At 73.8% G+C, this 45793-nt stretch carries 48 protein-coding genes, 2 tRNA genes and 1 other RNA gene; 15 read left to right on the top strand and 36 right to left on the bottom strand.

Going from position 1 to position 45793, the window contains the following annotated elements:
* On the bottom strand, positions 1 to 205 hold a 205-nt coding region (locus NH602_RS03635), incomplete at its 3' end, for a GntR family transcriptional regulator (protein WP_253067023.1).
* Positions 206 to 305: 100 nt separating this feature from the next.
* Here NH602_RS03635 and NH602_RS03640 point away from each other — a divergent pair.
* Positions 306 to 938, top strand: coding sequence for a YitT family protein (locus NH602_RS03640; RefSeq protein WP_073578397.1), 633 nt, complete (start codon positions 306 to 308; stop codon positions 936 to 938).
* On the opposite strand, the gene NH602_RS03645 is transcribed toward NH602_RS03640, so the two are convergent.
* The 3 genes from NH602_RS03645 to NH602_RS03655 are packed head-to-tail and all read right to left on the bottom strand — an operon-like array spanning position 889 to position 3663.
* Complete coding sequence (locus tag NH602_RS03645; RefSeq protein WP_161151918.1) at positions 889 to 1626, bottom strand: thioredoxin domain-containing protein; 738 nt, start codon at positions 1624 to 1626, stop codon at positions 889 to 891. The two genes, NH602_RS03640 and NH602_RS03645, sit on opposite strands and share 50 nt — an antisense overlap.
* The gene (locus NH602_RS03650) at positions 1626 to 2144 is read right to left on the bottom strand and encodes a MauE/DoxX family redox-associated membrane protein (RefSeq protein ID WP_179760945.1); all 519 of its coding nucleotides are present in this window, start codon (positions 2142 to 2144) and stop codon (positions 1626 to 1628) included. Before NH602_RS03650 ends, NH602_RS03645 begins: the two co-directional genes overlap by 1 nt.
* A 28-nt stretch (positions 2145 to 2172) precedes the next feature.
* Positions 2173 to 3663 (bottom strand): cryptochrome/photolyase family protein, encoded by a 1491-nt coding sequence (locus NH602_RS03655; protein ID WP_179760946.1) that lies wholly within the window; start codon positions 3661 to 3663, stop codon positions 2173 to 2175.
* 65 nt (positions 3664 to 3728) lie between these two features.
* Between NH602_RS03655 and NH602_RS03660 the strand changes: the two genes are divergently transcribed.
* Entirely contained in the window at positions 3729 to 4457 is a 729-nt protein-coding gene (locus NH602_RS03660) for a VIT1/CCC1 transporter family protein (RefSeq protein WP_073578369.1), read from the top strand.
* 3 nt (positions 4458 to 4460) lie between these two features.
* On the opposite strand, the gene NH602_RS03665 is transcribed toward NH602_RS03660, so the two are convergent.
* The 9 genes from NH602_RS03665 to NH602_RS03705 all read right to left on the bottom strand — a co-directional run bounded on the left by NH602_RS03665 (position 4461) and on the right by NH602_RS03705 (position 11512).
* Positions 4461 to 4652, bottom strand: coding sequence for a ferredoxin (locus NH602_RS03665; protein WP_073578396.1), 192 nt, complete (start codon positions 4650 to 4652; stop codon positions 4461 to 4463).
* A 5-nt stretch (positions 4653 to 4657) separates the two neighbouring features.
* Complete coding sequence (locus NH602_RS03670) at positions 4658 to 5881, bottom strand: cytochrome P450 (RefSeq protein WP_253067024.1); 1224 nt, start codon at positions 5879 to 5881, stop codon at positions 4658 to 4660.
* Between the two features lie 113 nt (positions 5882 to 5994).
* Positions 5995 to 6376, bottom strand: a transfer-messenger RNA (tmRNA) gene (gene ssrA, locus NH602_RS03675).
* A gap of 113 nt (positions 6377 to 6489) precedes the next feature.
* Entirely contained in the window at positions 6490 to 7740 is a 1251-nt protein-coding gene (locus NH602_RS03680; RefSeq protein WP_253067025.1) for a trans-acting enoyl reductase family protein, read from the bottom strand.
* Positions 7741 to 7742: 2 nt separating this feature from the next.
* The gene (locus NH602_RS03685) at positions 7743 to 8702 is read right to left on the bottom strand and encodes an amidohydrolase family protein (RefSeq protein WP_253067026.1); all 960 of its coding nucleotides are present in this window, start codon (positions 8700 to 8702) and stop codon (positions 7743 to 7745) included.
* A 25-nt stretch (positions 8703 to 8727) separates the two neighbouring features.
* Entirely contained in the window at positions 8728 to 9216 is a 489-nt protein-coding gene (smpB, locus tag NH602_RS03690) for an SsrA-binding protein SmpB (protein ID WP_073578366.1), read from the bottom strand.
* 171 nt (positions 9217 to 9387) lie between these two features.
* On the bottom strand, positions 9388 to 10290 hold the full coding sequence (gene ftsX, locus NH602_RS03695) for a permease-like cell division protein FtsX (RefSeq protein ID WP_073578365.1): 903 nt from the start codon (positions 10288 to 10290) through the stop codon (positions 9388 to 9390).
* A complete protein-coding gene (ftsE, locus tag NH602_RS03700) occupies positions 10291 to 10980 on the bottom strand; it encodes a cell division ATP-binding protein FtsE (protein ID WP_073578394.1) in 690 nt (229 codons plus the stop codon). It abuts the gene before it with no gap.
* A gap of 52 nt (positions 10981 to 11032) precedes the next feature.
* A complete protein-coding gene (locus NH602_RS03705; RefSeq protein ID WP_157818479.1) occupies positions 11033 to 11512 on the bottom strand; it encodes a MarR family winged helix-turn-helix transcriptional regulator in 480 nt (159 codons plus the stop codon).
* A gap of 68 nt (positions 11513 to 11580) precedes the next feature.
* On the opposite strand from NH602_RS03705, the gene NH602_RS03710 reads away from it, so the two are divergent.
* Entirely contained in the window at positions 11581 to 12801 is a 1221-nt protein-coding gene (locus NH602_RS03710) for a multidrug effflux MFS transporter (protein ID WP_073578364.1), read from the top strand.
* Between the two features lie 197 nt (positions 12802 to 12998).
* Here the strand turns inward: NH602_RS03710 and NH602_RS03715 are convergent, their stop codons facing one another.
* From NH602_RS03715 to NH602_RS03735, 5 genes are all read right to left on the bottom strand, one after another.
* On the bottom strand, positions 12999 to 13757 hold the full coding sequence (locus NH602_RS03715; RefSeq protein ID WP_253067027.1) for a hypothetical protein: 759 nt from the start codon (positions 13755 to 13757) through the stop codon (positions 12999 to 13001).
* Complete coding sequence (gene prfB / locus NH602_RS03720; protein ID WP_073578362.1) at positions 13754 to 14860, bottom strand: peptide chain release factor 2; 1107 nt, start codon at positions 14858 to 14860, stop codon at positions 13754 to 13756. Before prfB ends, NH602_RS03715 begins: the two co-directional genes overlap by 4 nt.
* 33 nt (positions 14861 to 14893) lie before the next feature.
* Positions 14894 to 15403, bottom strand: a complete 510-nt coding sequence (locus NH602_RS03725; protein ID WP_020621783.1) for a helix-turn-helix transcriptional regulator — start codon at positions 15401 to 15403, stop codon at positions 14894 to 14896.
* Between the two features lie 101 nt (positions 15404 to 15504).
* Positions 15505 to 16533, bottom strand: a complete 1029-nt coding sequence (locus tag NH602_RS03730) for an acyl-CoA dehydrogenase family protein (protein WP_253067028.1) — start codon at positions 16531 to 16533, stop codon at positions 15505 to 15507.
* Between the two features lie 13 nt (positions 16534 to 16546).
* Positions 16547 to 17719: an acyl-CoA dehydrogenase family protein gene (locus tag NH602_RS03735; RefSeq protein ID WP_179760954.1), complete on the bottom strand. Its 1173-nt coding sequence runs from the start codon at positions 17717 to 17719 to the stop codon at positions 16547 to 16549.
* 126 nt (positions 17720 to 17845) lie between these two features.
* Between NH602_RS03735 and NH602_RS03740 the strand changes: the two genes are divergently transcribed.
* Positions 17846 to 18088, top strand: a complete 243-nt coding sequence (locus tag NH602_RS03740; protein ID WP_062400609.1) for a hypothetical protein — start codon at positions 17846 to 17848, stop codon at positions 18086 to 18088.
* A 7-nt stretch (positions 18089 to 18095) separates the two neighbouring features.
* On the top strand, positions 18096 to 18488 hold the full coding sequence (locus tag NH602_RS03745; RefSeq protein WP_073578360.1) for a hypothetical protein: 393 nt from the start codon (positions 18096 to 18098) through the stop codon (positions 18486 to 18488).
* A 6-nt stretch (positions 18489 to 18494) separates the two neighbouring features.
* On the opposite strand, the gene NH602_RS03750 is transcribed toward NH602_RS03745, so the two are convergent.
* Complete coding sequence (locus NH602_RS03750) at positions 18495 to 19253, bottom strand: tyrosine-protein phosphatase (RefSeq protein WP_253067029.1); 759 nt, start codon at positions 19251 to 19253, stop codon at positions 18495 to 18497.
* Between the two features lie 52 nt (positions 19254 to 19305).
* The gene (gene soxR / locus NH602_RS03755; protein WP_073578358.1) at positions 19306 to 19776 is read right to left on the bottom strand and encodes a redox-sensitive transcriptional activator SoxR; all 471 of its coding nucleotides are present in this window, start codon (positions 19774 to 19776) and stop codon (positions 19306 to 19308) included.
* Positions 19777 to 20215: 439 nt separating this feature from the next.
* Between soxR and NH602_RS31780 the strand changes: the two genes are divergently transcribed.
* Both NH602_RS31780 and NH602_RS03765 read left to right on the top strand, forming a co-directional pair.
* Positions 20216 to 21052, top strand: coding sequence for a transglycosylase SLT domain-containing protein (locus NH602_RS31780; RefSeq protein WP_100879758.1), 837 nt, complete (start codon positions 20216 to 20218; stop codon positions 21050 to 21052).
* A gap of 123 nt (positions 21053 to 21175) precedes the next feature.
* The gene (locus NH602_RS03765) at positions 21176 to 23230 is read left to right on the top strand and encodes an acyltransferase family protein (protein ID WP_253067030.1); all 2055 of its coding nucleotides are present in this window, start codon (positions 21176 to 21178) and stop codon (positions 23228 to 23230) included.
* Between the two features lie 3 nt (positions 23231 to 23233).
* Here NH602_RS03765 and NH602_RS03770 read toward each other — a convergent pair whose 3' ends face one another.
* On the bottom strand, positions 23234 to 23458 hold the full coding sequence (locus NH602_RS03770) for an RNA-binding S4 domain-containing protein (RefSeq protein ID WP_100879756.1): 225 nt from the start codon (positions 23456 to 23458) through the stop codon (positions 23234 to 23236).
* Between the two features lie 33 nt (positions 23459 to 23491).
* Between NH602_RS03770 and NH602_RS03775 the strand changes: the two genes are divergently transcribed.
* Entirely contained in the window at positions 23492 to 24094 is a 603-nt protein-coding gene (locus NH602_RS03775) for a class I SAM-dependent methyltransferase (protein ID WP_073578356.1), read from the top strand.
* Here the strand turns inward: NH602_RS03775 and NH602_RS03780 are convergent.
* On the bottom strand, positions 24061 to 24663 hold the full coding sequence (locus tag NH602_RS03780) for a TetR/AcrR family transcriptional regulator (RefSeq protein ID WP_179760957.1): 603 nt from the start codon (positions 24661 to 24663) through the stop codon (positions 24061 to 24063). The two genes, NH602_RS03775 and NH602_RS03780, sit on opposite strands and share 34 nt — an antisense overlap.
* Before the next feature lie 87 nt (positions 24664 to 24750).
* Between NH602_RS03780 and NH602_RS03785 the strand changes: the two genes are divergently transcribed.
* Entirely contained in the window at positions 24751 to 25329 is a 579-nt protein-coding gene (locus tag NH602_RS03785) for a dihydrofolate reductase family protein (RefSeq protein WP_253067031.1), read from the top strand.
* Positions 25330 to 25372: 43 nt separating this feature from the next.
* Here NH602_RS03785 and NH602_RS03790 read toward each other — a convergent pair.
* From NH602_RS03790 to NH602_RS03800, 3 genes are all read right to left on the bottom strand, one after another.
* Positions 25373 to 25449, bottom strand: a tRNA-Met gene (locus NH602_RS03790).
* A 149-nt stretch (positions 25450 to 25598) separates the two neighbouring features.
* A tRNA-Met gene (locus NH602_RS03795) sits at positions 25599 to 25675 on the bottom strand.
* Between the two features lie 93 nt (positions 25676 to 25768).
* Positions 25769 to 28690, bottom strand: a complete 2922-nt coding sequence (locus tag NH602_RS03800) for a UPF0182 family protein (protein WP_179760959.1) — start codon at positions 28688 to 28690, stop codon at positions 25769 to 25771.
* Between the two features lie 267 nt (positions 28691 to 28957).
* Between NH602_RS03800 and NH602_RS03805 the strand changes: the two genes are divergently transcribed.
* Entirely contained in the window at positions 28958 to 29962 is a 1005-nt protein-coding gene (locus NH602_RS03805; protein ID WP_253067032.1) for a PDZ domain-containing protein, read from the top strand.
* Positions 29963 to 30059: 97 nt separating this feature from the next.
* Complete coding sequence (locus tag NH602_RS03810) at positions 30060 to 31649, top strand: zinc-dependent metalloprotease (protein ID WP_100880857.1); 1590 nt, start codon at positions 30060 to 30062, stop codon at positions 31647 to 31649.
* Positions 31650 to 31656: 7 nt separating this feature from the next.
* On the opposite strand, the gene NH602_RS03815 is transcribed toward NH602_RS03810, so the two are convergent.
* On the bottom strand, positions 31657 to 32298 hold the full coding sequence (locus NH602_RS03815; RefSeq protein WP_083659144.1) for a M48 family metallopeptidase: 642 nt from the start codon (positions 32296 to 32298) through the stop codon (positions 31657 to 31659).
* Positions 32299 to 32389: 91 nt separating this feature from the next.
* Between NH602_RS03815 and NH602_RS03820 the strand changes: the two genes are divergently transcribed.
* Both NH602_RS03820 and NH602_RS03825 read left to right on the top strand, forming a co-directional pair.
* Positions 32390 to 33340 (top strand): hypothetical protein, encoded by a 951-nt coding sequence (locus NH602_RS03820; protein ID WP_253067033.1) that lies wholly within the window; start codon positions 32390 to 32392, stop codon positions 33338 to 33340.
* Positions 33337 to 34668 (top strand): AarF/ABC1/UbiB kinase family protein, encoded by a 1332-nt coding sequence (locus NH602_RS03825; protein ID WP_073578350.1) that lies wholly within the window; start codon positions 33337 to 33339, stop codon positions 34666 to 34668. The genes NH602_RS03820 and NH602_RS03825 overlap by 4 nt, the downstream gene beginning before the upstream one ends.
* Positions 34669 to 34876: 208 nt before the next feature.
* On the opposite strand, the gene NH602_RS32135 is transcribed toward NH602_RS03825, so the two are convergent.
* A complete protein-coding gene (locus tag NH602_RS32135; protein WP_374210124.1) occupies positions 34877 to 35467 on the bottom strand; it encodes a helix-turn-helix domain-containing protein in 591 nt (196 codons plus the stop codon).
* Between the two features lie 117 nt (positions 35468 to 35584).
* On the opposite strand from NH602_RS32135, the gene NH602_RS03830 reads away from it, so the two are divergent.
* Positions 35585 to 36001: a VOC family protein gene (locus NH602_RS03830; protein ID WP_100879749.1), complete on the top strand. Its 417-nt coding sequence runs from the start codon at positions 35585 to 35587 to the stop codon at positions 35999 to 36001.
* Between the two features lie 145 nt (positions 36002 to 36146).
* Here the strand turns inward: NH602_RS03830 and NH602_RS03835 are convergent, their stop codons facing one another.
* The 4 genes from NH602_RS03835 to NH602_RS03850 all read right to left on the bottom strand — a co-directional run bounded on the left by NH602_RS03835 (position 36147) and on the right by NH602_RS03850 (position 39534).
* Positions 36147 to 36395 carry a hypothetical protein gene (locus tag NH602_RS03835; protein WP_073578347.1) on the bottom strand — a complete coding sequence of 83 codons (249 nt, stop codon included), beginning with the start codon at positions 36393 to 36395 and terminating at the stop codon, positions 36147 to 36149.
* A gap of 67 nt (positions 36396 to 36462) precedes the next feature.
* Positions 36463 to 36801 (bottom strand): WhiB family transcriptional regulator, encoded by a 339-nt coding sequence (locus NH602_RS03840; protein ID WP_083474559.1) that lies wholly within the window; start codon positions 36799 to 36801, stop codon positions 36463 to 36465.
* Between the two features lie 190 nt (positions 36802 to 36991).
* Positions 36992 to 37285 (bottom strand): hypothetical protein, encoded by a 294-nt coding sequence (locus NH602_RS03845; RefSeq protein WP_100879747.1) that lies wholly within the window; start codon positions 37283 to 37285, stop codon positions 36992 to 36994.
* A 152-nt stretch (positions 37286 to 37437) separates the two neighbouring features.
* Complete coding sequence (locus NH602_RS03850; protein WP_308292804.1) at positions 37438 to 39534, bottom strand: ATP-dependent DNA helicase UvrD2; 2097 nt, start codon at positions 39532 to 39534, stop codon at positions 37438 to 37440.
* A gap of 177 nt (positions 39535 to 39711) precedes the next feature.
* Between NH602_RS03850 and NH602_RS03855 the strand changes: the two genes are divergently transcribed.
* Positions 39712 to 39936 carry a glutaredoxin domain-containing protein gene (locus NH602_RS03855; protein WP_280118320.1) on the top strand — a complete coding sequence of 75 codons (225 nt, stop codon included), beginning with the start codon at positions 39712 to 39714 and terminating at the stop codon, positions 39934 to 39936.
* 85 nt (positions 39937 to 40021) lie between these two features.
* Here the strand turns inward: NH602_RS03855 and nudC are convergent, their stop codons facing one another.
* The 5 genes from nudC to NH602_RS03880 all read right to left on the bottom strand — a co-directional run.
* On the bottom strand, positions 40022 to 41047 hold the full coding sequence (gene nudC, locus NH602_RS03860; RefSeq protein WP_179760964.1) for an NAD(+) diphosphatase: 1026 nt from the start codon (positions 41045 to 41047) through the stop codon (positions 40022 to 40024).
* On the bottom strand, positions 41044 to 42438 hold the full coding sequence (locus NH602_RS03865; protein WP_179760965.1) for a pitrilysin family protein: 1395 nt from the start codon (positions 42436 to 42438) through the stop codon (positions 41044 to 41046). Before NH602_RS03865 ends, nudC begins: the two co-directional genes overlap by 4 nt.
* A 49-nt stretch (positions 42439 to 42487) precedes the next feature.
* Positions 42488 to 43828 carry a pitrilysin family protein gene (locus NH602_RS03870; protein WP_179760966.1) on the bottom strand — a complete coding sequence of 447 codons (1341 nt, stop codon included), beginning with the start codon at positions 43826 to 43828 and terminating at the stop codon, positions 42488 to 42490.
* Positions 43829 to 43867: 39 nt separating this feature from the next.
* Complete coding sequence (locus NH602_RS03875) at positions 43868 to 45145, bottom strand: aldehyde dehydrogenase family protein (protein WP_253067034.1); 1278 nt, start codon at positions 45143 to 45145, stop codon at positions 43868 to 43870.
* Positions 45146 to 45203: 58 nt separating this feature from the next.
* Positions 45204 to 45793 (bottom strand): class F sortase (locus tag NH602_RS03880; RefSeq protein ID WP_253067035.1); only part of this gene is annotated, 590 nt, incomplete at its 5' end.

Here is a 45793-nt window from a genome sequence, read left to right on the forward strand (position 1 = left end):
GGTAGGCGCGGGCGACGGTGACCCGGCTGACCCCCAGCGCCTCGGCCAGCGCCCGCTCCGCCGGCAGCCGGGTGCCCGACGGCAGCCTGCCGTCGCCGGTCAGCACCCGCACCGCGTCGGCCAGCACCCGGTACGCCGGGCCGCGCCCGCCGTGGACGTCACCGCACAGCGCGGCGAGGCGCTCCGCCCCGGCCCCCTGCGTCATTCCCGATCCACTTTCGCTCGAGTGGCACGGTGACGACAGGCCACCGATCGAGGCAGCATGCCATCTCGTGACGATCGACAGCTCCCGCTGGTCGCTGCGGATGCCGCGGCGCACCCGGCGGCTCACCCAGCTCGTGGCCGGCCTGGTCGCCTACGCGGTCTCGATGGCGCTGATGATGCGCGCGGCCCTCGGCTCGATGCCGTGGGACGTGTTCCACCAGGGCGTCGCCGGTCGTACGGCCCTGTCGGTGGGCGCGGTGACCGTGGTCGTCGCGGTCGGGGTGCTGCTGCTGTGGATCCCGCTGCGGGAACGACCGGGGCTGGGGACGGTGGCGAACGTCGTCGTCATCGGGGCCACGGTGGACACCGCGCTCGCGGTGCTGCCCGCCCCGGAGGCGCTGTGGCTGCGGATGGCGTACGCCGTCGCCGGGATCGTGCTGAACGCGGCGGCGACGGCGGCCTACATCGGGGTCGGGCTGGGGCCGGGCCCGCGGGACGGGCTGATGACCGGGCTCGCGGCCCGCACCGGCCTGTCGGTGCGGCTGGTGCGGACCGCGATCGAGGTGACGGTCGTGCTCGTCGGGTGGGCGCTCGGCGGTGTCTTCGGCCCGGTGACGGTGGTCTACGCACTCGCCGTCGGGCCGCTGGTGCAGTGGTTCCTGCCGCGCTTCACCGTGGGTGCGGTCAGCCCGTCACCCTCGACAGCCAGTCCCCGTTGCTCAGATCCATCTTGACCCCGTTCACCATCACCGTCGGGGTCCCGAAGCGGCCGCCGGGCGCCACCGCCGGGTCGGCGACGGCCGCCTCGGTCGCGTCGGCGATCGCCTGGGTGTTCGCCTGGCGGGTGACGCAGCCCGCGAAGTCCCCCGTGGCCCCCAGCTCGGTGCCGAGCGCGGTCAGCTCCTGCACCGTCTTGCCGGCACTGCCCTCGGCGGGCTGGTCGGCGTACAGGCGGGAGTGGTAGGCGGGGAAGATCCCGGCGTCGGCGGCGCACAGCGCGGCGTTGCCGGCGCGGGTCGAGTAACCGGGCGGGGTCGAGCGCTCGTCGAGGATCACGATGTGGTGGTAGTTGATCTTCGCCTTGCCCTCGTTCACCGCGGTGGTGAGCTGGTTCCCGACACCGCTCTCCAGCTGTCTGCAGGCGGGGCAGAGGTAGTCCTCGTAGAGGTCGACGGTCACCGGGGCCGCCTGGTTCCCGGCCTTCACGACGACGCCGTCGCGGGTCACCGGGTAGGTCGCGACGGTCGCCTTCTGGTAGTTCTGGTACAGCACGTAGACGCCCGTGGCCAGGGCGATGACCAGCACGAGCGCGCCGATCCCGAGGTTGCGACCGAGCCCGCTCGAGGTGCGTGCGGTGCTGATCCCCGCCGCCTGCAGCCGGGCCTGCGCGGCCTGCCGGCGCTCGCGCTCGCTCTGTCCCATCAGTGCTCCTCCGTCGCGTCCGCCGGCGCCCGCCGGTCGTGGTCGTGTGCCGCGGCCCGGTCCCCGCGCCCGTCGAGGGAGAACAGCGTCCGCGGGCGCACCACCAGGTACACCGCGGCCGTGAGGAAGGCGAGGTCGCGCAGCAGGGCCAGGCCGTAGCCGGTGTCGTCGGGGTCGACCGGCCCGCCACCGCCGAAGCAGCCGCAGTCGATCGCCAGCCCGCGCGCCCACGCCTGCACCAGCCCCGCGACGAACGCGAGCAGCAGCACGGTGCCCACCACCGCGGCGAGCCGGGTGGCGAGGCCCGCGAGCAGCAGCAGGCCGAGTGCGATCTCCAGCGGCGGCAGCAGGGTCGCGACCGGCACGACGAGCGCGTCCGGCAGCACCCGGTAGGCGGCGACGGCGACGGCCGTGGTGAACGGCTCGGACAGCTTCACCGCCCCCGACACCAGCCAGACCGCGGCCAGCCCCAGCCGCAGCACGGTGCCCAGCACGTCGAGCGGGCGGCCTGCGGTCACGACCGGGGAGCCTAGCGAGCCCGCCGGTTCAGAACTCCTCGCGGGCGGACTCCTGCTCCAGCAGCGCGTCGAGATCGGTCAGCCGCTTCATCGTGGCGACGGCGCGGGCGGTGCGGTTGTTGCCCGCCAGCATCTCCTCGTGGCGGTGCACGAACTGCCAGTAGCCCGCGGTGAAGGGGCAGGCCTTCTCCCCCACCCGCACCTTCGGGTCGAACGCGCAGCCCGAGCACAGGTCGGTCATCCGGTCGATGTAGGCGCCGCCGGAGGCGTAGGGCTTGGTGGCCATCCGGCCGCCGTCGGCGTGCTGGCTCATCCCGATCACGTTGGCGGGCATCACCCAGGCGAACCCGTCGACGAACGCCGTCGCGAACCAGTCGTTGAGCTCCGCCGGCCGGTAGCCACGCTGCATGGCGTGGTTGCCGAGGATCATCAGGCGCGGGATGTGGTGGGTCCAGCCGCGGTCGCGGACCCCGCCCAGGGCGTGCGACAGGCAGTTCGCGGTGACGGCGTCGGCGTCCAGGTCGGTCCACCAGTCCGGCAGCGGGGTGCGGGCCCGGAGGTGGTTGCGACGCGTGTAGCCACGCCCGAAGCGCCAGTACAGCTGCCAGACGTACTCCCGCCAGCCGAGGATCTGCCGGACGAACCCCTCGACGCTGGACAGCCGGGCGTCCCCGTCGTGGTAGGCCTGCTCGGCGGCGTGCACCGCCTCCAGCGGGTGCAGCGCGCCCAGGTTCATCGGCACCGACAGCAGCGAGTGCGCCATGGCCCAGTCCTGCTCCAGCACCGCGTCCTCGTACGGGCCGAAGGTGTCGAGGCGGTGCCGGACGAAGTGCCGCAGCGCCCGGGTGGCCTCCTCGTGGGTGACGGCGAAGCGGCGCGGCCCGTCGTTACCGACCGTGGGGTACCCGGCCGCGTCGAGGTCGGCGCGGACCTGCTCGTCGATCCCGTCCTCGCGGGGTTTCCAGGGCGCCTTCACCTCCAGGCGCTCGGCACCCTTCGGCGGGGACTCGCGGTTGTCGTGGTCGTAGTTCCACTTCCCGCCGACGGGCTTCTCGCCGTCCATGAGCACGGAGAACCGCTCGCGCTGGGCGCGGTAGAACTCCTCCATCCGGAAGGTCTCGCGGTCACCGGCCCAGTAGTCGAACTCGTCCTTGCCCAGCGCGAAGGTCGGGGTGGGCCGGACCTCGGTGACCAGACCCTCCTTCACGAAACGGCGCACCATGTCCGAGGCCGGGAACGACGTCGGCTGGTGCACCACCACCGGGCGGCCGACCTGCTCCAGCGCCTCGCGGTAGGTGTCGGTGCGCAGGTAGGTGGCCCGGTCGCCGAGCTGCTCCGCGAGGTGACGCATCCCGGACAGCACCAGGTGCAGCTTCTGACGGTGGTGGCGCCGCCGGCCCAGCGCCCGGGTGGACTCGACGATCACGATCTCGCGGCCGGCGAACTCCTCGGTGTCCCACACGTGAGGGCCGAGCTGGTCGGCGAACAGCCAGAGCGGAGCCGTGTCATCGGACGACATCGACCCAGTGTCGGGGTGGTCGCACAGCGCCGCGCGGCGAGCGCGGTCGTCCTATCGTTGCAGACGTGAACGATCCGGAGCTGGAGGCGGAGCTCGCCGACCACAGCCACGACCACTCCCACCGTGACGTCTCCGGCGGCTGGCTGCGCGCGGCCACCTTCGGTGCGATGGACGGCCTGGTCACCACGATCGCACTGATCGCGGGCGTCGGGGGCGGCGGGGCGGGCCGTGACGTCATCGTGCTCAGCGGGCTCGCGGGTGTCGTCGCGGGGGCGTTCTCGATGGCGCTCGGCGAGTTCGCCTCGGTCGGCACCCAGAACGACGCGCTCGACGCCGAGGCGGCCGTCGAGCGCCGTGAGCTGGCCCAGCACCCCCGCGCCGAGCAGCACGAGCTGGCCGCCCGGTTCCGGGAGATGGGCCTGTCCGAGCAGACCGCCGACGCCGTGTCCCGGGAGGTGCACCGCGACCCCGAGCTGGCGCTGCGGATGCACATCAGCCAGGAGCTGGGGGTCAGCCTGGACGACAAGCCGTCGCCGTGGGTGGCGGCGGTGTCGTCGTTCGCCGCGTTCGCGGTCGGCGGGCTGATCCCGCTGATCACGTTCCTGCTCGGCTACGGCTCGCTCGCGCTCGGCCTCGCCGTCGGCGGCGTCGGCCTGCTCGCCGCGGGGGCGCTGACCTCGCGGTTCACCTCCCGGTCGTGGTGGTCGGCGGCGCTGCGCCAGCTGGCGTTCGGCGCCATCGCCGCCGGCGCCACGTACCTGGTCGGCATGCTGATCGGCGTCAGCGCCGCCTGAGGGTCAGTCCTCCACACTGATCACCCGGGCCGGGCACACGTGCTCGGCCTCCTTCACCGCGTCCCGGTCGCCCTCGGCGGGCGAGTCGGTCAGCAGCTCGACGATCCCGTCGTCGTCCTGGTCGAAGACGTCGGGCGCGGTCACGACACACTGGCCGGCCCCGATGCACAGTTCCTTGTCCACGATCACGCGCATGGCCATCAGAATGCCACCGGCAGCGCGTGCACGCCGTAGACGGCCATGTCGTCGCGGAACGGGATCTCCGAGTCCGGCACGGTGACCCGCAGTCCCGGGAAGCGCCGCAGCAGCGCCGGGTAGGCGATCTGCAGCTCGAGGCGGGCCAGTGGCTGCCCCAGGCACTGGTGCACCCCGAACCCGAATGCGACGTGCCGGTTCGTCCCGCGGGTCACGTCGACCTCGTCGGGGTGCGGCCACTGGCGGGGGTCGCGGTTGGCGGCCTCGGCGGCGAGCACGACGCCCTCCCCCGCGCGGATCGTGACCTCGCCGATCTCCAAATCCTCGGTCGCGACCCGGCGGCGGCCGACGTGGGTCACGGTCAGGACCCGCAGCAGCTCCTCGACCGCGGCGCGGACCTGCGCGGCGTCGCCGTCGCGGACGACGGCGAGCTGGTCGGGGTGGTGCAGCAGGGTCAGCGTGCCGAGCGCGATCATGTTCGCCGTCGTCTCGTGCCCGGCGACGAGCAGCAGCAGCGCCGAGGCACTCGCCTCGTCGACGGTGAGGTCCCCGGCCGCGACCCGGGCGGCCATCCCGCCGAGCACGTCGTCGCGCGGCTCGTCCAGCCGCTCCCGGACGAGGCCGGCGAGGTAGTCCTGCAGCGCGTCCGACGCCGCGGCCGACGCCTCCGCGCCCGAGGTCAGGTCGACCATGATCCGGCTCTGCGCCTCGAAGAACGCGTGGTCGGCGTAGGGGACCCCGAGCAGGTGGCAGATCACCAGCGACGGCAGCGGCAGCGCGAACGCCTGCACCAGGTCGGTCGGGTTCTCCCCCGCTTCCATGGCGTCCAGCAGCGCGGTGACGGTCTGCTCGACCAGCGGCCGGAGGCGCTCGATACGGCGCACGGTGAACTCACCGATGAGCATCCGCCGGTGCCGGGCGTGCTCGGGGCCGTCCATCATGATGAAGCTGCGCCGGCGCCCCCGGGAGCGCACGCGGCGCGACCGCGACGCGGCCGGGTAGCCGTCGCGGTCGGCATCGGCGGACAGCCGCTCGTCGGCGAGCGCGGCGCGGACGTCGTCGTAGCGGGTGACGAGCCACGGCGTACTGCCGTCCCAGATCCTGACCCGGGCGACCCCCGGCTCGGCGGGGCACTCGTCGTCCCGGATGCGGGCGAGCTCGGCGGGCGGATCGAAGGGGCACCCGCGCGTCATCGGGTAGGTGGGCACGGGGTCGGTCACGGCGGTCATCGGCATCACTCCCGGCGAGGATGTTAGCAATGCTCAGTTTCATTGCGCAACGATCTGCGCAGAGAGCAGAGACAGGAACGGCCCCGTCCCGGGATCGGGACGGGGCCGCTGGGCGGTGGAGGTGCCGGGAATCGAACCCGGGTCCTCCGTCGGTTCACGAGGGCTTCTCCGTGCGCAGTCCGCTCTGTCTCTACTCGGATCCACCGGTCACGCGAACAAGCCGGTGTGACGATCCCAGCCGCTGTTGGATGTCCCCTGCGGTTCCGCGGCCGGACCGCAGGGTGAGTCCCCTGAATGATGTCGGGAACCGGAGCGGGGACGCCTCCGGCCCGACAGCCCCTACCTGAAAATCAGGCAGCGAGCGCGTAAGCGCTCTGGGCAGTGCGACTGTTGTCGGCACTTATTTTTTTGCGACGCATGGTTAACGAGATCATCGTCGCCTTCCTCGGCACGCTTCACCTCGATCAACGATCGGAGTCGAAACCGTTCACCCCCTGGTCGGGTCCCGGAGGACCCGCAGTCCACCTGCACTCCGCACGGACGTACCCGGGCGGACGCACAGCATAACGCCCCACGCCCGCCCGATCATCCCGGTTCCCGGTGGCGTGTCATCCCGCCGCGACGTCGTAGGTGTGCCCCGCGGCCCGCAGCCGGTCGACCAGCACGTCACCCAGCGCGGTGGCCGGGGTGAGGCAGCCCGCACGGTCGGGCAGCGCGGACCCGCCCAGGGCCAGTGCGAGGCCCGCCTCGCCGAACATGACCGCGGTGGCCCCGTAGCCGGGGTCGCCGGGGCCGGAGACCCGCACCCGGTAGCGACGTCCGGACTCGGTCTCGGCACGCACGTCCATCCGGAACCAGCCGCGCTCGCGGGTCCGCTCCGACGGCCCGGTCCCGGGCGCGGGCAGCACCCGGTCGAGCAGCGGGCGGATCGGCGGCACCATGAACGCACCGACCAGCGCGCCGAGCCCGCCGGTGACCACACCCGCGGTGACCGCCCCGGACACCCCGCGACCACAGCCCTGGAGCTCGCCGTAGCGCAGTCCGCGGCCGTAGGCGTGGTCGAGCAGCGCGTTGGAACGGCGCACGATCCGGGTGTTGTAGGACGCCATCACGAACGGCGCGGTCCAGGTGCCGTCCGGGAGCCGGGCGGGCGGTCCCGCGTCACCCGGCTGCGACGGCGTCGGCTCGGCCGACGGGTTGGGGCTCAGCGAGTGCGGGCGGGCGGCCAGGCGCCGGGCGTCGCGGTCGGTGCGGACGGTGTCGAGCTGCCCGCGCAACGAGTCCACCGTGCCGCCGGAGACCCCGCCGCGCATCGTCGCGACCGTGCGGACCTCGGTGAGCCCACCCGCGCCGTCGGCCTGTGCGGCCCGGTGCGCGAGGAACACCCCCAGGTCGGAGGGGACGGAGTCGTAGCCGCAGGAGTGCACGATCCGCGCGCCGCTCGCGCGCGCGGTGTCGTGGAAGCGGTCGATCGCCTCGCGGACGAACAGCACCTCGCCGGTGAGGTCGGCGTAGTGGGTGCCGGCCCTCGCGCACGACCCGACCAGCCCCAGGCCGTACTTCGCGTACGGGCCGACCGTGCTCAGCACGACGCGTGCGCCCGCGGCGAGCCGGTCGGTCGCGGCCGGGTCGGCGGCGTCGGCGACGATCAGCGGCCAGTCACGCGCCGACGTGGGCAGCGCCGCCCGGGTCGCGGCGAGCTTCGCCTCGGAGCGACCGGCCAGCGCGATGCGCACCCCGGGCGGGGCGTGCTCGGCGAGGTGACGGGCGATGAGGCCGCCGACGAAGCCGGTCGCGCCGTAGAGGGCGATGTCGACCGGGGCGGACGCGCCGTTCCCGTCGTTCTGCGGGCTGACCATGTCTAAGAGCTCCTCGGGGTCTCGGCCGCGGGGCCGGGGGCGGCGTGTCGGACGGGGTCGACGCCCAGCAGCGCGGCCGGGGCGTCGTACAGGACCGAGCGCAGGAACGCCGCGCCGAGGCGGGGCTCGGCGGCGGCCCAGCCGGCGATCGCGGCGAGCTGCTCGGCGTAGGCGTAGGGGATGTTGGGGAAGTCGGTGCCGAGCACGATCCGCCCCGGGTGCTCGGCCAGGCGTGCCGGCCAGTCCGGCGGCAGCGGCGCGATCCGCTGGGAGAACGCGGTGCCGACCATCGTCGTGTCGAGCACCAGGTTCGGGAACCGGTCCAGCAGCTCCAGCGCGCCCCGGAAGTCCGGCATGCCCGCGTGCGCCAGCACGATCCGCAGATCGGGGTGCGCCGCCAGCACCTCGGCGAAGATCCCGAGCCCCGTGTGCTCGCCGGGGATCGGGCCGTCGCCGCAGTGGACGACGGCGGGCACGCCCGCGTCGGCCAGCAGGCCCCAGGCGTCGCGCAGCAGGGGGTCGCGCGGGTCGAACCCGCCGACCTGGACATGCACCTTGACCATCCGCGCCCCGTCGGCGACGGCACGGCCGAGGTAGTCGACCACGGACGGTTCCGGGTAGAGCGTCGCGGTGCGCACCGCGCGCGGGTGGACGTCGGCGAACCCGCCGGCCCAGCCGGTGAGCCACTCCCCCATGCCCGGCTTGTGCGGGTAGGTCAAGGGCGCGAACGCGAGCACTCCGAGGCGTTCGAGGATCGCGTAGCGCTCCTCCTCGGGTAGCCGGTACTGCACCGGCCACGGGGTGCCGTAGTGGGTCTCGGCGTCGTCGAAGTAGGCCCAGACCTTGTCGAGCATCCGCTGGGGCAGGAAGTGCACGTGCACGTCGACCAGGCCGGGCAGGTCCAGCTCGGCGGTCCAGCGGGGCACGTCGGCGTCGTCGACCGGTGGCAGGGGGAGATCCACGGCCCCACCCTAGGCGGGCCGTGGCTCAGCCGCGCAGGTCCCGGGCCCGCCCCTTGGCCGCACGGCCGACGGCGCGCGCGATCTCCTTCTGCGCGTCCTTCTTGGCCAGGTCGCGGCGCTTGTCGTAGTCCTTCTTGCCCTTGGCGAGCGCGAGCTCGCACTTGACCTTGCCGTCGTTGAAGTACAGCGACAGCGGCACCAGGGTGAGCCCGCCCTCGCGGGTCTTGCCCATCAGTCGGTCGATCTCCCCGCGGTGCAGCAGCAGCTTGCGGGTGCGGCGCGGCTCGTGGTTGGTCCAGCTGCCGCGCACGTACTCCGGGATGTGCAGGTTGCGCAGGAAGATCTCGCCGTCGTCGATGGTGGCGAAGGCGTCGACCAGCGACGCCCGCCCCAGACGCAGGCTCTTCACCTCGGTCCCCTTGAGCGCGACCCCGGCCTCGAACTCCTCCAGGATCGCGTAGTCGTGCCGGGCCCGACGGTTCTGCGCGATCACCTTCCGGCCCTGTTCCTTCACACGACCAGCCTACCCGCGTACCGCCACCGGTATCCGACCGCGGCGGCCCCGGAGCAGTGCCCGTGCACGTCGGCGCCACCTCGTGCAGATTCAGCGCGAGAGCAATGATCGCGTATCAGACCGATGATCACAGAAGCGGACGTGACGACGACGGCGGCGCGGGGTGAGCGCTCAGACCTTCACGTAGGCGCGCAGGGTCACGTAGCCGGTGATCCCGGCGACGAGGGCCCCGGTGGGCACGAGCAGCGCCGAGACCACCAGCACGTCGGTGATCCGGACCGGCGGGATCACGCCGGCCTGACCCATCGCGGCGAACAGGTCGTCGACGACGGCGTACTTGGCCGCGACCAGGCCGATCCCGGCGAGCGCCCCGCCGACGGCCCCGGCGATGGCGGCCTCGACCAGGAACGGCAGCTGGGTGGTCCAGCGCGTCGCCCCGACCAGGCGCATCACGCCGACCTCGGTGCGCCGCATGAACGCCGAGACCTGCACCGTGTTGGAGATCAGCAGGACCGCCGCGAGCGCCTGCACGACGGCGAGCGCGAACGCCACGTTGCGCACGCCGTTGAGGAAGTCGAACAGCGTCCCGACGACGTCGCGCTGGTCGATCACCCCGCGCACCCCCGGCCGGCCCTCGACGGCGGCCCGGGCGGCCGCGGCACCCGCCTGCTGGTCGGTCAGGGTGACCCGCAGCGTGGCGGGCAGCGACTGCGGCCGGGCGACGTCGGCGACCGACTGCCCGGCGAACAGCTCGCGGAAGCGGGTCCAGGCCTGTTGCTGGGACTCGAACGAGACCGAGCCGACGCCCGGGGCGGCCTCCAGCGCGCTCCGCACCGCCGCGCACGTCGGCCCGCTGCAGTCCGGGTCGGTCTCCGAGACGTCCGGAGTGAGCGCCACCTGGATCTCGAGCCGGTTCGTGTAGAGCGCGGAGATGTCGTCGATGGTGCGCAGCACGAGCAGGCCCGCACCGACCGACATGAGGGTGACCGCGGTGGTCAGCACCATCGCGACGGTCATCGTGACGTTGCGGCGCAGGCCGGAGGAGACCTCGCGGGTGAGCAGGGCGGGACGCATCTACCGGCCCGCCCCGTACACCGCGCGGGCCTCGTCGCGCAGCACGCCACCGTCGGCCAGCTCGATCACCCGGCGGCGCATCGCATCCACGATGGACGAGTCGTGGGTGGCCATCAGCACCGTGGTGCCCGCGCGGTTGATGCGCTCCAGGACCTGCATGATCTCCCGTCCGGTCTCGGGGTCGAGGTTGCCGGTCGGCTCGTCGGCCAGCAGCAGCGGTGGGCGGTTCACCGACGCCCTGGCGATCGCGACGCGCTGCTGCTCGCCGCCGGACAGCTCGTGCGGCAGCCGCTCCGCCTTGCCCTGCAGCCCCACCATCTCCAGCAGCTCGGGCACCGCGATCCGGATCTCCGAGGGCGTGCGGCCCAGGACCTCCAGCGCGAACGCGACGTTGCCGGCGACGGTGCGCTTGGGCAGCAGCCGGAAGTCCTGGAAGACGCAGCCGATCCGCTGGCGCAGCTTCGGCACCTTCCGCCGGGGCAGCCCGGCGACGTCGAGGCCGTCGATGAGGATGGATCCCGAGGTGGGGACGTCCTCGCGCAGCAGCAGCCGCAGCAGCGTCGACTTGCCCGACCCGGACGGCCCGATCAGGAACACGAACTCGCCCGCACCGACCGTCGCGGAGACCCGGTCCAGCGCCGGGCGCCCGGACGCCGGGTAGCGCTTGGAGACGTCCCGCAGCTCGATCACGGAGCGGGACGGTACCGCCGCCCGGAGTACACGGGCCGTGACGACACGCCCGTCAGGCCGGTCCGGCGGCGACCGGGTCCCGCGACGGGTCGAGCGCACCGGCGAGCCGGTCCAGGACGGGGACCGCCGCACGCAGCGCGACCGCGTCGGCACCGTCCAGGTCGCCGAGCGCGCGCCGGATCTGCCGCGTCCAGGCGGCGTCGAGGAGCTCGCGGTGCCGGACCGCCCGGGCCGTGGGGTACAGCAGCGCACGACGGCCGTCGGCCGGGTCGGCACGGCGCTCGACGAGGTCGCGCTCGACCAGCGACCGGACGGTGGCGCTGACGTTGCTGGGCTGCAGCCCGAGACCGCGGGCCACCGCCGACACCGGATGCCCGGGCCGCGCCGAGACCCACCGGAGCACCTCGTGCTCGGATCCGGTGATCGCGTCCAGGCCGACCGCGCGTTCGCCCGACGCCCGCAGCACCCGCGACAGGTCGTGGACGGCGGCCACCAGCGCCGCCCAGTCCTCGCGCTCCTTGATCTCCGTCACAGACGCGATACTACTCGACCATTCATATATATTTTCATAACTGATCGCCCGTGGGAGAGAGGACCGCCATGACCGTGGGTACCGAGCAGGCCGCACCGAGGACCGCGCGCGGCCGCACCGTGCCGGACGGCGTGTGGATCGGCGTTCTCGCGCTGCTGACGGCGGTGGCGCCGCTGGCCACCGACATGTACCTGCCCGTGCTGCCGACCGTGGCGACCGAACTGGGGGCGTCGGCGTCGGCGGCGCAGCTGACCCTGACCGCGTTCCTGGTGGGGCTGGCGGTCGGGCAGCTGGTGATCGGCCCGCTCTCGGACAGCTGGGGGCGGCGACGCCTGGTCCTCGCGGGCACGGTCCTGCTGTTCGTCGCCTGCCTGGCGAGCGCGGTCGCGCCGTCGGTCGCGGTGCTCGTCGTCGCCCGGTTCCTACAGGGCTTCGGCGGGGCGGCCGGCCTGGTACTGAGCCGCGCGATGATCTCCGACCGCACCGCCGGCGCGCGGACCGCGCAGCTGTTCTCGCTGATGATGGCGATCAACGGGATCGCGCCGGTGATCGCGCCGGTGATCGGCAGCTCGCTCGGCGGGGTCGTCGGCTGGCGGGGCATCTTCGTCGTGCTCGCCGGGCTGGCGCTGCTCATGCTGGTGTCGTCGCTGCTCGCGGTGCACGAGACGCTCCCGGCCCCGGCCCGTACCTCCGGCGGTGTGCGCCGGACCTTCGCCGACGTCGGCGCGCTTCTGCGCCGCCGTCGTTACGTCGGCTACGTGCTCGCGTTCGCCACGTCGTTCTCGATGATGTTCGCCTACATCTCCGGATCGCCGTTCGTGCTGCAGCAGACACTCGGCCTCTCCACGACGCAGTACGCCCTGGCCTTCGGGACGAACGCGGCCGGGCTGGTGCTGGGCAACATCGTCAGCAGCCGGCTCGCCGCGCGGGTCGCCCCGCGCCGCCAGCTCGTCGTCGCCGTCGGGGGGCTGGTCGTGCTGTGCGCGGCTCTGCTCGTCGTGGTGCTGCTCGGCGCCGCCCGCTGGCCCGTCCTCGTGCTGCTGTTCGCGACCCTGGCCACGCTCGGGTTCGTGATGGGCAACAGCGCGGCGCTGGCGACCGGCGAGGTCCGCGACCGCGCCGGGACGGGCTCGGCCCTGCTGGGGGCCACCCAGTTCGGCCTCGGCGCCCTGGTCTCGCCGCTGGTCGGGTCGAGCGCGACGGCGATGGCCGTGACCATGCTGACCGCGGCCACGCTCTCCGCCGTGTCGCTCACCGCCCTGACCCGCGGCGCGACCGCGCCGCGCTGAGCCGGCACCGCCGTCCCGCCCGCCCTGCTCGCGACGCCGAGATGCACCTCAGCGGGAGTTGTCGATCTCCGCGGCCCGCTGAGCTGCATCTCGACGCACCGCGGCCGGGTCGGTGCGAGGCGTGACCCGCGAGGCACGACCCGCGCCCTGAGAGCCGCGAGCCGCGAGGCGCGAGCGCGGAAATGCGGGGGCCGTCGTCAGGGGGCGGTGATCTCCACCGGTAGCCCGGGGTCGCTGAAGGAGACGGTCACCGCACCCGGGACCGCGGCGCCGGCGTTCTGCGTCCCGGCGGCCGGGGCCTGCGGCTCCAGGCGCAGCCGGAGCAGCCGTCCGCGGTCGGCGGGGGCGGCGTCGGGAGCACCGAGCCAGGCGGTGAACCGCGGGGTCGGCGAGACCAGCCCGGCGAGCTCGTCGAGCCGGGCCCCGACCGCGGGGTCCGGGGCGCCGGCCCGTGCGGCGGCGAGATCCACCGACCCGGTGTAGGTCGTCGCGGCGACGCCGTCGACGTCGGCTGCCCCCGGCGCGGCGACGACGTCGCGCAGCCCGGGCGCGGCGTGCAGCATCCCGCCGACGGCACCGACCGGGAGGAGCCCCGTGGACAGCGGCTGCCAGCGGTCGCTGCCGCCGAACCGGGCCCAGGCACGGTCGTCGAGCACCCTGACCTGGGCACCACGGGTGCCGAGGGCGACGGTGAGGTCCGCGGCGAACGGGGTGAAGCGGGCGGGGCCGGAGGCGCGAACCGGGCCGGTGACCGAGTCCAGCTCGACGTCGACCCGCGCCGACCCGGCGCCGGCGAGCGCGGTGCCCGCGGCGGCCACGGTGTCCTGCGCCGACGGCGCGGTGGACGCGGCCGGAGCCCCGTCGGCGGCCGGCTCCGGGGACCCCGTCGTGCATCCGGCCAGGGCGAGGACGAGGAGGGCGCCGCAGACGGCGGACGCCCGGCGACCCCGGCTCACGAGGCCGATTCGGTCTGCTTGCGCCAGCGGATGCCGGCCTCGATGAACTCGTCGATCTGGCCGTCGAGCACCTGCGAGGGGTTGCCCTCCTCGTGCTCGGTGCGCAGGTCCTTCACCAGCTGGTACGGGTGCAGCACGTAGTTGCGCATCTGGTTGCCCCAGGAGGACCCGGCCTCCTTGAACGAGTCGCGCAGCTCGCGCTCCTCCTGCCGGCGCCGCTCCAGCAGCTTCGCCTGCAGCACGGCCATCGCCGACGCCTTGTTCTGCAGCTGGGAGCGCTCGTTCTGGCAGGCGACGACGATCCCGGACGGGATGTGGGTCAGCCGGACCGCCGAGTCGGTCGTGTTGACGCCCTGGCCGCCGGGCCCGGACGCGCGGAACACGTCGACCCGCAGGTCCTTCTCGTCGATCTCGATGTGGTCGGAGGTCTCGACGACCGGGGCCACCTCGACACCGGCGAACGACGTCTGGCGCCGCCCCTGGTTGTCGAACGGCGAGATCCGCACCAGGCGGTGGGTGCCGGCCTCGACCGACAGCGTCCCGAACGCGTACGGCGCGTGGACGGCGAAGGTGGCCGATTTGATGCCGGCCTCCTCGGCGTAGGACGTCTCGTAGACGTCGGTGCCGTAGCCGTGGCGCTCGGCCCAGCGCAGGTACATGCGCAGCAGCATCTCGGCGAAGTCGGCGGCGTCGATGCCCCCGGCCTCGGACCGGATGGTCACCAGGGCCTCGCGCTCGTCGTACTCGCCCGAGAGCAGGGTGCGGACCTCCAGCGAGGAGATCTCGCTGCGGAGCTTCGCGCGCTCGGCGTCGGCGTCCGCGACGGCGGACTCGTCACCCTCGTCCTCGGCGAGCTCGTAGAGCACCGGCACGTCGTCGAGGCGGCGGCGCAGGTCGTCGAGGCGGCGCAGGTCGCCCTGGGCGTAGGCCAGCCGGCTGGTGATCTGCTGGGCGGCGTCGACGTCGTCCCAGAGGTCCGGCCGGCCCGCCTGCTCGGACAGTTCCTCGATCTCCTGGCGCAGCCGGGGCACGTCGGCGACGGCCTCGATGCTGGACAGCGTGGTGTCGAGGTCCTTCAGGTCGGCCTGGACGTCGGAGTTCACAACGGTCGAGGGTACGCGGGGGTGGGACCCGGTTCAGTCCTGGGGGATCGCGTCGATCAGCTTGATCATCGCCCGGGTGTGGGCGACGGCGAAGTCCGCGACCGGACGGCCGTAGGGGTCGTCGGTCGCACGGGCGGCGGCGCGGGCCACCGCGAGCCGCTCGGCGTAGGCCTCGCGGGCGGCCGCGACGAGCTCGGTGCGCTGCTTGACCGTCAGCGTCCCCGCGTGCAGCAGCCGCAGCACCAGCGGGCTGCGGACGGCGTCGGCGTCGCCACCGGTGGCGAGCCAGTGCTTGAACGACCGCTTGCCGGCGGCGGTGATCACGTACTGCTGGCTGGCCCGCGGGCCCTGCTTGCCCAGGCGCAGCAACGCCTCCTCGGTCAGCGCGGGCAGCTCGCGGTAGACCTGGCTGCGGGTGACCGAGAAGAACAGCCCGAACCGCTCACCGGCCGCCGCCACCAGCTGCCCACCGGTCATCGGCCCGCCGTGGAGCAGACCGAGGAGGGCGGCGGCGGTGGCGTTGACCGGTGTGACGGGTGCCATCGTCCGACGGTCCCACGTCCGCGCCGGGCGCGCGAGTCCACAGCGCACATCCGCCCTGAGCAGACGGGGTGCACTGTGGCCTCACGCGGCCCACGGAGGGGTCAGGCCCCGATGGTCAGGGAGGCGATCCGCTCGCGGGAGACGGCGACGTCGCCGTACTGGCCGGCGAGCCGCTTGGCGCGCTTGTAGAAGAAGTGCGCCTCGTGCTCCCAGGTGTAACCGATGCCGCCGTGGAACTGGATCATCGCCGCGGTCGCCTGGAGCGCCACGTCGCTGCTCTTGGCCTTGGCGACGGCGACGGCGAGCTCGGCACCGTCGAGCCCGGCGTCCACCGCGTGCGCGGCGTAGAGCGCCGCGTGCTCGGCCATCGTGACCCCGACGTGCAGGTCGGCCAGCGCGTGCTTGAGCGCCTGGAACGACCCGACGGGCACACCGAACTGGGTGCGCTCGCGGTCGTAGGCGACGGTGCGGGTCAACGCCTCGCGGGCGATGCCGACCAGGTCCGCGGCGACCAGCACGGTCGCCCGGTCGGTCAGCTGCTTCTGCAGCTCGACGGTGGTGCCGGGCAGCGCCTCGGCGGTCCCGCCGTCCAGCGACGCGAGCCGGGTGGTGCCGTCGTAGCTGCCGACCGGCGACGCCGTGGCGCCGGTGATCAGCGCCAGCCCGGGCAGGCCGTCCTCGGCCGGGGCGACGACGACGTCGGCGAGCGCGCCGTACTCCACCACCGGCAGACCGGTCGCGGCGCTGCCCCGGGTGGTGAACGCACCGACCGCCTCGCCCGCGGCGAGCTTCGGCAGCCAGGCCGCCTTCTGCTCGTCGGAGCCGGCGAGCCGGATCGCGTCGGCGGCCAGCACGGTGCCGCGCCACGGGCCGGGGGCGACACCCGCCCCGAGCGCCCGGGCGATCACCTGGGCCTCGACCAGGCCGAGACCGAGGCCGTCGTGCTCCTCGTCGACGGTGACCGCGGTCCACCCCTGCTCGCCCGCGGCGCGCCACAACGACGCCGGGTTGCCGTCGTCGGACGGGTTCTCGACGACCGTCCGCACGGCGGCGAGGTCGAAGCGCTCGGCCAGGTAGTCGCGCACCGCGGCGCCGAACTCCTGCTGGTCGGAGGTGAGTGCGAAGAACATGTGTCCGCTCCCCTTACCGCGGCAGGCCGAGCACGCGCTCGGCGGTGACGTTGCGCTGCACCTGCGACGAGCCGCCCCAGATGGTGACCGAGCGCGACCACATGGCCTGGGCGTGCAGCGGGCGCAGGTCGGTGCCGTCGGGCAGCGCGTCGAGCGTGGCGTCCTCGCCGAGGATCCGGTCGTAGACCTCCCAGAGGTCCTGGAACGCCTCGGACCACTGGAGCTTGGTCATCGACGCCTCGAAGCCGAGATCGCGGCCCTGCTCGACCTGGGTGAGCACGTGCATCGAGTGCAGCTTCAGGCACTCCAGCTCGATCAGCACGCGGGCCAGGTCGTCGCGGATCACCGGGTCGGTGTCGCGGCCGAGCCGCCGGGCGACAGCGGCGATCTCGTCGTACTGACGACGGAACTCGGTGTACTGGGAGATGCCGGACGCGCCGCGCTCGAACGAGAGCAGCAGCATCGCGGTGCGCCAGCCGTCGCCGATCTCGCCGAGGCAGTCGGCGGCCGGGACGCGGGCGTCGTCGAAGAAGACCTCGCCGAACTCGCTCGCCCCGCTCATCTGGCGCAACGGGCGCGCGGTGACGCCGGGCTGGTCCATGTCGATGAGCAGCATCGAGATGCCACGGTGCTTCTCCGACCCGGCCTCGGTGCGGACCAGGGTGAAGATCTTGTCGCCGTGCACGGCGTTGGTGGTCCAGACCTTCTGGCCGTTGACGACGAAGTCGTCACCGTCGCGAACGCCCTTGGTGGACAGCGCCGCGAGGTCGGAGCCGGCGCCGGGCTCGGAGAAGCCCTGGCACCACACGACCTCGTTGCGCAGCAGCGGGCCGATGATCTCCTTCTTCTGCGCGTCGGTGCCGATCGCCATGACCGTCGGCGCGAGGAAGGTCAGCCCGAGCGGGTTGACCGTACGGGGCGCCTGGGCGCGGACGGTCTCCTCGTCGTAGATGGCCTTCATGCCGGGTGTGCCGCCGCGGCCGCCGTACTCGACGGGCCACTGGATGCCGGCGAACCCGGCGTCGGCCTTGTCCCGCTCCCAGTCGCGCCGCAGCCGGAAGCTCTCGGAGTCCTCGAGGGACTCCCAGAACCCGGGGCGGGTCCACTCCTGCGGGATGTGGGCGCCGAGCCAGGAGCGCAGTTCCGCGCGGAACTCCTCCTCGGCCGGAGTGAAGGTGAGGTCCATGGATGAGCACCCGTTCTTCGTGTGAGGTCGGCACTGTCCCGCCCCGGAGCCTTCCATACCCGCCGGTAACCTGCTTCCCGCGGCGTGTCCGTGGCCCGGGCGGTATGCAGGGAGTAGCCTTTCGGTATGCGCAGCGAGCGGGTGACGGTCACGCTGCCGGCGGAGCTGGTGGCCGAGGCGAGGGACGCGGTGTCCCGCGGATCGGCGTCGAGCCTGTCCGCCTACGTGGCGGAGGCCGTGCAGGCACGACAGGACCGGGACCGTTCCCTGGCCACCCTGGCCGACCTCTACGGCGGCCCCCCGCCGGCCGACGAGCTGGATGCCGCGCGCCGTTCGCTGCGCCCGGTCCCGCCCGTGGCCGTCGGCTGAGCCCGCGATGATCGGCGGACGCGTACTCGACTCCTCGGCTCTGGCGGCCTTCGCGACCGGTCGCCCCGTCTACATGCGTGCCCTGGTCTGGGCCGCGGTGGAGGAGAACATCGTGCTCGCGGTGCCCAGCGCCGCCCTCGGTCGCGCCTGGTCGATGGTCGACGCCGAGCACCACGCCGCACTGCAGGTTCTGCTGGGTCTGCCGAACACCGTGATCCACGAGCTGTCCCCGGAGAGCGCCCAGGAGGCCGGACTGCTGCTGGCCTCCCAGGGGCTCGACGACATCGTGACCGGCCAGGTCGTCACCGCCGCCCGGCGGCGGGGCTGGCCCGCGGTCACCGGGGACCCGGGGGCGCTGCGCAAGCTCGACCCGATGGTGCCGATCGAGGAGCTGCCCTGAGCGTGCTCAGGCGCTCCCGTCGCGCAGCCGGGTCCGGAGACGCGCCAGCTCGTCGTCGGTGAGGCCGTTCTCGCGCAGCCAGCCGACCGGACCGCCGTGGCGCTCGTCGAGCAGCCGCAGGAACTCGGCCATGACCTCGGCCCGCGGGCGGTGCCGGTCCAGCTCGTCGACACCGGGCATCGGCTCGCCCGAGGCGGTCGTCCACTTCCGGAACAGGGCGTCGATCCGGGTCGCGGACAGCGCGTAGTCGGCGGTGATCTCCTCCCGCGGTACCCCGACCGCGGCGCACACCAGCGCGACGAGCACCCCGGTCCGGTCCTTGCCCGCGGCGCAGTGCACGACGGTCGTCCCGGAGTCCAGGGTCGCGATCCGGCGGACCCCGTCGACGACGCACTCGCCGCGTCCCTCCAGGTAGGCGAGGTAGTGGCCGAGCATCGGATGGGAGTCGCCGAGGTCGACCTCGGGCAGCGCGATCCCGGTCTCGGGGATGAAGCTGAGCCGGTGCACCGGCACCCCGGCTGCGGCGAGCGCACCGAGGCCGTAGGTCGTGCGTTCGTGGTCAGTGCGCAGGTCCAGCACCTGCGCGACACCCAGCTCGTCGGTGAGGTACGCGACGGCGGCCGGCCCCAGCCCCTCCAGGGACTCGGTGCGCAGCAGGACGCCGGTGCGGACGCGGCCCCCGCCGTCGAGCGGGAGGCCGCCGACGTCACGGGCGTTGGCGAGGCCGTCGACGGTCAACCAGCGGTCCGGTACGAGATCGGTCACGACCCCAGGTTAGGCAGCCCGGGGCGCCACGGCAGCGGTCGCAGGGCAGGGTTCACCGGCCGTGCACCGGCGGGCGGCGCAGCGCGGCGGGCAGCACCCGGGCACCGTCGCCGTACGCGGCGGCGGCGTCGTCGGGGTTGACCAGCCGGCAGGTCGTCATCGACAGGCAGCCGCAGCCGATGCAGCCGTCGAGTCCGTCGCGGAGGGCGGTCAGCGCGTCGATCTGCTCGTCGAGCCTGCCGCGCCAGGACCGCGACAGCCGGGCCCAGTCCGACCGGGTCGGCGTCCGGTCCGCGGGCAGCGCGTCGAGGGCGGAGCGGACCTCCTCCAGCCCGACCCCGATGGACCGGGCCGCCCGGACGAAGGCGAGCCGGCGCAGCACGCTGCGCCGGTAGCGGCGCTGGTTGCCCGAGGTCCGGGTCGCGGAGATCAGCCCCTCGCGCTCGTAGTAGCGCAACGCCGAGTGCGGGAACCCGCTGCGCTCGACGATCTCCCCGATGGTCAGCAGGTCGCCCGCGTCCATGCCCGTCCCCGTCCTGTCACCCCGCCGCGGCCGCCCCCACACGCCGGTCCGCGCATCGGGACGGCCCGTGCAAACCTCGAGCCGACTCCAGTATTGCGCCGTTCGTCGCGAGCCCGCCACCTGCGGGGACCGCCGTCCGTCGGCCGAGGCGCACCGTCCACCGGGTTGCGCCCCGCACGCCATCAAGATCACGGAACCGGTGAACGGTGTCTGTCGCGCGGCGACCGACGACCCCGGGGCTGGACCCCCGCGGCGGGGCCCTCTACGGTCATCCCCAGTCATCACGGCCCGATCACGAGCGGGCTGGAGCCGGACTCCCCGACCGGCTCACCCGGGACCCCCGACCCGGCCGTTCGTGCGCGGCGCCGTCCGTGATCTGAAAGGCGTTTCCTTGCCCGGACACCGCTCCCCCGGTGGCCACCACGGGTTCCCCCGACCCGTGGCGACCACACCTGCAGCGACGGCCGCTGCACCGTCCCTCCGTTCCTCGCGGCACGGCGGCCCCGCGCACGCCGCGCGTCGTGCGGGCACCCGCACGGCCGCCACCGGCGCCGCGTTCGGCGTGCTCGCCTCCGGTGCGTTCGCCGCGATCGTCCCGACCACTCTGGACGGGACCTCGACGCAGGCCGACGCCGAGGAGGGCGGCACCACCGCCGCCACGACGCTGGCCGCGTACTCCGCGAACATCCCCTCGGCCACGAAGGCCACGGACGGATCGACCTCCGGCTTCTTCAGCCCGGTCTCCTTCGCCCAGCCGTCCGCCGCGTCGGGCGCGCTGCAGGCCGCCGCCCCCGCCCAGGACGCCGACCTCGCGTCCATGGGCAAGGCGCACGAGATCGCGACGAAGATCGCCGCCGAGCACGCCAAGGCCGCCGCTGCCGAGAAGGCACGCCAGGCCGAGAAGGCACGGATCGACGCGATCGTCGCCCAGGGCGGGCTGGACGGCTGGATCGCCGAGGCCCTGGACCACATGGGACTGTCCCAGGCCTACGCGAGCGGGCTCAAGCGGATCATCCTCAAGGAGTCCAACGGGAACCCGCACGCCATCAACAACTGGGACTCCAACGCCGCGGCCGGCAACCCGTCCGAGGGCCTCATGCAGGTCATCCCCTCGACGTTCGCGGCCTACGTGCACCCGGACTTCGCGGACCGGTCGATCACCGACCCGATCGCGAACATCACCGCGGGCGTCCGCTACATGATCGACCGCTACGGCATCGACACCCTCGACGCGGGCGGCCGGGTCGGCAGCCACGGCGGATACATCGGATACTGAGCGAGACCCTGACCCCACGAGCGGCGGTCACCGGGGGAACCCGGTGACCGCCGTCGTCGTTGTAGGGGTCGAATCGTAAACTTTCCTTTACCCGATCGTGCCCGCAACGAGGAGCTGCCACTCGTGTCGTCCCCCGGTGGAGCCCCCGCCAGCCGCACCACGACGACGGCCGGGGGCGTCGCGCGCTCCCGGTTCCGTCCGGAGCTGCAGGGTCTGCGCGCCCTGGCGGTGGTGCTGGTGGTCGTCTACCACGTCTGGGTCGGCCGGGTCTCCGGCGGCGTCGACGTGTTCTTCCTGATCACCGGCTTCCTCATCACAGGTGGTCTCCACCGGGCGGCGGCGCGGGGCGGGGTCGACGTACTCGCCACGTGGCGCCGCCAGTTCTCCCGGCTGCTACCGGCGGTCACGGTCGTCCTCGTCGCGGGCGTGGTGGCCGGGTTCTGGCTGCTGCCGGAGAACCGCTGGATGCCGACCGTCCGGGAGACGGTCGCGTCGCTGCTGTTCCTGCAGAACTGGGAACTGGCACACAACTCGGTCGACTACGCGGCCCGCGACAACGCGGCCAGCATCGTCCAGCACTTCTGGTCGCTGTCCATCCAGGGTCAGTTCTACCTGCTCGCGCCGCTGGTCGTGGCCGGTGTCGCGATCGCGACCCGGCGCGACGGGGCCGACCTGCACCGGCGGCTCACCGGCACGCTGCTCGCCGTCGGCGCGGCCTCGTTCGCGTACTCGGTGTACCTGACGCTGGTGAACCAGCCGCTCGCCTACTTCCACTCCGCGACGCGGATCTGGGAGTTCGCGCTCGGCGGGCTGCTCGCGCTGTGGATCTCCCGGATCGAGGACCGGCCGGAGCTGACCCCCGGCACCCGCGCGGTGCTCGGCTGGGGCGGCGTGGCCGCGCTGGTCTCCTGCGGGATCCTGCTCCAGGTCGACCGCGCGTTCCCCGGCTGGGCGGCGCTCTGGCCGACGCTGGCCGCGGCGATGGTGCTGGTCGCCGGGCGGTCCGGGCACCGGTTCGGCGTCGACCGCCTGCTGTCGGGACGGGTGCTGCGCACGATCGGCGACATCTCGTTCCCGCTGTATCTGTGGCACTGGCCGATCCTGACGCTCACGCTGGTGCGCACCGGGCAGGACCGGCTGGACCTCGAGCAGGGCGCCGCCGTGATCGCGGTGTCGTTCGTGCTGGCCTGGCTGACCCACCGGTTCGTCGAGCAGCGGATCGCCGAGCTTGACGTGCGCCACGCGCTGCGGACCGGCGGGGTGCTCGCGCTGACCGTGCTCGTCGCGGCGGGCTCCTGGTACGGGCTGGCCGCCGCGCGGGCGTCGACGCCGGTACTGGCGGGCTCGCCGTCGCACCCGGGCGCGGTGGCGCTGTCCCCGCAGTTCGACCTCGCCTCGCTCGACCCGGCCGACGCCGAGCTGACCCCGTCGCTGGTGCAGGCGCCCGACGACTGGAGCTACCGCGGCACCCACTGGGACTGCGGGCCCTCCGAGCACGGCGCGGAGCTCGAGGTCTGCACCGTGCCCGCGCCGGACCCGGAGACCTCGGAGCGGACGGTCGCCGTGGTCGGCGACTCGCACGCCCAGCAGTACGCCGCCTCGCTCGCGGTGATCGCCGAGCAGCGCAACTGGTCGATGGTGGGCATGTTCCGCGGGGCCTGCCCGATGTCGGTGCGCTCGGAGACCGTCGCCGACGACCAGGGCTGCACCGACTGGAACGCCGCGGTGCACGACCAGCTGGTCGCGATGCACCCCGACGCGGTCCTGACACTGGCCAGCCGCGACGTGCGGCCCGGGCTGCACGAGCAGACCCCCGAGGGGTTCGTCCAGGCCTGGCAGCGGCTCGACGCGGCCGGGATCCCGGTCGTCGCCGTCCGCGACAACCCGCGCTTCGACTTCAACGTGGTCGACTGCGTCGCCACGCAGGGCCGGGGCGCACCGGCCTGCGAGATCGACCGGCACACGCTGTACCAGCCGTACCCGCCGTGGTCGGCGGTCCCGGGCGTCCCGCCGAACGTGGTGTTCGCCGACGTGGCCGACGGCATCTGCGACCCGGCGGTCTGCCGCAGCGAGGTGGGCAACGTGCTCGTCTACATGGACGACAACCACCTGACCGCGACCTACGCCGAGACCCTCGCCCCGACGCTCGCGACGGCGTTCGACCACCTCGGCTGGTGAGCCTCAGACCGGGCGGACGCTCCGCCCGGCCACCGAGACGACGTCGCCGCGACGGAGCTGGGCGCCCCGGCGGTGCTCCGGTGCCCCGTTGACCGTGACCTCGCCCGCCTCGAGGATCTCGCGGGCGTGCACGCCGTCCTCGGCGAGCCCGGCGAGCTTCAGGAACTGACCGATCCGGATCGGCTCCTCGCGGATGGGCACGTCCTGCGGGGGCTGTGGCGTCCTCATGTCCCCAGTGTCCCCGCCGTAGCATCACCCGGCGTGGGTGACCACTACTTCAGCGCCACGCCGTCCGTCGCGAGCCACCGCGGGTCGGTCCGCCTGCACACGTCCGACGTGGACCTGTCGCTGGTGACCGACACCGGGGTCTTCTCGCACAGCCGCCTCGACCGCGGGACGAGGGTGCTGCTCGACACCGCACCCATGCCGCCGGTCCGCGGCCCGCTGCTCGACGTCGGCTGCGGCTACGGCCCGATCGCGCTCACCCTGGCCAGCCGGCGCCGCCGGCTTCCGGTGTGGGCGGTGGACCTCAACGAGCGCGCGCTGGGCCTCACCCGGGAGAACGCCGACGCGGCCGGGCTGGGCAACGTGACCGCCTGCCGGCCCGAGGAAGTCCCCGACGACGTCACCTTCGCCGGGATCTACTCCAACCCGCCGATCCGCTCCGGCAAGACCGCGCTGCACGAGCTGCTGCTGCGCTGGCTCCCGCGGCTCCTCCCGGACGGGCGGGCATACCTGGTGGTGGCCAAGAATCTGGGTTCGGACTCGCTGCAACGGTGGCTGAGCGACGAGCAGGGCTTCCCGACGACCCGCCTGGCCTCCGAGCGCGGCTACCGGGTGCTGGAGGTCGCACCGGCGCCCTGAGCGGGCGGGAGCAGCCCGTCGACGAGTGCGTCGACGACGGTGTCGGTCGGGGTGTCCGGGTCGATGGACAGGGTCAGCCGGTCCAGGAGCAGGCCGTCGACCGCGTAGTGGAACAGCGCGATCTCCGCGGGCCCGCCGGGCAGTCCCGCGGCCCGGTTGTAGGCGACGTCGGCGGCGAACCCGGTGCGCAGCCACTCCCCCATGACCTCGGCGACCTCCGGGCGCCGGACGGCCTCCAGGCGGAGCTCGAACAGCGCCAGCGTCACCTCCCGCTCCGCACCGAGCCGGCGCACGATGTCGCGGACGTGGTCGGCGAACATCGCGGGCCCCGCCTCCCCCGAACGCAGCCCGGCGACGGTGTCCGGGTCCGGCGCCAGCCGCTGCCCGATCCGGTCGGCCAGCGCATGGACGAGCTCGGCACGGGTCCGGAAGTAGTTCGACGCCGTGCCGGTCGGGACGCCGGCCTCCCGGTCCAGCGCGCGGTGGGTCAGCCCCCGGGCGCCCTCGCGGGCCAGGACGGCCAGCCCCGCGTCGGCCAGCCGCTGCCTGCGGTCGTCGTTGCGTGCCATGCGGGCACCCTAGACGAACCACGACGCCTGTTGTACTTTCGACGACCACGACACCCGTCGTGGTTGTCTCGACCCGGAGGTCTGCGCATGCGCGAGCTCGTCTACTACGTCGCGGTCTCGCTCGACGGCCGCATCGCGGCCCCCGACGACGCCTTCGATGCCTTCCCGCAGAGCGGCGACCACATCGACATGATCCTGCGGGAGTGGACCGACACGGTCCCGGCCGTCGGGCTGGAGGTGCTCGGGCTGACCGCGGACAACAGCCGGTTCGACACCGTGCTGATGGGCTGGAACACCTACGCCGCGGGCCTGGCGGTCACCGCCGACCCGTACCCGCACCTGGAGCAGTACGTCCTGTCGCGCAGCCGGCCCGCCGACGCGGTGCCCGCCGGGATCACCGTGACCGGGCGCGACCCGGTGGAGCTCGTCCGGGAGCTGAAGCAACGCACCGGCGCCGGCATCTGGCTCTGCGGGGGCGGGCGGCTCGCGGCCGCGCTGACGGGCGAGATCGACCGGCTGGTGCTCAAGGTGAACCCGGTCGTGCTCGGGGCGGGCAAGCCCCTGTTCGACGACGGCGGTGGGTACCGGCCGCAGTCGTGGGACTTGGTGCGGTCGACGCCGTACCGCTCCGGAGTGATCGTCGCCGAGTACGCGCGGGTCCCCTGACAGGACGAAGGCCCCCGGGGTGCTCCCCGGGGGCCTTCGTGGGTGGTAGCGGGGGCAGGATTCGAACCTGCGACCTCTGGGTTATGAGCCCAGCGAGCTACCGAGCTGCTCCACCCCGCGCCGTCCGGGACCGCGTGCGATCCCGTCTGTGTTGTGTCACCACCGTACACCGGCCGTTCACCGGACCTCCGAGGGGGGTCGCTCCCGGCGACGGGGCCGGACCCCACGAAGAACGAAGGCCCCCAGGAGATCCTGGGGGCCTTCGTGGGTGGTAGCGGGGGCAGGATTCGAACCTGCGACCTCTGGGTTATGAGCCCAGCGAGCTACCGAGCTGCTCCACCCCGCGCCGAACGGAACCACGTGCATTCCGTCTGTGTTGTAAGGGCAACCCTACACGCCGGGCCGGACCCACCCGCAGGGGGGTCCGGCCCGACGATGATCAGCCGCCGGCGCCCTGGAACGCCGCGACCGCACGGTCCAGTGCGGCCAGCGCCTCGCCCTGCCTGGCGAAGTCACCGGACTGCTGGGCCGCCTTGAGCTCGTTCAGCGCCGCGCGGATCTGCTGCGCCGCGGTCGCCTGCGCCGCGTTGGGCGCCGCCGGGGTCTGGGCGCCCTGTCCGTTCGGCGTGGCCGGCGTCGTGGGCGTCGTCGGCTGGGCGGGCTGCCCGGTCGTCGGAGCGGCACCGCCCGCGGCGGCACCGGCTCCGGCGCCGAACACCTCGTCGAGGGCCCGGGACAGGCTCGCGTCGTAGCCGAGCCGGTCGCCGTAGAACACCAGGACGCGGGCCAGCTGCGGATAGGTCGAGTTGTCCTGACCGCCCGCCCGCTCGATGTACACCGGCTCGACGTAGAGCAGACCACCGGCCACCGGCAGCGTCAGCAGGTTGCCGTAGTCGATCGTGGTCTGGTTCTGCCGCAGCAGGTTCAGCTCGGAGGAGACCTCGGGCGAGCCGAGGAACCGGGCCTGGACCTGCTGCGGGCCGAGCGTCTGGGTCTCGTTCGGCAGCTGCAGCACGGTCAGCTTCCCGTAGGTGTCCGGGTCCGAGCTGGCCGAGACGTACGAGGCGAGGAACTGCCGCCGCAGGCTCACCAGCGCGCTGGTGAGCTGGAACGACGCGCCCTCCTGCCCCGGAAGACCCGCGTAGATGTAGTACGGCGGCTGCGCGTCCTGGCTGCCGCCGTTGCCGCCCTGCACGGTCGGGTCGGACGGGACGTCCCAGAACGACACGGTGGAGAAGAACTCGTTCGGGTCGTCGACGTGGTAGCGGGTCAGCAGCTCACGCTGGACCTTGAACTGGTCCTCCGGGTAGCGCAGGTGGGCCTGCAGGTCCGGGGTGATCGCCGAGCGCGGCTCGACCGTGCCCGGGAACGCCTTCTCCCAGGTCTGCAGCACCGGGTCGGACTCGTCGAAGGCGAAGAGCTTCACGGTGCCGTCGTAGGCGTCGACCGTGGCCTTCACCGAGTTGCGCAGGTAGCTGATCGTGTCGTTCGGCAGCTGCTGGCCATTGGGCCCGAGCCGGGAGTCCGACGTGGCGTCGCCCAGCTGCACGCGCTCGGCGTAGGGGAAGTTCTGCAGCGTGGTGTAGCCGTCGACGATCCACTGCACCCGCCCGTCGACGACGGCCGGGTACGGGTCGTTGTCCAGCGTCAGCCACGGGGCCACCGCCTGCACGCGGTCCCGCGGGTTCCGGACGTACATGATCCTCGAGTCGGCGTTGATGGAGTTGTTGAACAGGATGTTCCGCTCGCCGTAGGCCAGCGCGAACACCGAGCGGTTGAACAGCCCGCCGATCGGGACGCCGCCGGCGCCGGTGTAGGTGTACTGCGCCTCGTCGGAGTCGTACTCCCGCGGCGCGGTACCCGGCTCGGCACCGACGATCGAGTACTGGTTGTCGAGCAGCTCGCCGTAGTAGATGCGGGGCTGCTGGACGGGCACGAAGCCCTGCTGCTGGGTGTCGGAGACCTGGAAGTTCGGCAGGCCGCCGGAGCCGCCCGCATCCTCCAGGGCCTCGTTCACCTGGTTCGCCGGAGCGGCCACGATCCCGTTGCCGTGGGTGTAGACCAGGTGCCGGTTGATCCAGTCCTGCTGGTTGTTCACCAGGCCGTTGGCGTTCATCTCGCGCGCCGCGACGACGTAGTCACGGGTCTCGCCGTCGACGGTGTAGCGGTCGATGTCGAGGTTGGGCGAGAACCCGTAGAAGTTCCGTCGCTGCTGGAGCTGGGTGAACGTGCGATTGAGCTTGCCCGGGTCGAGCAGCCGGATGTTGGGGATGGTGTCGGTGTCGGCCCGGACCTGGGCCGGTGTCGCCTCCGACGTGCCCGCGTAGGGCGCGATGTCGACCTTGTCCGGCCCGATGCCGAAGGCGTCCCGGGTCGCCGCGATGTTGCGTTCGATCGACGGGGCCTCGTTGACGTTCGCGTTGGGCGCGACGACGAACTGCTGCAGCACCAGCGGGAACGCCGTGCCGACCAGGATCGAGGAGACGACCAGCATGACCACGGCGACCGCCGGGATCTGCAGGTTCTGGCGGAACGCGGCGACGAAGAACGCGAGCGCGCAGATCACCGCGATGACCAGCAGGATCAGCTTGGCCGGCAGGACCGCGTTGAGGTCGGTGTAGGTGGCGCCGTAGAACGTCTGCGCATTGCGGTTGGACCACAGCAGGTCGTAGCGGTCGAACCAGTACGCAACGGCCTTGAGCAGCACGAACACCCCGGCGAGCACGGCGAGCTGGGCACGCGCGGCGGTGGAGACGAAGCCGGAGCGGCCGGACAGCCGGATGCCCCCGAAGATGTAGTGGGTCACCAGCGCGAGCACGAAGCAGATCGCGACGGCGACGAACAGCCAGTTCAGGCTCATCCGCAGGAACGGCAGGGTGAAGGCGTAGAACCCGATGTCGTTGCCGAACTCGGGATCGGCGCGGCCGAACGGGGTGCCGTGCAGGAACATCTGCACGGTCTGCCACTGCGTCGGCGCCGCGAGCCCGGCGATCAGACCGATCACGACCGGAACGCCGACGGCGAACAGGCGCAGGCGCTGGATGATCGTGGTCCGGTAGCGCGCGACCGGGTCCTCGGGTCCGGACACCGGCACGAAGACCGGGCGGTAGCGGTAGGCCAGCCACAGCGTCAGCGCGACCAGGCCGCCCACCACCAGGGCCACGACCCCGAAGAGCACGATCTGGGTGAACAGCCGGGTGAGCTGGACGCTCCGGAAACCGACCTCGCCGAACCACAGGTAGTCGACATAGAAGTTCAGCAGCCGCGAGCCACCGAGCAGAAGCACTACGAGGACGCCCGCGGCGACCAGCAGGATCCGGGTTCGGCGGGTCAGCGACGGCGCTCCCACAGGGGGCCGCATGGACGACACGGGCACACTCCACAGTTCGGGTACGACTCGTGGAGAGCGCGGCCGGCTGGGGCGACGGCACGGTTCTCCGAGGGCAACTGTACGGAGGTTCGGTGAAGTCGCGGTCGGGTCCCGGTGTGTCGGGACGAAAACGACACATCGGGCGGCACCCACCGGGCTCTCCGACCGCATCGTCGCAGGACGGGCCGGGGTCGGGCGCGCCGTCGTCGTCGCACGATCGTAGGGTTCCGTCCCGTGGGCGTTCGATCTTCGACGTGGGTGACCGCGGTTCTCGTACTGCTGGCCCTCACGGCGGTCGGGACCGTGGTCCCCGCGCCGGTCGTCGCCCTCGGGCCGGGGCCGACCTTCGACACCCTCGGTGAGGTCGAGGGCACGCCTGTCGTGTCCGCGGAGGGCCTGCCGACCTACCCGACGACCGGGCACCTGAACATGACCACCGTCGGCGTCACCGACGGGATCTCGACGCTGCGGGCGCTGGGCATGTGGGCCTCGGGCACCTACCGGCTCGCGCCGCGCTGGTCGCTGTACCCGCCCGGCGAGTCCACCGAACAGGTCACCCAGGCCAACCAGCAGGAGTTCGACGGCTCGATCGCGAACGCCGAGGCCGCGGCGCTGACCCACCTGCGCCTGCCGACCCGGGTCACGGTCGGCGCGCTGACCGACGGCTCGCCGTCGGCGGGGGTGTTGGAACCCGGCGACGAGATCCGCGCCGTCGGCGCCACCCCGGTGACCTCGGTCCAGGGCCTGCTCGACGCCATGGGGACCGCCCGCCCCGGGCAGCCGGTCACTCTCACCATCCGCCGCGGGGACGCCGCGCCGCGCCAGGTCGCCGTCACCCCGGCCGCCCACCCGGACGACCCGGCGCGGGCCTTCCTGGGCATCACCCCGGCCACCTCCCCCGCCGAGGGACAGAAGCTGACCATCACCCTGGGCGACGTCGGCGGCCCCTCGGCCGGGCTGATGTTCAGCCTGGCGCTGGTCGACAAGCTGACCCCGGGTCCGCTGACCGGCGGCCGGTTCGTCGCCGGCACCGGCACCATCGACGCCGAGGGCCGGGTCGGGCCGATCAGCGGCATCCGGTTCAAGATGCTGAAGGCCCGCGAGGTCGGTGCGCAGACGTTCCTGGTGCCCGCCGCGAACTGCACCGAGGCCGCCGAGGACGCGCCCGACGGGCTCCGGCTCGTGCGGGTCGGGACCCTCGACGAGGCGGTCGGCGCGCTGACCACCCTCGACACCGGCGGTACGCCCGCCGGCTGCTCGTAGTTCCCCGGTCCGCTCCCGGCGAACACCGCCCCACCAGGCCCGATCCACCGGCCGTCGGGGCGGCGACCACCCCCCGGGCCCGCGTACGGTGGACGCCATGAGCGACGTCCCCTTCGGCTTCGGCCCCGCCGACCGTGACCGCGACCGCGAGCCCGGCGACCAGCCCGACTCGGGTTCCGGCGACGCCTCCGGCAAGGACGGGGGCACGTCGGGCAAGGACGGGAAGGGCGAGCCCGAGGGCCCGAAGGACCCGTTCGGCTTCGGGTCGCACCCCCAGTCCGACGACCCGTCGGGCGCCTCCGGCGGCGCGGGCCAGAACCCGTTCGCGGCGTTCGGCATGGGCGGGATCCCCGGCATGCCGGGTATGCCCGGCGGGGGCCAGTTCGACATGAGCCAGCTCGGGCAGATGCTGTCCCAGCTCGGCCAGATGCTCTCCAGCAGCGGCTCCTCCGACGACGGCCCCGTCGACTACGACCTCGCCGCCCGGATCGCCACCCAGCAGCTCGCGCAGTCGACGTCGTCGCTCACCGACGCCCAGCGCACCGGGGTCGCCGAGGCCGTGAAGCTCGCGGAGCTGTGGCTCGACCCGGCGACGTCGTTCCCCTCCTCCGGCGGCGAGGTGAAGGCCTGGACGCCGTCGGACTGGGTGCGGGCCGGCATGCCGACCTGGAAGCGGCTCTGCGACCCGGTCGCGACGCGGCTGTCGTCGGCCTGGGTCGAGGGTCTGCCCGAGGAGGTCCGCGGCGCGGCGGGCCCGATGCTGGGGATGCTCGGCAAGATGGGCGGGATGGCGTTCGGCAGCCAGCTCGGCCAGGGCCTGGCGCAGCTCGGCAAGGAGGTGCTGACCTCCACCGAGCTCGGCATCCCGGTCGGCCCGGAGCGCACCTCCGCGCTGCTGCCCGAGGCCGTCGCCCGGTTCACCGAGGGCCTGGACCGCCCGGCCGGTGAGGTCACGCTGTTCCTCGCCGCGCGCGAGGCCGCCCACCAGCGGCTGTTCACCCACGTGCACTGGCTGCGCGAGCGGCTGCTCGGCGCCGTCGAGGAGTACGCCCGCGGCATCACCGTGGACACCTCGCGGATCGAGGAGCTCGCCCGCGGGATCGACCCGTCGAACCCGGAGTCGATCCAGGAGGCCATGCAGTCCGGCATGTTCGAGCCGGAGGACACACCGCAGCAGAAGGCGGCGCTGGCCCGGCTGGAGACCCTCCTCGCCCTGATCGAGGGCTGGGTGGACACCGTCGTCGCCGAGGCGCTGACCGAGCGGCTGCCCGGGGCCGAGGCGATGCGCGAGACGATGCGCCGCCGCCGTGCCTCGGGCGGGCCCGCGGAGCAGGCGTTCGCGACGATCGTCGGGCTGGAGCTGCGGCCGCGGAAGCTGCGGGCCGCTGCGGACCTCTGGAAGCTGCTGGGCGCCGAGCGCGGCGTCGAGGGCCGCGACGCGGTCTGGGCGCACCCGGACCTGATCCCGTCGGCCGACGACCTGGACGACCCGGCCGCCTTCGTGCGCGGCGGTGCGACCGGCGGGGCCGTCCCGGACGACCCGATCGCCGAGCTGGAGCGCCAGATGGCGGCCGACGCGGAGAAGGGGAAGACCGAGGCGTCCGGGACCCCGGAGGAGCCCGGGACGGAGAAGCCCTCCGCGGAGGACACCGACGGCGAGGACGGGACGGACCGGAAGGACTCCTGAGCCCGGCTCAGGTCCCGGTCGCGCGGACCGGCTCCATCCCGGGGCCGGTCCCGCCGAACCCGCCGACCTCACCGTCGGCGTCGGCGACCCCGTCGGGCTCGTCGGCGGTGGCCGGGTCGCCGTCGACACCGGTGATGCCGAGCTCCGCGGCCGCGTTGAGGCCCTCCAGGTAGCCGATGGCCCGCTCCGTGCGCGGGTAGCGGCGCACCCAGGACCAGAAGACGTCGTCGTGCGCGGCGGACAGCAGGTGGGCCAGCTCGTGCACCAGCACGTAGTCGACGACCCAGCCCGGCGCGTCCCGCAGGCGCTCGCTGATCCGGATCGTGGCGTCGTCGGGGGTGCAGGACGCCCAGCGGGTGCGCATCGTCGGCACCCACCGGATCGACGACGGCCGCGCGCGCCCCTCCAACCAGCGCTTCGACAGCTCCAGGCCGCGGCGCGCCAGGGCCTCGTCGTTGTTGCGGCCCGGTGAGCGGCGGCGGGCCTCGCTCGCCTCGACGCGCCGCACCATCTCCGCGACCCAATCGCGTTCCTGTTCGGCGGACATCCAGCCCGGGATGAACACGACGAGCCGTTCCCCCTCCCGCCGGGCACTGACCATGCGCTTCCGGCGGGCGCTGCGTCGGACCTCTACCGGGGGACTCGCCATGGCTCCAGGGTAGGCCGCCCCGGTTCGCGGATGCGAACGGCGCGGACGTGTTCCGGCCCCGTCGCCGCACGGAGCGGGCACCGTGGCACCGGTGACCGGACTGCCCGCACGGCTCGCGCTCGCCGCCCACCTCGCCGTCCTCCCGGCCGGGCCACGAGCCCGCCGGATCGGGTCCGGCCCACCCCGGGCCCGGCTGCTGGAGGAGCTGTCCCCCGCCGCCGTCGACGCACTGGACCGGCTCGCCGACGGCCCGTGCCCGACCGGTGCGCTCACCCGGGGCGACGACGAGGTCGCGGTGCTGCTCGCCGTCCTGTGGCGGGCGGGGCTGCTCGCCGACCCGGACGTCGTGGACCGGGTCCGGCGGCGCCGGGAGGGCACGCTGGTCGAGGTCCGCGGCAACGGCGCGCTCGCCGTGGCGGTCGTCGCCGGACTGGCCCGGGCCGGGATCGGACAGCTGTACCCGCAGGTCGGCGGGGTGACGGGCGCCGACGACGTGCTGGCCGGGCTGCCGGTGGGGCCGGGCCGGGGCCGCGGGGAGGAGCTGCGCACGTTCCTGCGCGACGCCGGTGTCGACACCGATCCGCCCCGGCGGGTGCCCGCGGACCTGGTGGTGCTCGCCGACGACGGGCCGATGCCGCCGGAGGCTCCGTCGGAGCACCTGTTCGTGGCCCTGCGCGACGGCCGCGGCGTGGTGGGGCCGCTCGTCCTGCCGGGTCGGGGGCTGTGTCCCGGTTGTGCGGGGGCGCCCGGTGCGGCCGGCGGACCGTCGTCGGCGGCACCGCACGTGCTGGTCGCGACGGCGGCGGTGGCGGTCGGCCAGGTGCTCGCCGCCGTCGACGGGCCGGTGCGTGGCGGCCGGCCGCCCGCGTCGTGGGGAGCGGTGCTGGAGGTCGACGCGGACGCGGCGACGGTCGTCACCCGTCCGGGGTTCCGACGACCCGGTTGTTCCTGCGGCACAGCGGCTGCGGCGGTACCGGACAGCGCACCGGGGCCCACCGCGCCGTGCGGGAATCCCCCGGCCGGGTGGACAATCACCGTGTGAGCGACATTCCCCGAAGAACCGCCTCGCGCACCGCCAAGCTCGCCGGCCTCCCGCTCGGCGTCGCCGGACGTGCCGCAGCAGGGTTCGGGCGCCGTCTCACGGGTGGTGACCGCGACGAGATCGCGGCCCAGCTCGCGACCAAGAGCGCCGAGCAGCTGTTCGAGGTGCTCGGCGAGCTCAAGGGCGGCGCGATGAAGTTCGGGCAGGCGCTCAGCGTGTTCGAGGCGGCCGTGCCCGACGAGTACGCCGAGCCCTACCGCGAGGCGCTCACCAAGCTGCAGTCCGCGGCGCCGCCGATGCCCATGGCAGACGTCGACTACATGCTCACCCAGCAGTTCGGGCGGTCCTGGCGGTCCCGGTTCGCCGACTTCGACGAGACGCCCGCCGCCTCGGCCAGCATCGGCCAGGTGCACCGCGCGGTCTGGAAGCGCGACGGCCGCGAGGTCGCGGTCAAGGTGCAGTACCCCGGCGCCGAGGAGGCGCTGCGCTCGGACCTGCGTCAGCTCGGGCGGATGAGCCGCATCCTGCAGCCGCTGGTCCCCGGTATGGAGATCAAGCCGCTGGTCGCGGAGCTCAAGGACCGCATGGAGGAGGAGCTCGACTACCGCGACGAGGCCGCGTACCAGCGCGAGTTCGCCGCGTTCTACGAGGACGACCCGGACGTGAAGATCCCCCGCGTGGTCGGTTCGGCCCCCAAGGCCGTCATCACGGAGTGGGTACAGGGCCGCCCGCTGGCCTCGATCATCCGCGACGGCACCCGCGAGGAGCGCGACCACGCGGGCAACCAGCTGGCCCGCTTCCACTACTCGGCGCCGGACCGCGCGCACCTGCTGCACGCCGACCCGCACCCCGGCAACTTCGGGATCCTCGACGACGGCCGTCTGCTCGTCCTCGACTTCGGTGCGGTCGCCCGGATGCCCGACGGCATGCCCCCCGAGCTGGTCACGATGACCAAGTACGCGCTCGAGGGGCGCAGCGGCGACCTGATGGCCCTGATGCGCTCGGCCGGGTTCGTCCGCGACGGCGCCCGGATCGAGTCCGAGCAGATCCTCGGCTACCTCGCACCCTTCACCGAGCCGCTGGGGTCCGAGGAGTTCCACTTCAGCCGCCGATGGATCCAGAAGCAGGCCGAGCGGGTCGGTGATCTCCGTAGCCCGGAGGCGGCGATCGGCCGGTCGCTGAACCTGCCCCCGCGGTTCCTGCTGGTGCACCGGGTGACAATGGGGACCGTCGGCATCCTGTGCCAGCTCGACTCCCACGTGCGGCTGCGGGAGATCGTCGCCGAGTGGCAGCCGGAGATGTTCGAGCCGGACGCCCCGACCGGCTGACCTCCCTTCGCTACTCCGGTCCTGCGGGACGGGGGTGTCCTGTCGTCGCTTTGCTCTGCTCACCGATACGCAGCAGCGCAGGTCGGCGCCACTGGCGGGGTCTTCGGGGGCGTCGTGGGGTCAGGGGCGGACGCGGAGCCCGTCGAGTACCCGGTCGAGCGCGGCCCGCGCCGCGCCCCGGTCACCCGCGCTCCCCGGTCCGGTCGTCCTACCGCCACCCCGTCGTGGGTCCGACCCGCCGGTCGGCGGTTCCGCGCCGGCCCCGGGTCGCTGGCACCGGGCCGCTCCCGGTCGGCGCCGGCTCCGGGTCTCGCTCCCCATGGGCCGTGCCGGGCTCCGCGAGCCACATGGCGTGCTCGTTCATGGCGCCCGACAGCAGTCGGGCCAGCGGCTCGACCGGCTGCGCACCGGCGCCCCGCGCTCGCCGGGATCGGCCGGCGCCTCGACAAGGTGCCGTCCCGACGACTCGGCGCCCAGCTCGCGCCGGCGCGCCCCAGCCCAGCAGGCCGGGCCCGTCGACGAGCATGATCCGCGCCGCCGACGGCTCCGTGCGGCGCCGAGGAACACCCGGCACCCGGCGACGAGCCGCCCCCACGGGTCGGGGACCGCCTCCCCGCGTCGACCACCCGATCCGCCACCCGGTCCGCCACCGCTCCAGGACCGCGGCGAACAGCGCCGCGCTGCCGTCGAACTGATGGGAGGGCGAGCCCGTCGTCACCCCGGCCCCGGCGACGACGGTCGGCAGCCCGACCGCGCCGTACCCGTTGTGGGCGAACGGGCACTCCGCCTCGTCCAGCAGCGCCTACCGGGTCCGCTCGCGCTGTCCGGACCGAACGCCATGCCCCCTCCCCAATTGACGTACCGAAGGTACGTCACTAGATTTCACATACCGTATGTATGCGAATGGGAGGGTGCCGTGCTCCGCAGCTGCTACCCGGTCCTCGCGACGGCCGATGTCCCGGCCGCCCGCGCGTTCTGGACCGGCCCGATGGGATTCGAGGTCGTCTTCGACACCGACTGGTACGTCAGCCTCCGTCGCGGACGCTTCGAGCTCGCCGTCCTCGACCGGGACCATCCGACGATCCCGGCGGCGTACCGCGGCCGGTCCGCCGCCGGGACGCTGGTGAACCTCGAGGTCGACGACGTCGACGCCGAGTGGGACCGTCTCGTCGTCCGCGGTGGGCTGGAGGCGCTGCTCCCGGTACGCGACGAGGACTTCGGGCAGCGGCACTTCGTCGTCGCCGGGCCGGACGGGGTACTGGTCGACGTGATCACCGAGATCGTCCCGTCGGCGGAGTTCGCCGACGCCTTCACGGAGTCGCCAGCGCCCTGAACTGGGGTGTTGCGTATCGGTGAGCAGAGCAAAGCGACGAGGAGGCACCCTCTCCCACCGGCGGACCGGCAGGCCCCGGACACGACGGTGCCCGCCCGGACGTCGGGTCCGGACGGGGCACCGATCGCATCGGTCGGCGGCGGGATCAGCCGGCGCGCAGCCGCGCCCGCTCGGCGCGGGAGGCGGCCCAGGCCGCGATCCGGGACCAGCCGCGGCCCGCGGTGAGCCGGCGTGCGAGCCGGTGCTCGGCCGCCGCCCGTTGTGCCTCCTGCTGATGGGATCTCGCCAGCGCTTCCTGAATGAGCGTCATCACGTTCTCCTGGTTCACGAGGTGGGACGAACGGTCGGTGCGGGGAATCGGTCGCACGGCCGGTGCCGGCTTCAGGTCGTTCATGTCTCGGTCTCCTCGGGTCTGGTGGGTCGGCGGCGCCGCGGTGCGCGTCGCGCCCGTACGGCTGTGGTCAGCGGCTCGCGGCCAGGGCCAGGGCCCGGTCGCGCTCCAGGTCGGCCTTGCGGGGACGCCCCCTCGGGCGCTTGCGTGGGATCACCCGACCGTGGTCGAAGATCTCGCCTCCCCACACACCCCACGGCTCGGCGCGCTCCAGCGCACCGTCCAGGCAGGCCTGCCGGAGCGGGCAGCCGCCGCAGCGGGACTTCGCCTCCTCCAGCTCGGCCGGGGCCTCGGCGAACCACAGGTCGGCGTCGCCGTTGCGGCAGGGCAGGGCTGAGCCCACGCTCGGCACGGACCGCAGCCGCACCTCGTCGGGTCCGGCGCCGCCGCCGGACTGCTCGGTGATCATTCCGCCGTCACACGGAACGGATCGCACGTACACGATCGACCTCCTCGATCGAACTTCTCTGTAACTGGTCAGACCGGCCTGGTCGGGATCTGTCATCTCTCGGGACGGAATCGGGGACAAAAAAATCAGGGCCGCGGAACCCGTGTGCGTGGGTTCCGCGGCCCCGATGGGACTCGCTGGGTGCTGAGGGTCAGGTACCCCCTCGGCGCCCGGGAACGAACGCAGCTGTGCACTTGTCATCGAAGATCGGGCCGGTGACCGCGACCGGCATGCCGCCCAGCGGGTACACCTCACCCGTGGCGCGGAGCGTCGACGGCGCGAGCAGCGCCACCCCCTGGTGGCGACGACGGACGCCGGACTCCCCGGTGACCGCGATGCCCGCGTGAGCGACGTCGTGCGCGACGACGGTCTGCTCCGGGACGCACACCGGGGCCGGGACGGACAGGGTGGTGCCGATCAGGTCGGTCGTGTCGATCGTGCCCATCTCGTCACCTCCTCCGGTTCCGTCCGCGGTCTCCCGCGCGACGCGTCTGTGTCGCGAGCATGGCGCTCCACCTGGTGCCGACGACAGTAGAAGTGCTGCGCACGGCACGGCAACCGATTATTCGAAGTCTCGCCGGAAGTTCACGCCGATCCCTACCGAAGAGGGGGTCGTGAACCCTCCGCCGCGTGCTCGGCGAGCACCCGCAGCACGTCGTCGCCGTAGCGGTCCAGCTTGGCCGCGCCGATCCCCGGGATGCCCACCAGCGCCGACGGTCCGGCGGGCCGCTGCTCCGCGATCGCGGTGAGCGTCGCGTCGGTGAGCACGACGAAGCCGGGCACGTCCTGCGCCTTCGCCGCCGCCGACCGCCACTGCTTGAGGCGGTCCAGCAATTCCAGGTCCACATCGGACGGGCAGTCGTCGCAGCGCAAGAGCTTGGTGGCGGTGGTCCCGAACAGCGGGGTCCCGCAGACGCGGCACTTGGGCCGGGCACCCCCGGGCCGGCGCTCGCCTGCCACCCGGGACGCCGGGTGCGAGTCCGGGATCAGTCCGTACAGGAACCGCGAGCGGCGTCGCTTCGGACCGCGCCCGGAGGCCCGGGTCAGCGACCACGACATCGACAGCACCCGCCGGGCGCGGGTGACGCCGACGTAGAACAGCCGGCGTTCCTCCTCGACGGCGGCCTCGTCGTCCCCGGCGTGACCGATGGGGAGGGTGCCGTCGGCGAGTCCGACGAGGAACACCGCATCCCACTCCAGGCCCTTCGCTGCGTGCAACGACGCCAGCGTGACGCCGTTGACGACGGGCGCCTGCGCGTGGTCGGCGCGGGTCTCCAGCTCCCCGCACAACCGGCGCAGGTCGGCCTGCGGCTCGACCGCGGCCAGCTCCTCGGCGACGCCGACCAGCGCCAGCAGCGACTCCCACTGCGCGCGCAGCGTCGCGCCCTTCGGCGGCTCGTCGGTCAGCCCGGCGCGGGCGGTGAGCACCGCGCGGGTGACGTCGACGAGATCGGTGCCCGGCCGCTGGTCCGGCGCTGCGGTGCGCAGCGCGAGCATCGCCCGGCGGATCTCGGGCCGGTTGAAGAACCGCTCCCCGCCGCGGATCTGGTAGGGCACGCCGGCGTCGGACAGGGCCTGCTCGAACGCCTCGGACTGGGCGTTGATCCGGAACAGCACCGCGATCTCCGACGGCTCGGTGCCGTCGTTGATCAGGGTCAGGATCCGGCCCGCGACGGCGGCGGCCTCCCCGGCCTCGTCGTCGTGCTCGGAGAAGTCCGGGTCGGGGCCGGGCGGGAGCTGCCCGATGAGCTGCAGCCGGGACCCGGCGGGCCGGTTGCGGGCGGCGCCGATCAGCTGGTTCGCGCAGCCGACGATCTGCGGGGTGGAGCGGTAGTCGCGCTGCAGGCGCACGACCGCGGCGTCGGGGAAACGGCGCGGGAACTCCAGCAGGTACCGGGGGGAGGCGCCGGCGAAGGTGTAGATCGTCTGGTTGGCGTCGCCGACGACGGTGAGGTCGTCGCGGTCGCCGAGCCAGGCGTCGAGCAGGCGCTGCTGCAACGGGGTGACGTCCTGGTACTCGTCGACGACGAAGCACCGGTAACGGGACCGGAACTCCTCGGCGACGCCGCCGTGCTCCTCCAGCGCGATCGCGGTGTGCAGGAGCAGGTCGTCGAAGTCGAGCTGCTCGCTCGCGTTCTTCAGCTCCTCGTACGCGGCGTAGACGGCGGCGACCTGCTCGGCCGGGCCGGGGGTGTCGCGGCGACGGCGGGCGACCTCGGCCGCGTAGTCCGACGGGGCGACCAGGGTCGACTTCGCCCACTCGATCTCGGAGGCGAGGTCGCGCAGCGCGTCGGAGTCGGTGCCGGCCCGGGCGCGGGCGGCCGCCTGGCCGACGAGCCGCAGCTTGCCGTCGAGCAGCGGCCACGGGCTGCCGCCGACCATCTGTGGCCAGAAGTAGCGCAGCTGACGCAGCGCCGCGGCGTGGAAGGTGCGGGCCTGCACCCCGGAGGCGTCGAGGGCGCGCAGCCGGGTGCGCAGCTCCCCCGCGGCGCGGGCGGTGAAGGTGACGGCGAGGACCTGGGTGGCGGCGACGTGGCCCGAGGTCACCAGGTGGGCGATCCGCCGGGTGATCGTGCGGGTCTTGCCGGTGCCCGCCCCCGCGAGGACGCAGACCGGGCCGCGCGGCGCGTGCACCGCGGCCCGCTGCTCGGGGTCCAGACCGTCCGCGCCGATCGGGGCCGCCGGGTCCGGCACGGCGCGGGTCGCACGGGCGGGGCGGGCGGCGGATCGGGACGGCACCCACCCATCCTGACACCCACCCCCGACGGTCACGGGTCGCCCGTCCCGCCCGTCCGGGTGCCGGGCAGGTCACAGCGGGGCGGGAAGAATCCCGCGAGCGGGCCCGTTGCACCCGGTATGGCGGACCTGACGATGTACACGACCAGCTGGTGTGGCTTCTGCCGTCGTCTCAAGCTGCAGCTCGACCAGGCCGGCATCGGCTACCGCGAGATCGACATCGAGCGTGAGCCGGACGCCGTGGCGTTCGTCGAGAAGGCCAACGGCGGCAACCGCACGGTGCCGACCGTCGTCTTCCCGGACGAGTCGGTCGCGACGAACCCCAGCTTCTCCGAGGTGAAGACCCGGCTCGGGGTCTGACACCTGCCCCTGATCTCCCACCACGGAGCGCGGCGGCCCGCTACCGGTACCTCACCGGGGGCGGGCCGCCGCTTCGTCTGCGGGGTCAGCCCCCGGCGGCGGCCCAGGACTCCAGCATGGTGCGTGCGATCGAGACCTTCCCCGGCAGCATGACCACCGGTCCGTCGGTGGGGTCGGGCTCGTCCCGGGTGCCCCAGTCGCCGCGGGCCAGTGCCGCCCGCAGCGTGTCCCGGGTGATCCACAGGGCGTCGGCGATCTCGCCGTCCTGCGGCGTCAGCGGGATCTCCGGGTCCCCGATCGCGTGGAAGCCGACCATCAGCGACCGCGGGAACGGCCACGCCTGGCTGCCGAGGTACCGCACGTCGGACACGGCGATGCCGACCTCCTCGGAGATCTCGCGGTGCACGCACGCCTCCAGCGACTCGCCGGACTCGACGAACCCGGCGAGCACCGAGTAGCGCCCAGCCGGCCACACCGGCTGGCGGGCGAGCAGGACGCGGTCCGCACCGTCGTGCACCAGGCAGATGATCGCCGGGTCGGTGCGCGGGTACTCCTCGTGGCCGTTGTCGCAGACCCGGGCCCAGCCCGCGTTGTGCGGGCGGGTGCGGGTGCCGTCGATCGCGCAGAACCGGGCCCGGTCGTGCCAGTTCAGCGTGGCGACCGCGCCGGTGAGCAGCCCGGACCCGAGCGGGTCGAGGAACGCGCCCGCGGCGCGCAGGTCCGCCCATTCCCCCTCGCCGGTGAAGATGTCGCTGTCGGCGGTGCGTTCGGTCCCGACGCGCACCGCCCAGTACGGGACGCCCTCGCGCTCGCCGAGCAGCACGGCCTCGGCCGGCGGCTCCGCGGCGACGTCGGTGCCCGCGCGGGTTCTGACGTGCCCGCCACGGCCCGCCGCGTCGTCCCAGGCGGCGGCGTCGACCTCGCGGAACTCGCGGCCCGGTTCGACCTCCCAGTCCACCGGGGTGCGTCCGGACTCGTCGACGACGACCACGCGCGCCGTCGCCCACGTGTCGCGCACGTAGGCCGGGTCCAGGCGCCGGTTCTCGTCGCGGGAGAGCGCGTTGCGCGACAGCACCGGCTCCTCGGTCAGGGAGAAGTCCCCGGGGCTCATCGCCCGCCTCCGCGGACCACGCCGCCGAGCGCGGCGAGCGGTGGCCCGACCACGTCGGCGTCCCCGACGACCACCCCGGTGAACCGGGTCGGTGCGAACAGCGCGGTGGCGGCCGCGGCGACCTCGTCGACGGTGACCGCCTCCAGCCGGCGCGGCCGGTCCCGGAGCCAGTCGACGTCGAGCCCGGCGGCGTGCAGCGCGGACAGGGTGCCGGCCAGCGCGGACTGACTGTCCAGGGAGATCAGCAGCGAGCCGATCGCGTAGCGACGGGCCGAGGTGACCTCCTGCTCGGTCGGCGGGACCGCCACCATGCGGCCGAGCTCGTAGCGGGTCTCGAGCAGAGCGGCGGCGGTGACGTCGGAGGCGACGTCGGCGTCGAGACCGAGCACCGCGCCACCGGGCACGAACTCCTGCCCGGAGTGAGCGCCGTAGGTGTAGCCCTTGTCCTCGCGGACGTTCTCCATCCAGCGCGAGGAGAAGTAACCGCCGAACACGAGGTTCGCGAGCTGGAACGCGGTGTAGCGCTCGTCGGTGCGGTCCAGGCCGGGCGCGGTGAGACGCAGCTGGGACTGCACGGAGCCGGGCCGGTGGACCAGCTCCAGGTCGCCCGCCTGCGGCACCGGCGGGGCGGACAGCCACCGGGCGGGGTGGTCTCCGGTCCACCCCCCGAGCCGGCGGGCGACCTCGGCGATCGCGGCCTCGGGGTCGATGTCCCCGACGAGGACCAGGCTCGCCCCGTCCGGGACGACGACGTCGGCGTGCAGCTCCCGCACGCGCTCGGGGGTGACCGCGGCGACGGCCTCGGCGGTCGGCATCTCCGAGACGATGGGGTGGTCGCCGAAGCGGCGGCGCATCAGCGCCTCGCGGGCGACGGTGCGCGGCTGCGCGCGGGCGACGGCGATCCGCTCGGCCAGCCGGGACCGCTCGCGGGCGACCTCGACGTCGGAGTGGGTGGCGGCGGTGAGGACGTCGGCGAGGACGTCGAGGACCGTCGGCAGACCGGTGGCCAGCGCGGAGCCGCCCGCCTGCAGGTACTCCGGGTCGACGGCGACGCCGAGTTCCCCGCCGACCGAGGCGAGCGCGTCGTCGATGCCGATCCGGTCGCGGCCCGCGGTGCCGGTCAGGATGGTCTCGGCGAGCACCTCGGTGCCCGCGGTGCGGGCAGCGTCGGCGACCGGCTCCGGCGAGGCGGCCGGGATACGCAGGACGGTCTCGACGAGCGGGACCCCGGGGCGGCGCGCGGCCAGGACGGTCAGCCCGTTCGGCAGGGTCTCGGTGAGCACGTCCGGCAGCGGCACCTCCTTGGTGCGGCCGAGCGCGGGCAACGGGCGGGGGCCGCGCTCGGTGCGGCCGATCTCCTCCGCGCTGCGGTGTGTGCGGCCGGCGCTCACGCGGAGCCCCCTTCGGTGTGGTTCACGGTGCCGGGACGGGTCGGAGCGCTCACGCGTCGCCCTCCCCGGACGGTTCGGCGGCCGGCTCGACCAGCAGGACGGCCCGCCCGGAGGAACGCAGCCGGGCGGCCGCGGCGGCGACGTCGGCGCCGGTCAGGGCGGCCAGCCTGCCGGGGAGCTCCACGGCGAGCTCGGCGCGGCCGTAGAGCAGTTCGCGGGCGCCGAGCCCGAGCATCCGGTACATGACACGGTCGTCCTCGCGGTGCAGCGCGGCGACCCAGCGGGCGGTCTGGCGCTCCAGCTCCTCGGTGCCGGGGCCCTGCTCGGCGAGGCGGTCCAGCTCCTCGTCGACCGCGGCGGTGACCCGGTCCGCGGACACCTCGGCCGGGTGCACGGCGGTGATCGTGAAGGTGTCGGGGTCGCGGGCGTCGAACGGGCCGCCCATCAGGCCGTTGGACGCCGAGACGTCGGTCACCAGGCCGGCTCCGTCGGCGCCGCCGTGGACCAGGCGGCGCTGCAGCCGCGAGGCCTCGCCGTCGGCCAGGACGGTGGCGAGCATGGCGTGGGCCAGGTAGGCGTCGGGCTCCGCGGCCGGGTCGGGGACGCGGTAGCCGAGCGCCAGGGCGGGCAGCGGGGCGTGGGCGTCGGCCACGGTCTGCCGCCGCTCCGCGCCGGGAGCGGGCTCGGCGAACGACGGCCGCTGCGGGACGGGCCGGGCGGGGATGTCCCCGAAGTGCCGCTCGACCAGGGCGAGGGTGCCGTCGACGCCGTGCTCGGACAGGTCACCGTGCACGGTGACCAGCGCGTTGCCCGGCGCGTAGAAGGTGTCGAAGAACGCGGCCGCGTCGTCCAGGCTGGCCTGCTCCAGCTCGGAGAAGTCGCCGTAGCCGTTGTGCGCGTTCGGGAAGGTGTCGTAGAGGACCGGCGGCAGCAGGATCCACGGGAACCCGCCGTAGGGGCGGTTGTGGACGTTGAGCCGGATCTCCTCCTTCACGACGTCCACCTGGTTGCGCAGGTTCTCGACGGTGAGCTTCGGGGCGCGCAGCCGGTCGGACTCCAGGAACAGCGCCCGCTCCAGCGCCGCACCGGGCAGCACCTGGAAGTAGTCGGTGTAGTCCTGGTGGGTCGAGCCGTTGAAGATCCCGCCCGCGGACTGGACCTGCCGGAAGTGCTCCAGCTTCTCCAGGCTCTCGCTGCCCTGGAACATCAGGTGCTCGAACAGGTGCGCGAAGCCGGTGCGGCCCTCCGGCTCGGAACGGAAGCCCACGTCGACGTGCACCGAGACCCCGACCACCGGGGTGGCCGGGTCCGGGACGACGAGCACGCGCAGCCCGTTGGCCAGCGTGGCCCGGTGCAGCTCGAGAGCGGATTTGTCGGCGATCACGGACACGGGAGCGAGGCTATCCCCCACCCCCGACAACCTGCCCGGTCAGGCGTGCTCGGGCGGCAGGATCACGAACTGGCGCAGCCCGAGGTCGCGGTAGGTGACCGGGCCGCGGGGGCCGGGGGTGTGGTCGACGTTGATGCCGGTCTCGGGCAGGCCCAGCAGCTTGTAGCCGTCGAGCAGCCGCGACGGCGCGTTCCAGAACACCCCGGTGCCGGTGTAGCGGTCGATGAAACGGCGCGCGACCTGCTCGTCGGCGGCGCAGATCGTCGCGGCCAGGCCGGAGGTCTCCCGGGCGGCGGTGTCGGCGGCGTCGTCGGGGCCGTCGACGACGGCGACCGTCACGTGCGCCTCGGCGCCGGAGTCCAGCGCCCACTCGTGACCGAGCGGGTGGTCGTGCGGGGGCAGCGACAGCGCGATGCCGCGGGCGTCGAGGGCGGCCTTCGCGACCGGCAGCAGGGTGTCGTAGACGGGCCGGTCGACGAGCAGCAGGTTGAGCCGGTTGCAGACGCCGAGCCGGTCGGTCGAGTCGGTGACCAGGCGCGTGACGTCGGCCTCGGTGGCGCTGGCGTCGAGGTAGAGGACGCCGCCGCCGTCGGCGTGGGCGAGCACCCGGGTGCCCGCGGTCGCGCCGAGCACGGACAGCTTGCGGGTGACGTCCCCGGACCCGCGGACGACGACCAGCGGCACCAGGTCGGGCAACCCGACGAGGGCCTCGGCGCCGGCGTGGCCGGGCAGCGGGACGAGCTGCACGGCGGCCTCGGGGAGCCCGGCGTCGGCCAGTGCGGGGCGCAGCACCTGCTCGACGAGCGCGGTGGCACTGCCGAGCGCGGCGGACCCGGTGCGCAGGACGGCGGCGCTGCGGGCCTTGAGGACCTGCGAGGCGACGTCGACGGTCACGTTCGGCCGGGCCTCGAACACCGCGCCGATGACGCCGACCGGGATGCGCCGTTCGAACACCCGCTCGCCGGTCTCCAGCGTGCGGACCGGCCACTCGGTGGGCGGCTCGGGGGTCGCGGCGAGCACCTCGAGCTGGGTGGCGATGCCGGCGAGCCGCTCGGGGTCCAGCCGCAGCCGGTCGAGCAGGCCCGCCGCCATGCCGTTCCGCTCGGCGGCGGCGACGTCGGCGGCGTTGACGTCGAGCAGCTCGTGTGCCCGGTCCCGGATCAGCGAGGCGGCGGCGCGCAGGGCGTCGTCGATCCGGCCCTCGCCCGCGGCGCGGACGGCCGGGGCGGCGGCCCGGGCGCGCTGCGCGGCCTCACGGACGGCGGCGAACTCCGGCGCCTCGGTCGTCTCCTGCGGGGTGGTCACGGTGCTGCTCACGCAGGTCAGGGTAGGCGGTCGCCGTCGCGGGCCCGACCGGGTATCCGGTGAGGAAGGCTCAGGGCGCAGCGGCCGGCACGGCGTAGACGACGATGTTCGACTCGTAGCTCCCCGCCGCCGGGTCGAACACCCCGCCGCAGGTGACGAGGACGAGCTGCGGGTCGCCGTCGCGGCGGAACACCTCGCGGGGCAGGTCGTGCTTGCCGTACTCGCGACGCGCGACGACCCGGTAGGCCGCGGTGCGGCCGTCGCCGCCACGGACGACGACCGGCTCGCCCGCGACGAGCTGCGGCAGCACCGACAGGAACCCGATGCCCTGCGTGCGCGAGTCGACGTGACCGGCGATCACGGCGCTCCCGGACGCGCCGCCCGGGAGGACACCGGGGGCCCACCAGCCGACCGTGCGCACCTGGTCGGGGACGACCATCCCGCCGTTCGGGGCGGTGCCGACCGCGTCGACGGGGGCGGACAGGCCGCGGGCGGGGAGCTCCAGGACGGACGGGACGACCGGCGGCGACGCGGCGCCGGGCTCGGCCACGGGCAGCGGGTAGACCGCCGAGACGGTCCACGGCTCGCGCGGCGCGATCGGCGCCGGGCCGGTGGAGCGGGGTGGGGGGCCGGTGCGGTCGCCGGGGCCTGCTGCCCGGG

Origin of the sequence: Pseudonocardia sp. McavD-2-B (genome assembly GCF_024124365.1) — a bacterium.
Taxonomy (GTDB): Bacteria; Actinomycetota; Actinomycetes; order Mycobacteriales; family Pseudonocardiaceae; genus Pseudonocardia; species Pseudonocardia alni.

Excerpts from the sequence above, each read along its gene's own strand:
- NH602_RS03645 (WP_161151918.1), bottom strand. The coding sequence starts at position 1,626 with ATGGGACAGAGCGAGCGCGAGCGCCGGCAGGCCGCGCAGGCCCGGCTG.
- NH602_RS03840 (WP_083474559.1), bottom strand. The coding sequence starts at position 36,801 with ATGATCACCGAGCAGTCCGGCGGCGGCGCCGGACCCGACGAGGTGCGG.
- NH602_RS03735 (WP_179760954.1), bottom strand. The coding sequence starts at position 17,719 with ATGGACCTCACCTTCACTCCGGCCGAGGAGGAGTTCCGCGCGGAACTG.
- NH602_RS03780 (WP_179760957.1), bottom strand. The coding sequence starts at position 24,663 with ATGGCACGCAACGACGACCGCAGGCAGCGGCTGGCCGACGCGGGGCTG.
- NH602_RS03670 (WP_253067024.1), bottom strand. The coding sequence starts at position 5,881 with ATGACCGCCGTGACCGACCCCGTGCCCACCTACCCGATGACGCGCGGG.
- NH602_RS03810 (WP_100880857.1), top strand. The coding sequence starts at position 30,060 with ATGAGCGACGTCCCCTTCGGCTTCGGCCCCGCCGACCGTGACCGCGAC.
- NH602_RS03800 (WP_179760959.1), bottom strand. The coding sequence starts at position 28,690 with ATGCGGCCCCCTGTGGGAGCGCCGTCGCTGACCCGCCGAACCCGGATC.
- NH602_RS03640 (WP_073578397.1), top strand. The coding sequence starts at position 306 with ATGCCGCGGCGCACCCGGCGGCTCACCCAGCTCGTGGCCGGCCTGGTC.
- soxR (WP_073578358.1), bottom strand. The coding sequence starts at position 19,776 with ATGGACGCGGGCGACCTGCTGACCATCGGGGAGATCGTCGAGCGCAGC.
- NH602_RS03740 (WP_062400609.1), top strand. The coding sequence starts at position 17,846 with ATGCGCAGCGAGCGGGTGACGGTCACGCTGCCGGCGGAGCTGGTGGCC.
- NH602_RS03855 (WP_280118320.1), top strand. The coding sequence starts at position 39,712 with ATGTACACGACCAGCTGGTGTGGCTTCTGCCGTCGTCTCAAGCTGCAG.
- NH602_RS03845 (WP_100879747.1), bottom strand. The coding sequence starts at position 37,285 with ATGGGCACGATCGACACGACCGACCTGATCGGCACCACCCTGTCCGTC.
- ftsX (WP_073578365.1), bottom strand. The coding sequence starts at position 10,290 with ATGCGTCCCGCCCTGCTCACCCGCGAGGTCTCCTCCGGCCTGCGCCGC.
- NH602_RS03665 (WP_073578396.1), bottom strand. The coding sequence starts at position 4,652 with ATGCGCGTGATCGTGGACAAGGAACTGTGCATCGGGGCCGGCCAGTGT.
- NH602_RS03785 (WP_253067031.1), top strand. The coding sequence starts at position 24,751 with ATGCGCGAGCTCGTCTACTACGTCGCGGTCTCGCTCGACGGCCGCATC.
- NH602_RS03655 (WP_179760946.1), bottom strand. The coding sequence starts at position 3,663 with ATGTCGTCCGATGACACGGCTCCGCTCTGGCTGTTCGCCGACCAGCTC.
- NH602_RS03835 (WP_073578347.1), bottom strand. The coding sequence starts at position 36,395 with ATGAACGACCTGAAGCCGGCACCGGCCGTGCGACCGATTCCCCGCACC.
- NH602_RS03730 (WP_253067028.1), bottom strand. The coding sequence starts at position 16,533 with ATGTTCTTCGCACTCACCTCCGACCAGCAGGAGTTCGGCGCCGCGGTG.
- NH602_RS03725 (WP_020621783.1), bottom strand. The coding sequence starts at position 15,403 with ATGGCACCCGTCACACCGGTCAACGCCACCGCCGCCGCCCTCCTCGGT.
- NH602_RS03745 (WP_073578360.1), top strand. The coding sequence starts at position 18,096 with ATGATCGGCGGACGCGTACTCGACTCCTCGGCTCTGGCGGCCTTCGCG.
- NH602_RS03680 (WP_253067025.1), bottom strand. The coding sequence starts at position 7,740 with ATGGTCAGCCCGCAGAACGACGGGAACGGCGCGTCCGCCCCGGTCGAC.
- NH602_RS03815 (WP_083659144.1), bottom strand. The coding sequence starts at position 32,298 with ATGGCGAGTCCCCCGGTAGAGGTCCGACGCAGCGCCCGCCGGAAGCGC.
- nudC (WP_179760964.1), bottom strand. The coding sequence starts at position 41,047 with ATGAGCCCCGGGGACTTCTCCCTGACCGAGGAGCCGGTGCTGTCGCGC.
- NH602_RS03770 (WP_100879756.1), bottom strand. The coding sequence starts at position 23,458 with ATGAGGACGCCACAGCCCCCGCAGGACGTGCCCATCCGCGAGGAGCCG.
- NH602_RS03710 (WP_073578364.1), top strand. The coding sequence starts at position 11,581 with ATGACCGTGGGTACCGAGCAGGCCGCACCGAGGACCGCGCGCGGCCGC.